Annotated in this window: 48 protein-coding genes and 1 tRNA gene (1 of these 49 running past the window's edge); 24 read left to right on the top strand and 25 right to left on the bottom strand. The window is 72.9% G+C overall.

Annotated features, from left to right (window positions below):
* Both orn and Ade02nite_RS12270 read left to right on the top strand, forming a co-directional pair.
* Positions 1 to 155: the final stretch of an oligoribonuclease gene (gene orn / locus Ade02nite_RS12275; protein ID WP_203761732.1), read on the top strand. It extends 442 nt beyond the left edge of the window; 155 of the gene's 597 nt are visible here — the last part of the coding sequence; the start codon falls outside the window, past its left edge; the stop codon is at positions 153 to 155.
* A 114-nt stretch (positions 156 to 269) separates the two neighbouring features.
* Positions 270 to 345, top strand: a tRNA-His gene (locus Ade02nite_RS12270).
* Positions 346 to 478: 133 nt separating this feature from the next.
* On the opposite strand, the gene Ade02nite_RS12265 is transcribed toward Ade02nite_RS12270, so the two are convergent.
* The 6 genes from Ade02nite_RS12265 to Ade02nite_RS12240 form a co-directional block, all read right to left on the bottom strand.
* Positions 479 to 970, bottom strand: a complete 492-nt coding sequence (locus Ade02nite_RS12265; RefSeq protein WP_203761731.1) for a hypothetical protein — start codon at positions 968 to 970, stop codon at positions 479 to 481.
* 139 nt (positions 971 to 1109) lie between these two features.
* Positions 1110 to 1820: a right-handed parallel beta-helix repeat-containing protein gene (locus tag Ade02nite_RS12260; RefSeq protein WP_203761730.1), complete on the bottom strand. Its 711-nt coding sequence runs from the start codon at positions 1818 to 1820 to the stop codon at positions 1110 to 1112.
* 304 nt (positions 1821 to 2124) lie between these two features.
* Entirely contained in the window at positions 2125 to 2712 is a 588-nt protein-coding gene (locus Ade02nite_RS12255; protein WP_203761729.1) for a CPBP family glutamic-type intramembrane protease, read from the bottom strand.
* A 39-nt stretch (positions 2713 to 2751) separates the two neighbouring features.
* Complete coding sequence (locus Ade02nite_RS12250; RefSeq protein ID WP_203761728.1) at positions 2752 to 4647, bottom strand: PAS domain-containing hybrid sensor histidine kinase/response regulator; 1896 nt, start codon at positions 4645 to 4647, stop codon at positions 2752 to 2754.
* Complete coding sequence (locus Ade02nite_RS12245; protein WP_203761727.1) at positions 4644 to 5795, bottom strand: sensor histidine kinase; 1152 nt, start codon at positions 5793 to 5795, stop codon at positions 4644 to 4646. The genes Ade02nite_RS12250 and Ade02nite_RS12245 overlap by 4 nt, the downstream gene beginning before the upstream one ends.
* Positions 5796 to 5807: 12 nt before the next feature.
* Complete coding sequence (locus tag Ade02nite_RS12240; protein ID WP_203761726.1) at positions 5808 to 7082, bottom strand: hypothetical protein; 1275 nt, start codon at positions 7080 to 7082, stop codon at positions 5808 to 5810.
* 114 nt (positions 7083 to 7196) lie between these two features.
* Here Ade02nite_RS12240 and Ade02nite_RS12235 point away from each other — a divergent pair, with 114 nt between their 5' ends.
* Both Ade02nite_RS12235 and Ade02nite_RS12230 read left to right on the top strand, forming a co-directional pair.
* Positions 7197 to 8861: an L-lactate permease gene (locus Ade02nite_RS12235; protein ID WP_203761725.1), complete on the top strand. Its 1665-nt coding sequence runs from the start codon at positions 7197 to 7199 to the stop codon at positions 8859 to 8861.
* A 74-nt stretch (positions 8862 to 8935) separates the two neighbouring features.
* The gene (locus Ade02nite_RS12230; protein WP_203761724.1) at positions 8936 to 9763 is read left to right on the top strand and encodes a S1 family peptidase; all 828 of its coding nucleotides are present in this window, start codon (positions 8936 to 8938) and stop codon (positions 9761 to 9763) included.
* 12 nt (positions 9764 to 9775) lie between these two features.
* Here Ade02nite_RS12230 and Ade02nite_RS12225 read toward each other — a convergent pair whose 3' ends face one another.
* The 6 genes from Ade02nite_RS12225 to Ade02nite_RS12200 all read right to left on the bottom strand — a co-directional run bounded on the left by Ade02nite_RS12225 (position 9776) and on the right by Ade02nite_RS12200 (position 15669).
* Positions 9776 to 10132, bottom strand: a complete 357-nt coding sequence (locus tag Ade02nite_RS12225) for a VOC family protein (RefSeq protein ID WP_203761723.1) — start codon at positions 10130 to 10132, stop codon at positions 9776 to 9778.
* Between the two features lie 10 nt (positions 10133 to 10142).
* The gene (locus Ade02nite_RS12220; RefSeq protein WP_203761722.1) at positions 10143 to 10958 is read right to left on the bottom strand and encodes a hypothetical protein; all 816 of its coding nucleotides are present in this window, start codon (positions 10956 to 10958) and stop codon (positions 10143 to 10145) included.
* Between the two features lie 76 nt (positions 10959 to 11034).
* The gene (locus Ade02nite_RS12215; protein ID WP_203761721.1) at positions 11035 to 11808 is read right to left on the bottom strand and encodes a hypothetical protein; all 774 of its coding nucleotides are present in this window, start codon (positions 11806 to 11808) and stop codon (positions 11035 to 11037) included.
* A 98-nt stretch (positions 11809 to 11906) separates the two neighbouring features.
* A complete protein-coding gene (locus tag Ade02nite_RS12210) occupies positions 11907 to 12206 on the bottom strand; it encodes a hypothetical protein (protein ID WP_203761720.1) in 300 nt (99 codons plus the stop codon).
* 55 nt (positions 12207 to 12261) lie between these two features.
* Positions 12262 to 14229 carry an endo-1,4-beta-xylanase gene (locus Ade02nite_RS12205; protein WP_203761719.1) on the bottom strand — a complete coding sequence of 656 codons (1968 nt, stop codon included), beginning with the start codon at positions 14227 to 14229 and terminating at the stop codon, positions 12262 to 12264.
* A gap of 246 nt (positions 14230 to 14475) precedes the next feature.
* Complete coding sequence (locus Ade02nite_RS12200; RefSeq protein ID WP_203761718.1) at positions 14476 to 15669, bottom strand: YncE family protein; 1194 nt, start codon at positions 15667 to 15669, stop codon at positions 14476 to 14478.
* Positions 15670 to 15725: 56 nt separating this feature from the next.
* Between Ade02nite_RS12200 and Ade02nite_RS12195 the strand changes: the two genes are divergently transcribed.
* The 3 genes from Ade02nite_RS12195 to Ade02nite_RS12185 all read left to right on the top strand — a co-directional run bounded on the left by Ade02nite_RS12195 (position 15726) and on the right by Ade02nite_RS12185 (position 20643).
* Positions 15726 to 16328, top strand: coding sequence for an RNA polymerase sigma factor (locus Ade02nite_RS12195; protein WP_239168709.1), 603 nt, complete (start codon positions 15726 to 15728; stop codon positions 16326 to 16328).
* Positions 16321 to 17022: a hypothetical protein gene (locus Ade02nite_RS12190; RefSeq protein WP_203761717.1), complete on the top strand. Its 702-nt coding sequence runs from the start codon at positions 16321 to 16323 to the stop codon at positions 17020 to 17022. The genes Ade02nite_RS12195 and Ade02nite_RS12190 overlap by 8 nt, the downstream gene beginning before the upstream one ends.
* A 114-nt stretch (positions 17023 to 17136) precedes the next feature.
* The gene (locus Ade02nite_RS12185; RefSeq protein WP_239168708.1) at positions 17137 to 20643 is read left to right on the top strand and encodes a S8 family peptidase; all 3507 of its coding nucleotides are present in this window, start codon (positions 17137 to 17139) and stop codon (positions 20641 to 20643) included.
* A gap of 55 nt (positions 20644 to 20698) precedes the next feature.
* On the opposite strand, the gene Ade02nite_RS12180 is transcribed toward Ade02nite_RS12185, so the two are convergent.
* The gene (locus Ade02nite_RS12180) at positions 20699 to 21649 is read right to left on the bottom strand and encodes a helix-turn-helix domain-containing protein (protein ID WP_239168707.1); all 951 of its coding nucleotides are present in this window, start codon (positions 21647 to 21649) and stop codon (positions 20699 to 20701) included.
* A gap of 105 nt (positions 21650 to 21754) precedes the next feature.
* On the opposite strand from Ade02nite_RS12180, the gene Ade02nite_RS12175 reads away from it, so the two are divergent.
* From Ade02nite_RS12175 to Ade02nite_RS12160, 4 genes are all read left to right on the top strand, one after another.
* Positions 21755 to 22894 carry a type III PLP-dependent enzyme gene (locus tag Ade02nite_RS12175; protein ID WP_203761716.1) on the top strand — a complete coding sequence of 380 codons (1140 nt, stop codon included), beginning with the start codon at positions 21755 to 21757 and terminating at the stop codon, positions 22892 to 22894.
* Between the two features lie 82 nt (positions 22895 to 22976).
* Positions 22977 to 24359 carry a polyprenol phosphomannose-dependent alpha 1,6 mannosyltransferase MptB gene (mptB, locus tag Ade02nite_RS12170; RefSeq protein ID WP_203761715.1) on the top strand — a complete coding sequence of 461 codons (1383 nt, stop codon included), beginning with the start codon at positions 22977 to 22979 and terminating at the stop codon, positions 24357 to 24359.
* On the top strand, positions 24356 to 25537 hold the full coding sequence (locus Ade02nite_RS12165) for a glycosyltransferase 87 family protein (RefSeq protein ID WP_203761714.1): 1182 nt from the start codon (positions 24356 to 24358) through the stop codon (positions 25535 to 25537). The genes mptB and Ade02nite_RS12165 overlap by 4 nt, the downstream gene beginning before the upstream one ends.
* Positions 25534 to 26058: a YbhB/YbcL family Raf kinase inhibitor-like protein gene (locus tag Ade02nite_RS12160; RefSeq protein WP_239168706.1), complete on the top strand. Its 525-nt coding sequence runs from the start codon at positions 25534 to 25536 to the stop codon at positions 26056 to 26058. The genes Ade02nite_RS12165 and Ade02nite_RS12160 overlap by 4 nt, the downstream gene beginning before the upstream one ends.
* Before the next feature lie 55 nt (positions 26059 to 26113).
* Here Ade02nite_RS12160 and Ade02nite_RS12155 read toward each other — a convergent pair whose 3' ends face one another.
* Complete coding sequence (locus tag Ade02nite_RS12155) at positions 26114 to 27076, bottom strand: zinc-binding alcohol dehydrogenase family protein (RefSeq protein ID WP_203761713.1); 963 nt, start codon at positions 27074 to 27076, stop codon at positions 26114 to 26116.
* Between the two features lie 135 nt (positions 27077 to 27211).
* Between Ade02nite_RS12155 and Ade02nite_RS12150 the strand changes: the two genes are divergently transcribed.
* Complete coding sequence (locus Ade02nite_RS12150) at positions 27212 to 28255, top strand: L-dopachrome tautomerase-related protein (RefSeq protein ID WP_203761712.1); 1044 nt, start codon at positions 27212 to 27214, stop codon at positions 28253 to 28255.
* Between the two features lie 66 nt (positions 28256 to 28321).
* Here the strand turns inward: Ade02nite_RS12150 and Ade02nite_RS12145 are convergent, their stop codons facing one another.
* Positions 28322 to 29437: a helix-turn-helix domain-containing protein gene (locus tag Ade02nite_RS12145; RefSeq protein ID WP_203761711.1), complete on the bottom strand. Its 1116-nt coding sequence runs from the start codon at positions 29435 to 29437 to the stop codon at positions 28322 to 28324.
* A gap of 143 nt (positions 29438 to 29580) precedes the next feature.
* On the opposite strand from Ade02nite_RS12145, the gene Ade02nite_RS12140 reads away from it, so the two are divergent.
* From Ade02nite_RS12140 to Ade02nite_RS12125, 4 genes are read left to right on the top strand one after another with little or no spacing between them, the layout of a single operon-like run.
* Positions 29581 to 32205: a helix-turn-helix transcriptional regulator gene (locus tag Ade02nite_RS12140; protein WP_203761710.1), complete on the top strand. Its 2625-nt coding sequence runs from the start codon at positions 29581 to 29583 to the stop codon at positions 32203 to 32205.
* A complete protein-coding gene (locus Ade02nite_RS12135; protein WP_203761709.1) occupies positions 32202 to 34871 on the top strand; it encodes a LuxR C-terminal-related transcriptional regulator in 2670 nt (889 codons plus the stop codon). Before Ade02nite_RS12140 ends, Ade02nite_RS12135 begins: the two co-directional genes overlap by 4 nt.
* On the top strand, positions 34868 to 35572 hold the full coding sequence (locus Ade02nite_RS12130; RefSeq protein WP_203761708.1) for an ABC transporter ATP-binding protein: 705 nt from the start codon (positions 34868 to 34870) through the stop codon (positions 35570 to 35572). Before Ade02nite_RS12135 ends, Ade02nite_RS12130 begins: the two co-directional genes overlap by 4 nt.
* A complete protein-coding gene (locus tag Ade02nite_RS12125) occupies positions 35573 to 36874 on the top strand; it encodes an ABC transporter permease family protein (RefSeq protein WP_203761707.1) in 1302 nt (433 codons plus the stop codon).
* A gap of 19 nt (positions 36875 to 36893) precedes the next feature.
* Here the strand turns inward: Ade02nite_RS12125 and Ade02nite_RS12120 are convergent, their stop codons facing one another.
* Complete coding sequence (locus Ade02nite_RS12120) at positions 36894 to 37754, bottom strand: LysR family transcriptional regulator (RefSeq protein ID WP_203761706.1); 861 nt, start codon at positions 37752 to 37754, stop codon at positions 36894 to 36896.
* A 69-nt stretch (positions 37755 to 37823) separates the two neighbouring features.
* Between Ade02nite_RS12120 and Ade02nite_RS12115 the strand changes: the two genes are divergently transcribed.
* Entirely contained in the window at positions 37824 to 38720 is an 897-nt protein-coding gene (locus tag Ade02nite_RS12115) for an NmrA family NAD(P)-binding protein (protein WP_203761705.1), read from the top strand.
* Between the two features lie 269 nt (positions 38721 to 38989).
* Here the strand turns inward: Ade02nite_RS12115 and glmS are convergent, their stop codons facing one another.
* Entirely contained in the window at positions 38990 to 40828 is a 1839-nt protein-coding gene (gene glmS, locus Ade02nite_RS12110; RefSeq protein ID WP_203761704.1) for a glutamine--fructose-6-phosphate transaminase (isomerizing), read from the bottom strand.
* A gap of 57 nt (positions 40829 to 40885) precedes the next feature.
* Positions 40886 to 43069 carry a bifunctional polysaccharide deacetylase/glycosyltransferase family 2 protein gene (locus Ade02nite_RS12105; RefSeq protein ID WP_203761703.1) on the bottom strand — a complete coding sequence of 728 codons (2184 nt, stop codon included), beginning with the start codon at positions 43067 to 43069 and terminating at the stop codon, positions 40886 to 40888.
* Between the two features lie 91 nt (positions 43070 to 43160).
* Between Ade02nite_RS12105 and Ade02nite_RS12100 the strand changes: the two genes are divergently transcribed.
* Together Ade02nite_RS12100 and Ade02nite_RS12095 are read left to right on the top strand one after the other, a co-directional pair.
* Positions 43161 to 44138: a glycoside hydrolase family 18 protein gene (locus tag Ade02nite_RS12100; protein WP_203761702.1), complete on the top strand. Its 978-nt coding sequence runs from the start codon at positions 43161 to 43163 to the stop codon at positions 44136 to 44138.
* Positions 44139 to 44298: 160 nt separating this feature from the next.
* Entirely contained in the window at positions 44299 to 46107 is a 1809-nt protein-coding gene (locus Ade02nite_RS12095; protein WP_203761701.1) for a DUF6311 domain-containing protein, read from the top strand.
* A gap of 5 nt (positions 46108 to 46112) precedes the next feature.
* Here the strand turns inward: Ade02nite_RS12095 and Ade02nite_RS12090 are convergent, their stop codons facing one another.
* From Ade02nite_RS12090 to Ade02nite_RS12065, 6 genes are all read right to left on the bottom strand, one after another.
* Positions 46113 to 46370, bottom strand: a complete 258-nt coding sequence (locus tag Ade02nite_RS12090; protein ID WP_203761700.1) for a hypothetical protein — start codon at positions 46368 to 46370, stop codon at positions 46113 to 46115.
* A gap of 176 nt (positions 46371 to 46546) precedes the next feature.
* Entirely contained in the window at positions 46547 to 47626 is a 1080-nt protein-coding gene (locus Ade02nite_RS12085; protein ID WP_203761699.1) for a VWA domain-containing protein, read from the bottom strand.
* On the bottom strand, positions 47626 to 48600 hold the full coding sequence (locus Ade02nite_RS12080; RefSeq protein WP_203761698.1) for a VWA domain-containing protein: 975 nt from the start codon (positions 48598 to 48600) through the stop codon (positions 47626 to 47628). Before Ade02nite_RS12080 ends, Ade02nite_RS12085 begins: the two co-directional genes overlap by 1 nt.
* Positions 48597 to 49478 carry a DUF58 domain-containing protein gene (locus Ade02nite_RS12075; RefSeq protein ID WP_203761697.1) on the bottom strand — a complete coding sequence of 294 codons (882 nt, stop codon included), beginning with the start codon at positions 49476 to 49478 and terminating at the stop codon, positions 48597 to 48599. The genes Ade02nite_RS12080 and Ade02nite_RS12075 overlap by 4 nt, the downstream gene beginning before the upstream one ends.
* Before the next feature lie 3 nt (positions 49479 to 49481).
* Positions 49482 to 50498: an AAA family ATPase gene (locus Ade02nite_RS12070; RefSeq protein ID WP_203761696.1), complete on the bottom strand. Its 1017-nt coding sequence runs from the start codon at positions 50496 to 50498 to the stop codon at positions 49482 to 49484.
* A gap of 13 nt (positions 50499 to 50511) precedes the next feature.
* Entirely contained in the window at positions 50512 to 51333 is an 822-nt protein-coding gene (locus Ade02nite_RS12065; protein ID WP_203761695.1) for a S1C family serine protease, read from the bottom strand.
* A gap of 119 nt (positions 51334 to 51452) precedes the next feature.
* Here Ade02nite_RS12065 and Ade02nite_RS12060 point away from each other — a divergent pair, with 119 nt between their 5' ends.
* Positions 51453 to 51938, top strand: coding sequence for a TspO/MBR family protein (locus Ade02nite_RS12060; RefSeq protein ID WP_203761694.1), 486 nt, complete (start codon positions 51453 to 51455; stop codon positions 51936 to 51938).
* Here the strand turns inward: Ade02nite_RS12060 and Ade02nite_RS12055 are convergent.
* Positions 51931 to 52494 carry a hypothetical protein gene (locus tag Ade02nite_RS12055; RefSeq protein WP_203761693.1) on the bottom strand — a complete coding sequence of 188 codons (564 nt, stop codon included), beginning with the start codon at positions 52492 to 52494 and terminating at the stop codon, positions 51931 to 51933. The genes Ade02nite_RS12060 and Ade02nite_RS12055 overlap by 8 nt on opposite strands.
* Positions 52495 to 52597: 103 nt before the next feature.
* On the opposite strand from Ade02nite_RS12055, the gene Ade02nite_RS12050 reads away from it, so the two are divergent.
* From Ade02nite_RS12050 to Ade02nite_RS12035, 4 genes are all read left to right on the top strand, one after another.
* Positions 52598 to 54328 carry a YncE family protein gene (locus tag Ade02nite_RS12050; RefSeq protein WP_203761692.1) on the top strand — a complete coding sequence of 577 codons (1731 nt, stop codon included), beginning with the start codon at positions 52598 to 52600 and terminating at the stop codon, positions 54326 to 54328.
* Complete coding sequence (locus Ade02nite_RS12045; RefSeq protein WP_203761691.1) at positions 54325 to 54753, top strand: sigma factor-like helix-turn-helix DNA-binding protein; 429 nt, start codon at positions 54325 to 54327, stop codon at positions 54751 to 54753. The genes Ade02nite_RS12050 and Ade02nite_RS12045 overlap by 4 nt, the downstream gene beginning before the upstream one ends.
* On the top strand, positions 54750 to 55448 hold the full coding sequence (locus tag Ade02nite_RS12040) for an anti-sigma factor family protein (protein ID WP_203761690.1): 699 nt from the start codon (positions 54750 to 54752) through the stop codon (positions 55446 to 55448). The genes Ade02nite_RS12045 and Ade02nite_RS12040 overlap by 4 nt, the downstream gene beginning before the upstream one ends.
* A 106-nt stretch (positions 55449 to 55554) precedes the next feature.
* Positions 55555 to 56762 (top strand): hypothetical protein (locus Ade02nite_RS12035; protein WP_203761689.1); only part of this gene is annotated, 1208 nt, incomplete at its 3' end.

The raw sequence follows: 56762 nt of genomic DNA, 5'->3' as shown, positions 1-56762 counted from the left end.
TGTACTTCGGCCAGCCCGCCAAGGGCCTGGCCCACCGCGCGCTCGCCGACATCCGCGAGAGCATCCGCGAGCTGGAGTACTACCGCCGCACGATCTTCGTCCCGCTGCCCGGCCCCGACGTCGAGACGGCCAAGGGCATAGCCGCCGAGCTGTAAGAGGTGTCACCCCGGCGCGCCCGGTAACCCACTCGACGACCCCCGCCGAGATTCCGCTATGCTTGTCCGGCACCACGGGGATCGTTCCCGTGCGCAGTGTTGGTTCGTAACATGGTGGTCGTAGCTCAGCTGGTAGAGCACCGGGTTGTGGTCCCGGGGGTCGCGGGTTCGAGTCCCGTCGATCACCCCAGAGGTAGTCAAGGTCAGAGGGCCGGTCCGCGTTGAGGACTGGTCCTCTCTCCGTTTGAGGGCCTCCGGCGGTCAGGGCCGACGGTTCCGCGGTGGCGCCGAGCGCGACCAGCCCGGTGGCGCCGTGCGCCGCCTCACGGTGAGCCTGCGCGAGGGCTCTCGGCCGCGGGCGCGTCGGCGCTCGCCTCGTCGGCGAGGCCGGGCGGGAACCAGTTGTTCCGCTGCCGGACCTCCTGCATGAGGACGAAGGCGTTCTCGGCGGTGGTGACCAGCATGGTGCCGAAAATCGCGCTGCCGATCAGGCCGCCGACGAACATGGCCGAGGTGAACACGTCTCGCTGCCCGCTGGCGCCGGTGGTGATCGTGATGGCGATGAACAGGACGTACGTGACCAGCAGCGTGACGCATCGGACAACGGCCTGACCGACGTGGAAGCCGAGAGCCTGCGGATTGCGGGCGTACCACCCGACGTCGTGGTTGAACTTGGCATTCTTGCGAAGTCGCCGATTCGCGACGGTGGAACTGGACTTCGCCAGCGCCTTCTGGATCGGGCGAGTGGCCAGATTGATCAGAATTCCGGAGCCTGCGATGAAAAGCAGGTTGAGCCAGGTGTTCTTGAAATCCATCTCGCCTCCGAGAAGGTGCTGCCATCACCCGAGATCAGCATTCGCGGTGCCAGGAAACATCGGTCGGTTGATGTTACGAGAACGAAGTGCCGGCCACGATGTACACGATGGTGGCGGGGCTGCGAGCGGCTTCGTCCCCTCAGTTGCGCATCGAGGCGCCTACCCCGTTGCCGGTGACCAGGTAATGCGTCTCCGGGAAAGTGCCGTCGGCGGCGCGGGGACCCTCGGCCGAGGCCGGGTCGGTGGAGCGGAATGTCGCCGCGGACCAGCCGTTCTCCTGCCAGCTGTTGCGGGTCTCGGTGGAACCGGGGGCGACCCCCGCCGGCTCGATGCCGTTCGAGATCGCGGCATTTGCCCGTAACGTGGCGGGGCCGCCCGGGAGGGCGAGACCGGAACCGCGATTGGCGAAGGCGGTGTTGTTGGTCAGCGTCAACCCGCTGATGGCCCCGGCGTCGTCGGTGAAGCCGTGGTTGGCGCTGGCCCAGGCGGCGTTGTGGCGCAGCGCGTGGCCGGCGCCGGCCAGGACGTTTTCGCCGTCGTCGTAGGACCAGTTGTATTCGACCGTCACGGGGCTCGCGAAGTTCAGATCCAGGCCCGACCGGCCGTTGCCGGAGAAGCGGTTGCCCCGCACCCGGTTGCCCTCGCCCGAGCCGAACACGAAGCACAGGTTGTGGCGGGCCGCCGCGACGGCGAGCATCTTGGGCAGCATCGATGCGGCCTTGACGCCGGCGATGCCCGCGGCGACGGCGGCGGGCACCGGCAGCGCCACCATGCCGAGCAGCAGTTCCTCGGGCGCGACCAGGCCGTGCTGGCCGAGCACGCACTGCGGGCAGTCGCGCACGTGTCGCACCAGCCTTTTGCACCACAGTGGATCCACCGCGCCGTTCCGGCGCCGCAGTTGATCCTGCAGAACGTCAGCAGCGGCAAGTGCGTCGATGTGCCCGGCGAACACCAACAAGCAGTGGGCGTTCGAGCCGACCGGCCCCAGTGGACGAACTACGTCATCCACACCGGACGGTTCGACACCACCAGCGCAACCCCAGCGTCGACAACGTCGCCTGCGCGCACCTCTCCACCAACTACCTGCAGGACATCACGTCGGCGGCGCCTGAGGGGAGCGGCCGGCCCTGGCCGGGGAGCCCAGCCCCGGCCGGTCAGGCGCCGTGATAGAAGAACCGGCCCAGCCCGACCGTGAAGATCGTGATGCCGTAGAGGGCGTGCTCCACCGACACCACGAGCAGCGAGCCGGTGCGCTGATAGCGGCGGGCGAAGAGCCAGCCGCCGGCCAGCGTGGCGACGACGGCGAGCACGTTGCCGAAGAGCAGATGGGCGAATCCGAACGCGGCCGCGCTCGCCGCCGCCGCACGAGCCCCGCCGCCGAACGGATAGCGGTGCATCAGGAAGCCGCGGTAGAGCAACTCCTGCGGATAGACCGAGAGCAGCGGATAGCCGGCACAGATCGCGAGCCAGAGCCACGGTTGCTCGCGCGGCAGGTCGAACAGATGTGAGCGGTCGAGGAGCGCCACCGCGGCGACGGCGGCCAGCGACACCACGGCCCAGAGGGCGAGCACCCGGGGCAGTGCCGGGCGCAGGGCGGCCGCCGCGAGGAGCGGCACCTTCGTCCGCCTCAGGGAGACGACCACCAGCGCGGCCGCGAGCAGAAGGACCGGGATCGGGCCGCCGGGGATGTCCGCGACGATGTAGGCCCCGGCGACGCCGTAGAAGAGGAGCAGGTATTCCACCCGGCGACGCTAGGCGCGCCAGGTGACGGGCAGATGGACTCAGCGCGGCAGGAGTTGCTGCATCGTGCCGAGCAGGTGCTCGGTCTGGAAGGGCTTGTGCAGCAACGGCGCGTCGGCCGGGATCTCCTGGCCGCCCGGCGCGGGGCCGCTCGTGTAGCCCGACATGAAGAGCACCGGCAGGCCGGGCCGGGTGCGGCGCAGCTCCGCGGCGAGCTGGGTGCCGGACATCCCGGGCATGATGACGTCGGTGAGCAGGGCGTCGAAGCGCAGCTCCTCCTCGCGGCACCGGCGCAGCGCCTCGAGCGGGTCGCCGGCGGCGTGCACCTCGTACCCCGCCTTGCGCAGGATGCGGCAGACGATGTCGCGGACGCCGTCCTCGTCCTCGACGACCAGGATGCTGCGCCCTTGGCCGGAGTCCGCGGCCGCTCGGGGCACCAGCGTCGCGGCCGGCGCCGTCACCTCGGCGGGCGGCAGGCAGACCCGCACGGTGGTGCCCTCGCCGGGCGCGGATTCCAGGGTGATCGTGCCGCCGGCGTCGGACACCACCCCGTACGCGGTGGCGAGCCCCAGCCCGGTGCCCTTGCCGCGGCCTTTGGTGGTGAAGAACGGCTCGAACGCGCGGGACGCCACCTCGGGCGCCATGCCGCAGCCGGTGTCGGCGATGGTGAGGCAGACGTGCCCGGTCTCGCGGTCGACGCCGGTGGCGAGGGTGAGCCGGCCGCCCGAGGGCATGGCCGCGCGGGAGTTCATCGCCGTGTTCATGATGACCTGCTCGAGCTTGCTGCGGTCCATGGTGATCGGCGGCAGGTCGAGCGAGAGCGTCGTCCGCAGCTCGATGTCCTCGCCGAGCGTGCGGGCCAGCAGGCGCTGCATGTCGGTGGCGACCGCGTTGAGGTCGAGGGTCTCGGGCCGCGACGGCTCCAGCCGGCTGAAGATCAGCAGCTGCCGGGTGAGGCCGCTGCCGCGCGCCGCCGCCTGCTCGATCGCCTGCGAGTCGGCGTGCAGCGGATGCTCGGGGCCGAGCTCCTCGGAGAGGATCGCGGCGTAGCCGGAGATGACCGCGAGGATGTTGTTGAAGTCGTGCGCGATGCCGCCGGCGAGCTGGCCCAGCGAGTCGAGCCGCTCGGCCTGGCGTAGCTGCTGCTCCATCTCGGCGCGGTCCTCCTCGGCGCGCACCCGCTCGCTGATGTCGCGCAGGATGCCCTCGATGGCGACCGGCCGGCCGTCGGCGCCGGTGACCGCGCCGGCCCGCTGCTCGATCCAGACGACGCCGCCGTCGCGGTGGTGCCAGCGGATGGCCAGCGTGCCGGGCTGCGGCGACTGCCACGATCGTTCGAGCGCCGCTCGGTCCTCGGGGTCGACCAGCCGGAAGATCAGCGCGGGGTCGGCGTAGAAGTCCTCGGGCGGATGGCCGGTGATCGACTGGACGGCGGGGCTGAGGTACTCCATGGCCGGCGCCGGGTGCAGCCGGAACCGGAAGATGACGTCGTGCGCGTGCTCGGCGAGCAGCCGGAACCGTTCCTCGCTCTCGCGCAGCGCGATCTCGGCGTGCCGGTGCTGGCGGCGTTCCGCGGCCTCGTGGATCTCACGCTGCACGGCCGGCGCGAGCCGGGCCAGCCGGTCCTTGAGGACGAAGTCGCGGGCGCCCGCGCGCATCAGGGCGGCCGCCGTCTCCTCGCCGACCTGGCCGGACACGAGCAGGAACGGCAGCTCCGGATCGTGCTCGCGGACCTGGTCGAGGACGTCCTCCGCCCGTACCCCCGGCATGTTGTAGTCGCAGATGACCACGTCGGGCGTGCGCTCGGACAGGGCGGCCGCGACGCCCTCGGCCGACTCGGCGCGCGCCATGCTGATCTCCAGGCCGGCCTTGCGCAGGCCGCGGTGCACCAGCAGCGCGTCGTCCTCGCTGTCGTCGACGACCAGGACGTGGATCATCGGATGGTCCACCCGTCCGGCGCGGGGGAGAGGCTGAACGAGAAGGCCGCGCCCTCGCCCGGCGCCCCGTCGGCGCAGATCTGCCCGCCGTGCCGGGTGACGATGCGGTGCACGATCGCCAGCCCGATGCCGGTGCCCTCGAACTCGCTCTGCGCGTGCAGCCGCTGGAACGGGTCGAACATCTTGTGCGCGTGCCGCATCTCGAAGCCGGCGCCGTTGTCGCGCACCGTGAAGACGTGCACCCCGTCCTTGATCGAGGCGGACATCGTGACGCGCGGATCCTCCTCGTACGAGGTGAACTTGTACGCGTTGCCGAGCAGGTTCTGCAGCACGAGCCGGATCAGGTGCGGGTCGCCCATCGCCTCCAGTCCGTCGGGGATGTCGAAGGTGACCGTGCGCACCGGGTCCGACGCGGTCAGCTCCTCGGCGATCTCGCGGGCCAGCGCGCTCAGATCCGTGTGCTCGCGGCGCAGCTCGCTGCGGGTGGCCCGGGACAGGTGCAGCAGGTCGTCGATCATCTGCGCCATCCGCTCGGCGTTCGCCTGGATGCGCGACAGATAGCGCTGGCCCTCGGCGTCGAGCACCTCGGCGTAGTCCTCGAGCAGCACCTGGCTGAAGCCCTCCAGCGACCGCAGCGGAGCGCGCAGGTCGTGCGAGACCGAGTACGCGAACGCGTCCAGCTCCCGGGTCGACGCCTCCAGCTGGGCGGTGCGCTGCTCGACCCGCTGCTCCAGCTCCTCGTTGAGGCGGCGCACCTCCTCCTCGGCGCGCTTGCGCTCGGTGATGTCCGTGGAGATGCCGCAGACGGCGTACGCCTTGCCGTCGTCACCGGCCAGCGGAAACTTCACGGTGATGTACGTGTGCAGGCCGTCGTCGCCGGGCGCCTGCTCCTCCACCTGCACCGGCACCCCGCGGGCGACCGCCTCGAGGTCGTTGGCGCGGAACTCGTCGGCGAGCGGCTCCGGGAACAGGTCGTGGTCGGTGAGCCCGACGATGTCCTCGCGGCGCAGCCGGAAGAGCCGTTCGTACTCCCGGTTGACCAGCAGGTAGCGGCCGTCGACGTCCCGCATGTAAATCACGGCGGAGGTGTGGTCGATGAGGGCCATGAGCTGCTGGGGGCCCACTTCCACCAGGGGCCGAGCGCCCATCGGCGACCTCTCTCATCCCACCTGTGCGACGGACACCGACGCTACCCGCGCGGCGGGGATCCGGGGCGCTTTTGCGACTTTTTGGAGGCCGGCGAGCACGTGGTCCTGCCGGGCCCGGGTCAGCCTCTCCAGGAACGTCTCGTTCATCCCGGTCGTCCCGGCGCGGTTGGAGACGAGCGGCTGGTCGCCCAGCCCGTCCGCGTCCCGCTTGCGCTGCGGCTTGAAGAGGAACTTCTTGCTCAGCATCAGGTGGGCCCCGGCCGCCCGGGCGTGCTCGGTGAGCAGCCGGTGCCAGTCGGCCAGGGCCGGGTGGTGCCCGAGCAGCCGCTCCAGGTCGGCGGGCTCGGCCACGGCCAGGTCGCCCGGGTCGAGGTCGAGCGCGTCGAGCATCCGTTCCGGCAGCGGCGGCTGGGTCATCAGCTCGTCGAGCTGGGCGCGCTCGCTGTCGAGCAGCGCCGGGAAGATCCGGCGCACGTGCTGGTCGTAGCCGGGGATCGCGATGCCGAGCAGGAAGTCGCGCTTGAGCGCCTCCGGGTCGAGGGCGCCGCTCGGCGGGATGTCGTCCTCGGCCCAGTGCACCGCGAACTGCCGGAACACGTCCATGAAGAACTCCGGCGGCATGCTCTCCTCCGGCGGCGCGGAGGCGAAGTCGAGGAACAGCTTGCGCAGGGCGACCAGCAGCTCGGTGGCCAGCCGTACGCGGCAGACGGCGTCCTCGCAGAGCAGCCCGGCGTGGTCGCGGGTCAGCGGGTCGAGCACGTCGTTGATCGCCAGCTCGATCGCCTCGCCCCGCTTGACCAGCAGGAAGAACCGCTCCTCGCTGCCCGTGCCGGTGTAGCTGCGGATCCGGCCGTCGTCGAAGACGCCGGGCAGCTCGGCCAGGCACTCGCCGTCGCGCATCACCCGCAGCGTGCCGACGTTCCACCGGACCAGCGAGGCGTAGCTGTCCCGCACGTAGTGGCCCTTGCCGGTGTGCGTGGCCAGGGCCGCGAAGTAGTCGCGGAACGGCAGCTCGTCGGCGCCGGCGAGCAGGCCCTCGAAGGCACGCTCGGGCTGATGCCGGGCGCCGGGCGTCCACTCCTGGTAGTGCCGCGACAGCGACGCACCGAGGAAGCCGAGCCGCACCACCAGCCGCTGCGCCTCGACCGGGTGGAGCCGGCCGACCGCGGGCAGGTGCGGCAGCAGGATCTCGCGGGCCTGGTCGGCGAGCATGCCGGGCGCGGCGTCGCCGTCGAGGATGGCGCGGTTGAGGCGGGGCACCTCATCGTCCAGCCATGCGTCGATCATGTTCTTCGGTTCGACGTGGTGGCGCATTTTCTTAATCCCGAGATGCGCCATCGGCGTCGATCGGCAACCATGGCGTTTCAACCAGGGAATATCGACAACTTTGGATGGTGGTCCATGGATGGCGTGTTCCGTATCGTGACTGACCCGGTGTCCGACTCCGTCGCGATCTCGGCGATCTTCGCCGTGTTGCCCCTGCTGACCCTCTTCGTCCTGCTCGGCGTGGTCCGCATGCGTGCCTGGCTGGCCGGCGTGATCTCGCTGGCGGTGGCGCTGGTGGTCGCGGTCGCCGTGTACTCCATGCCGGTGGGCCAGGCGCTGCTGTCGGCGAGCGAGGGTGCCGCGTTCGGCTTCTTCCCGATCCTGTGGATCGTCATCAACGCCATCTGGGTCTACAACCTGACGGTCGCGAGCGGCCACTTCGACGTGCTGCGCCGCTCGATGGAACGGGTCAGCCCCGACCTGCGTATCCAGGCCGTCATCGTGGCGTTCTGCTTCGGTGCGCTGCTCGAGGCGCTGGCCGGCTTCGGCACCCCGGTCGCGGTGACCGTGGTGATGCTGATGGCGCTCGGCTTCCGCCCGATCAAGGCGGCGGCCGTCGCGCTGATCGCCAACACCGCGCCGGTCGCGTTCGGCGCCCTCGCGACACCGATCACCACCCTCGGTACGGTCACCGCGGGCGCCGCCGACGATCCCCGGCTCAACGCGGACACGCTGGGCGCGATGGTGGGCCGCCAGACCCCCGTGCTCGCCGTGGTGGTGCCGTTGATCCTGGTGGCCGTGATCGACGGCCGGCGGGGCGTGAAGCAAACGTGGCCGGCTGCCCTGATCGCCGGCGTGGTCTTCGCGGTGGCCCAGTTCGTCGCGTCGAACTACATCTCGGTGCCGCTCACCGACATCGTCGCCTCGCTCGCCGCCGCCGCGGCCGTGGTGCTGCTGTTGCGGGTGTGGCGCCCGGCCGCGACCCCGGTGCTGTCGTCCACCGGTGGCGGTTCGGGTGCCGTGCTGGAGGCCGAGCCGAAGCACGACTCCGCCGGCGAGGTCGCGCGCGCCTACGCCCCGTACCTGATCATCATCGCGATCTTCTCGGTGGCCAACCTCGGCCCGATCAAGGACGCCCTGGCCGAGCCACCGTGGACGGTCAAGTTCGCCTGGCCCGGCCTCCACGTGCTCGGCGAGAACGGCCAGCCGCTGGCATCGACCACGTTCACCCTCGGCTGGCTCCCCGCCGCCGGCACGCTGATGATCCTGGCCGGCATCCTCACGGCGGTGGTCCTGCGCGTGCGTCCCGGCCGAGCCCTCAGGGCGTACGGGGACACGTACGTCGAGCTGCGCCACGCGATCGTCACCGTGATGGCCGTGCTCGCCCTCGCGTACGTCCTCAACCAGTCGGGCCAGACCGCCACCCTCGGCGAGTTCCTGGCCGGCGCGGGCTCGTTCTTCGTCTTCCTCTCGTCGATCCTCGGCTGGATCGGCGTGGCCGTCACCGGCTCCGACACCTCGGCGAACGCCCTCTTCGGCGCCCTCCAGGTGCAGACCGCCGCCGACGCGGGCCTCGACCCGGTCCTGCTGGCCGCGGCCAACTCCTCCGGCGGCGTCCTCGGCAAGATGATCAGCCCGCAGAACCTGGCCATCGCCGCGGCCGCCGTCGGCATGGCCGGCAAGGAGGGCGACATCTTCCGCCGCGTCGTCGGCTGGAGCGCGATCCTCCTGCTCGTCATGTGCGTGCTGGTGACGCTGCAGGCCACTCCCGTCCTCGACTGGATGGTGCCGTCGGTATGACGCGAACGCTATAGATTGACATCGATTCGTCGGCGATGCGAGGGTCGGTCTGCCACAAGCAGAAAGGAACCTCCATGCGCGTACGCCGTGCACTCGCCCTCGCCGCCGCCGCTGTCGCCGCGGCCACCGGTGTCCTGGCCGGTCCCGCCTCGCCCGCTCACGCCGTCGCGGCCACCACGCTGGCCAACACCATCGCCCTGAGCAACTGCTCCGCCTCGCTGGTCCGCTACCCGAGCTCGGTGAGCAGCGATCGGGCGATGATGCTCACCAACGGCCACTGCTACGAGGGCGGCTTCCTCAGCGCCGGTCAGGTGCTGGTCAACCGCACGTCCAGCCGCTCCGGCACGCTGCTCAACAGCTCCGGCGGCTCGCTCGGCACGGTCCGCGCCGACCGGGTCCTCTACGCCACGATGACCGGCACCGACGTCACGCTCTACCGCCTCACCAGCACGTACGCCACGCTCCAGTCCCGCTACGGCGCGACCGCGCTGACCATCGCGAGCGCCAGACCGGCGGCCGGCACGAGCATCGCGATCCCGTCCAGCTACTGGAAGCGCATCTGGAACTGCAAGGTCGACGGCTTCGTCGGCCAGCTCCGCGAGGACCAGTGGACCTGGCGGGACTCGATCCGGTACGACGCCGCCTGCGACACGATCCACGGCACGTCGGGCTCGCCGATCGTGAGCGCCACCAGCGGCCAGGTCGTCGGCATCAACAACACCGGCAACGACGACGGCGAGATGTGCACGCTGAACAACCCGTGCGAGGTCAACCCGGACGGCACCACCACCGCGGTGCAGGGGCAGAGCTACGGGCAGCAGACGTACTGGTTCACCACCTGCCTGACCGCGTCGCGCACCATCGACCTGAGCAAGTCCGGCTGCCTGCTGACGAAGCCGTAGCCGCGGGCTCGCTCAGGCCACGCAGAACTCGTTGCCCTCCGGGTCGAGCATCACCACGTGGGCGAACCGGCCGCCGTAGCGCTGCTCGCGCACGGTGGTCGCGCCGGCGGCCTCCAGCTCGGCGGCCTTGGCCCGGATCGCGGGCTCGCCGCCGAGACGGAGGTCGACGTGCATGCGGTTCTTGGCGGTCTTGGGCTCCGGCACCCGCAGGAAGCCGATCGCCGGGCCGCGCCCGTCCGGGTCGACGATCGACGCGCCGTCCGGCTCGTCGTATCCCGGTTCGGGCACGTATCCGAGGGCCAGCGCCCAGAAGGCGGCGAGCCGGTGGGGATCCGCCGCGTCACAACCCAGCGTCCAGTGCGTCGTCATGCCGTCGAATCTAGAGGCCTCGATCGTCCGGCGGGAGGATGCGGCGGCCGAACTCGACGTTGTCCAGGTCGCCGTGGAACTGGTCGGTGTCGACGTCGCTCTGTGCCGCGTTGACGCGCTTGGCGCCGATCACCACGTTGCCGCTGGGCAGGATGTCCTCGAGCGGCCCGGTCCGCTGCGCCGGCGGCAGCACCTGCCGACCGGTGACCGGATCGTCGACCCTGATCTGGAAGAGCACCGGCGACAGCCGGACGCAGCTCACCCTGTACCACCGGCCCACCGTGAAGGTGAAGCCCTCGGGGCCGGCCGGCAGGAGCACGAAGTTCGTGCCGTCGGACCAGCGGCACGACGGGCGGCCGTAGTCGACCTGGAGCTTCCACTGGCTGATGCCGGCCGCGGCGGCGCCGAACTGGAACACGTTCATGCCGGCCTCCGCCGGCGGCGGCTCGGTGAGGCGGATGTCGGCGCTGTGGACGAACCGGCCCTCGCCCTCGTCGCCGGGCGCCAGCGTGACGGTGCTCGCCGGCCGGATCAGGGCCTGCGGGCAGGGGGCCGTCGTGCAGCTGCCGCCGGGGAAGCGCAGGAAGTGGTTGCCGCCCTCCTCGACCGAGGTCACCGCGCCACCGCCGCCGGTCAGCACGGTGCCGTGGAGCCCGTTGCCGCTGCTGTCGGCGACCAGCGCCGGGCCGGCGAACTCCCCGAGGTAGCGCAACTCCAGCTGACCGGGCGGAGGCGCGGCGCTCGCCGGCTGAGCCGTGGCAACGGCGGTGGCGGCGGCCAGGACAACGGCGGAGACCGCGCCGATCGTCGTACGTGCAATCGTCATGCCACGAGTGGAGCGGAATCCCGGCCCGTGCGAGCGGCGAATCTGTGCGACTGCCCCCGCGGATGACCCGATGGGGTCACAGGTAGCCGGGACGGGCGGCCAGGGCGTGCCCCGCGTGCCCGGCGGCGGTGGACAGCAGCAGGTGGCGCAGCCGGGTCGCCCGGTCGGTGGCCGCCCACGACTCCTGGCGAAGGCTGTCGCCGGTCGTCCGCGCGAGCCAGGCGTCGTGGCGGGCCGCCCGCTCGGCGAGCACGGCGCGCTCGTAGCGGTCGCGCAGGTGCCCCTCGGCGGCGCGGCAGACCACCAGCTCCTGCTCCAGCGGGTGCAGGCGCGGATCCCATCCGGCGCGGCCGGCCAGCGCGTCCGCCACGGCCGCGGTGGGCAGCCAGCCGTGCGCGGCGGCCTCGCGGACGGCCCGGTGCAGGAAGCGCTCGCGGGCGGCGTACTCGGTGGGGGTCTGCGCGCTCCACGGGGTGCCGAAGGCGGCGGCGGAACGGCGGGCGCGCAGGCGGGCGTCCGCGTCGAGCCAGGCCAGCCAGGCGGTGGTGACGTCGTCGGAGGTCTGCTCCCAGCGCTCCTGCCAGCGCGCGGCGGCGAGCTCGGCGCGGTCGGCGGCGACGCGCACCTCGTCCGCGTACTGGGTGGCGGCGATCGCCTCCAGCGTGCGCTGCCGGCGGCGGTCGGCGCGCTCCCGGATCAGGGCGGCCACGTCACGCAGGGCGCGGCGCGGGTGGCGTACGCCCTGGGGGCTTGCCAGCACCAGCACGGCGGGGAGCGTGAGCAGCATCAGGGTCGCCCAGATGGCGGCGGGGGCGGGCGTGGTCAGCAGCATTTCGGCAACGACGTTCATGGGAATGGGAGTCCTGTCCGCTCGAGAAGAAGAGAAAGTCCGCAGAGGGCAGTGACCATCGAGGCGCGGCGCGGCAGGGCCGCGGCGTCAGCGGATGGTCAGGCGAGAGCGGACGGAGGCGCGCGCGATCCGCGGGCGCCGGCGGTGTGCTGAGCGGAGAGGACGCGCGTGCGGTCGGCGACGGGAACGCCGGGCGTGCGCGCGGGAGCCGCATCCGGTGACTCCGGAGTGTCGGCTGTGGACCCTGCGGCCGGTGCGGCGGGGGAGCTGGTGCTGTGGGTGACCCCGGCGGTGACCGGCCCGGCGACCGCTGCGGGGGCGACGAGGCCCAGCGTCAGCAGCAGGAGCAGGGCAGGCAACGACCGCAGCAGAGCGCCGCGCAGAGAGATCGTTGCCATGTCCCCAATGTACCGACTTGATCTCGAACTGCGCGGCGCCACTCCGACCGAAGGGTCAGGCTGTTCGGCAGGTCAGGGAGGGCCAGGTCCAGTTACCGCCGTGCTGGATGGTGAAGCCGAAGACGTTGCCGCTGCCGTTGGGGCGGGCGGTCATCACGTTGCCGGTCGAGTCCCAGCTCACCGAGGCGTTCCAGGTAGCGATGATCTTTTGGGGCGAGCGGACGGTCACGGTGACGATCCAGTTGGTGGCGCCGCTGACGGTCACCTGGCCGTTGAAGCGGTCGGACCACTTCTGGCCCTCGGCGTAGGTGGCGGTGCAGCTGCCGCCGGGCGCCGGGGTGGTCGTCGGCGGGGTGGTCGGCGGGGTGGTCGGCCCGTCGGACGGTGCGACGGCGCGGCCGGTCGACGGCGAGATCATGCCGGCGCAGAGCCCGCGCTGGGCCAGGCCGGCGGCGATCTGCGGGATCGCGTTGATGGTCGTCTGGTAGTTGTCGTGCATCAGGATCAGCTGGCCGTTGGTGAGGGTGCTCGCGGCCTGCACGATCTGCGCGGTGCTCGCCCCGTTCCAGTCCTGCGAGTCGACGTCCCAGGTGACCGTGCGCAGGCCCAGCGCCGAGGCGGCCGCTTGCAGGGTCGCGTTGGTCTCGCCGTACGGGGGACGGAAGATCACCGGGGTGCCGCCGCCGGCGTTGCTGATCGCGGTCTGGGTGCGTGACAGCTCCGACGACATCTCGGCCTGGCTCAGGGTGAGCATGTGCGGGTGGGTGTAGCTGTGGTTGGCGACCCACATGCCCGCGGACACCTGGGCGGCGACGAGGCCCGGGTTGGCCGCCGCGTTCTGGCCGGTGTTGAACATCGTGGCCCGCAGCCCGGCCGAGCGCAGCGCCGAGAGCAGCTGGTTCGTCGTGCTCGGGTTGGGCCCGTCGTCATAGGTGAGGCCCACGTAGCCGTTGGGGCAGGCGTTGGCCGGCGGCGTCGTGGTGGGCGGCGTGGTCGGGGTGCCCGGCCCGGCGGCGTTGAGCGCGTCGAGTGTGGCCGTGTACGCGGCCTTCTTGTTGCCGCTGTTGTCGAAGAGCAGCGGGGTGTCGCTCGCGCGCCACGAGTCGCTGTCGCGCACGCCCCACACGGTGATGCCGGTGCAGCGCGCCACCGCGAGGCAGGCGTTCACGACCGTGCGGTACTTGTTGGCCTGGTCGGTGCCGGAGCCCTGGATGTCGAGCTCGGTGATCTGCACGTCCACGCCCAGCGCGGCGAAGTTGGAGACCGTCGTCTGGAAGTTCGACGGCACCGGGTTGCCGCTGTTGAAGTGGGCCTGGAGCCCGACGCAGTCGATCGGCACGCCGCGCGCCTTGAAGTCGCGGACCATGGCCAGCACGGCCTGCGTCTTGGCGTGGCTCGGGTTGTCGATGTTGTAGTCGTTGTAGCAGAGCTTCGCCCCGGAGTCGGCCGCCCGGGCCGCGCGGAACGCCGCCTCGATCCAGTCGTTGCCGGTGCGCTGGAGGTTGGAGTCGCGCCGCGAGCCGTCGCCGTTGTCCGAGAACGCCTCGTTGACCACGTCCCAGGCGTAGATCTGGCCGCGGTAGTGGGTGGCGACCTGGGTGACGTGGTTGAGCATGGCGTTGCGCAGCGCGGTGCCGCTCATGTTCTGCATCCAGCCGGGCTGCTGCGAGTGCCAGGCGAGGGTGTGCCCGCGCAGCCGCTTGCCGTTCGACGTGGCCCACTGGGCGATCCGGTCGCCGCTGGAGTAGTTGAACTGGTTCTGGTTGGGCTCGGTGGCGTCGAGCTTCATCTCGTTCTCGGCGGTCACCATGTCGAACTCGCGGTTCGCGATCGTGGTGTACGTGGAGTCGCCGAGCTTGCCGGCGCTGATCGCGACGCCGAAGTAGCGCCCGGACTGCGCGGCGGAGGCGCCGAGCGTGGTGGCCGCGCTGGCCGAGGGCGCCAGCGCGATCGCTCCGGCGGCGGCCAGCAGGCCGGCGGTGCCGGCGATCAACAGGGATCGAGGACGGATCCGTCTGTGCACGGTGACTCACCTTCTCGTCGGTAAGGGGGAGCGGGCGGGCCACCGGTGGAAGCGGCCCGCCACGCGAATCGACGATCGTCGTTGGCTCCCATCTTGGGGAGCGCGACACGGATGAGTCAACCTTTAACTTACGGCAATCTATCGAAACTTTCAGAAGCGCTGGCCAGCACGTGGTGGAGAGAGTGATCAGCCGACAGGAAGGGGTATGGCCGAAACTTCCGGTAGCTCGGCAAAAAGCTCGCCGCCTCAGCCGACGTGCCGCAGGGCGGTCAGACCCTCGACCGGCACGCGACCGAGCAGGCTCCCCGACGAGGCGTCCAGCCAGGCCACCCGGTCGCGGCCGCCGGCGTACAACCGTTTGCCGTCACGGCTCAACCGCAGGCCGGTCACCGGGTCCGCGAGGGACCACCGCGCGGTGACCCGGCCGGAGGCGCGATCGACGACGTGCACGTCAGTCCCGCACGCGGCGTAGGCGCGTCCCCGGCCGAGCGCGAGGTGACCGGCGGCCGCGAGGGCCGGGATCCGGGCGACCTTCTCGATGGCGAGCGAGGCCGCCGACGCGAACGCGATCGACCCGCTCGCGGCGTCGAGGACGGCGAGGTGGGTGGCGTCGGCGGCGAGCGCGTGCCCCTCCGGCAGGCCGTGGCCGAACGGGTCCGGCAGGTCGAGGCAGTAGGCCCAGCGTTGCTCCAGGTGCAGCACGTGGACGAAGGCGTGCACGTCGTTGCGCGTGCCGTGGAGCAGGTTGCGGGTGTGCTGGTGGTCCGGCTGGTGCGTGTAGAGGGTGTAGAGCACCTTGCGGTCGCCGGAGAGCACGGCCTGCCGTCCGCTGCCGCGCATCTCCTCCTCGGCGCCCGCGGGGACCGGCACCTTGTCGCGGGTGAGCAACGGCTGGAGCTGCCCGGTCGCCAGATCCAGCAGCCGTACGCGGTAATGGTCCGGCTGCGCGGCCGGCAGCCACTCGAGCACGAAGAGCCCGGCGCCGTCCGACGTGAAAGCGTCCGGCTCGACCACGCCGGGCAGGTTGTACTTCTGCAGCGGCTGGTCCGCCACCACGAGCAGCGGGCTCGTCGTCCGCGCGGCCGGCGGTTCCGCGTGCGCCGTCCTGGTCAGGACGCAGACGTTGCCGGCCTCGGCGACCACCCGGGGCACCCATCCACCCCCGATCTCCGTGCTGTGGACGGGTGCCCCGGTGGCGGCGTAGACGCGGGTCAGGCCCGTCTCCCCGGCGACGTACGCGATCGTGCCGTCCCGGCTCAGGGCGGCCGCGGCGCCGAGCGGGCGGGACTCGGTGCCGGTCAGGCGCACCAGGCCCCGTCCGCTGTCGGCCAGCACGAGGTCCGGAACGTGTGGTGGCGCGGCGACGGCTTGCGGCTCGCGGCAGGCGGCGAGGGCGGCAACGCCTCCGGAGAGGGCCAGAAAGGTGCGGCGCGTGGTCATGCCCGGATGACACCGGCCGCCGCGCGGAGGTTCCGGGAACCCTTTCCGCGCGGGCGGTGTCAGGGCAGTGTCGGTGCGAACGACCGGAGGTATCCGAGCTGAGCGACACCACCGAGCTGGACGACGCGGCGGCCGTGACGCGGGCCCGCGACGGCGACCTGGGGGCCTACGAGGTCCTGGTCGCCCGCTACACCGCGCCCGCGCACCGGGCCGCCGTGCTGCTCGGCGCCGGTGACGACGCCGACGACGTGGTGCAGGAGGCGCTGGTGAAGGCATTCCGGCAGCTGTCGCGCTATCGCGGCGAGTCCGGCTTCCGGCCCTGGCTGCTCGCGATCGTCGCGAACGAGACGCGCAACCTGCACCGCTCCCGCAAGCGCCGCGACGGCCTCGCCCTGCGCGCCGCCGTCGCGGAGGGGCCGCGGGCCGACGCGCCCGACCCGGCCGACTCCGCCATGGCCCACGAGCGCCGCGAGCACCTGGTGGAGCATCTGCGCAAGCTGGGCGACCGGGACCGCGAGGTGCTCGTCTGCCGCTTCCTGCTCGACCTCTCCGAGCAGGAGACCGCCGCCGCCCTCGGCGTTCCGAAGGGGACGGTCAAGTCGCGGACCAACCGGGCGCTGGCCCGGCTGCGCGAGGGCCTGGAGGTGGCCGGTGCCTGACCGCGAGGACGACCTGATCGCCGAGCTCCGCGACCTGGCCACGTGGCTGGAGGTGCCCGAGCCGGCGGACCAGCGCGCGGCCGTCCGGTCCCGCATCGCGCGGACGGCGAGGCGGGTGAGCCGCTGGAAGGCGTGGGTGGCCGGTCTGGTGGCCGCGGTCGTGGGCACCGTGATCGCGGTGGCGCCGGCGAGGGCGGCCGTGGTCGGCGCGGTGACCGAGGTGCTGCGGGTCGCCGGCATCGAGGTGCGCCGCGAGGCCGCCCCGCCGCCACCCGCCGCGAGCCCGAGCCCGCTGCCCGGCGCCGGCGACCTTCCGCTCGACGAGGCCCGCAAGCTCGTGCGGTTCCCGGCCGCCCTAGGCGACCCGGAGCGGGTGCAGCTGGCCGACGAGGGCCGCGTCGTCTCGCTCTTCTACCGGGGCGGATCGATCCGGCTCGACCAGATCGACGGGTCGGCCGCCGCCTTCCTCAAGCAGGCCGGGCAGGTCGAGCTGACCCAGGTCGGCACGGCCCTCGCCGCCTGGCTTCCCGGCCCGCACACGCTGACCTACATCGACCGCGCCGGCGTCGAGCGCACCGCCACCGCGCGCCTCGCCACACCCACGCTGATCTGGGACGACAACGTGCGCACGTACCGCCTGGAGGGCTTCACCGACCTGCACCAGGCACGTCAGGTGGCGCTGTCCATGCAGTAGGACAACGGTTGTCCACATCGCGCCATGTCGCCACTGCGGCAGCGAACAGATCTCCCGGCAAGCAACAGGTGAACTCCAGAATGCGTGTCACCCAGCACGCTAAGGAGCCCGACCTTGCCAGCATCGAAGCGTCTCACCGGTGCCCTCGTCGGCGTCCTGATCGGAGCCGGCGGCGCGGCCGGGTTACCGCCAGGCCCTGCCGCCGCCGCTGCCGCCCCGGCCGCACCCGTCCCCGCCGCCGCTCCCCCCGCGGTTGCGCAAACGATCACGCTCGTCACGGGCGACGTCGTCGAGCTGGCCCCCGCCGGCGACGACCGGGTCGCGGCGACGGTGCGGCCGGGGCCCGGACGGGAACGCGTCCGATTCTCGACCGTCGAGACCGAGCAGGGCGTCCGCGTCCTGCCGTCCGACGCCCTTCCGCTGCTGCGCGAGGGCCGGCTCGACGCCGAGCTGTTCGACGTGCAGCACCTCATCGAGCAGGGCTACGGCGACGCGGCCCGCGGCACCCTCCCGCTGATCGTGCAGGGTGCGCAGGCCGGCGCCCGCACGCTCGGCGGCGACGGCACGGCGCTGCCCAGCCTGGGCGCGGTCGCCGTCAAGGCCGGCAAGCAGGACCTCGCCGCCTTCTGGCGCACCCAGGTGACGGCGGCGACCGGCGCACGCACCGCGACCACCGCGACGCACATCTGGCTCGACGGCAAGGTGAAGCCGGTGCTCGACCGCAGCACCGCGCAGATCGGCGCGCCCACCGCGTGGGCGGCCGGGCTCGACGGCAAGGGCGTGACGGTCGCGGTGCTCGACACCGGCGCCGACGCGAGCCACCCCGATCTGGCCGGCAAGATCGACGAGGCCCGGGACTTCAGCGGCAGCGCCGACACCGGCGATCACTTCGGGCACGGCACGCACGTCGCGGCCACGGTCGCCGGCACCGGCGCCGGCTCGAACGGCACCCGCAAGGGCGTCGCCCCCGGCGCGCGGCTGCTGATCGGCAAGGTGCTCGACGACAGCGGCTCCGGGTACGAGTCCGGGATCATCGCGGGCATGGAGTGGGCGACGGGCCAGGGCGCCAGGATCGTCAACCTGAGCCTCGGCGGCGAGGCGACCGACGGCACCGACCCGATGAGCGCCGCGGTGAACGAGCTCAGCGCGTCGACCGGTGCGCTCTTCGTCGTGGCGGCCGGCAACGAGGGTGCGAGCTACAAGGTCGGCACGCCCGGCGCGGCCACCGGCGCGCTCACCGTCGGCGCCGTCGACCGTGACGACCGGATCGCCGGTTTCTCCAGCCGCGGGCCGCGGGTCGGCGACGAGGGCCTCAAGCCCGAGATCACCGCGCCCGGCGTGGACATCGTCGCGGCCCGCGCGGCCGGCACCACGATGGGCACCCCGGTGGACGAGCTCTACACCTCGGCGTCCGGCACCTCGATGGCCACGCCGCACGTCGCCGGGGCGGCCGCGATCGTCGCGCAGCAGCACCCGGACTGGAGCGGCGAGCAGATCAAGCAGGCGCTGGTCAGCACCGCGAGGACCACGCCGGACACCCCGGTGTTCGCGCAGGGCGCCGGCCGCGTCGACCTCACCCGCGCCACGACCCAGAAGGTCGCGGGCACGGGCGTGGCCGACTTCGGCCTCCACCAGCTGGGCGAGAAGCCGGTCACCAGGACGGTGACCTACACGAACGCCGGGAGCGCGCCGGTCACGCTGACCCTGACGGACGACCTGGCCGCGATCACGCCCTCCGCGTCGACGGTCACCGTTCCGGCGGGCGGCAAGGCGGACGTGGTCCTCACGTACGACCTGACGAACCCCGGCCAGATCGGCGGGTGGCTGACCGCGACCGCGCCGGGCGGCGTGCTCGTCACCACGGCCCTCGCCGGGACGCTCGACCGGGAGCACCACAAGGTCACCGTCAAGGCCGTGGACCGGTCCGGCAAGCCGGCGGCCGTCTCGGCGATGCTGATGTTCGGCGACGACCCGCGCTTCGACGTGCTCGACGCGATCTTCGCGGGGCAGACCAGGACGTACGAGGTGGCCGAGGGCGACTACCTGCTCGACGCCACGATCGCGGACGGCTACCCGCTCGACGAGCAGGACACGCTGATCACCAACCCCGAGCTGCGGGTGGACCGCGACCTCGAGATCACGCTGGACGCCCGTACGGCCAAGCCTGTCAAGATCGAAACGCCCCGGCCGGCGGAGCAGCAGACGGTGTTCAGCTACTACGTGCACCGCGTGACCGGATCGGGCCGCGGCATCATCAACGGGTTCATGAACTTCAGCTCGGTGCAGGCGGTAAACGTCACCCCGACGGCGAAGCTGCGCAAGGGCAGCTACGAGTTCTCCTCCCGCTGGCAGTTGGTCGCCCCGATCGTCCGCTCGTCGCTGCCCGGCGTCGACCTCAACCTGACGGCGAGCTCGCCGGTCTGGAGCGGGACGAGGCGGTTCGACCTGGTCGCCGGGCTCGACGGCGACGTCAGAGGCAAGGCGGTCGTGCTCGAGACCGACAACTACTACGACGCGGCGCTCCAGGCCGCGGAGGCCGGAGCGGCGGTCGCCCTGGTCGTCTTCCCCGGCACGATGTCCGCGTGGGGCTCCTGGCAGCCCGACGGCGAGCGGATGCCGATCGTCAACGCCGTGGTGCCGAACGACGACGGGCAGCGGCTCCTCGCCGAGGCCCGCAAGCGTCACGGCTCCATCTCGCTGACGCTGACCCCCGACAGCCCCTACCTGTACGACGTCTTCCAGGTCTCGAAGGACCGCGTGCCCAGCCAGATCGTCCACCGGGTCACGGCGGCCAACTCGCAGCGGATCACCACGCGCTACCAGGACAACGGCGGGTTCGACTGGGTCCGCGAGCAGCGGTTCGGCTGGCGGCCGGCGCAGGAGTACTCCTGGAACGACGCGCAGCGGGCGGTGCGGACGCCGTCGGTGCGCGAGGAGTGGGTGTCCACCGGTGACACGGTGTGGCAGCACCAGGTCCACCACGAATACCCGTTCAACTCGATCGGGGCGTCGCTCGACGGCGGCTTCCAGGACGACCCGACCTCGTACCGCAAGGCCGGCACCTCCGCGGAGACGTGGGCGGCGCCGGTGCTGCGGCCGGCCGGCTCCGGGGCCCGCGAGGGCAACGTGCTGCGGCTGCGGATCGCCGACTTCGTCGACGCCGACGGGCACTACCAGGTCGACCAGGCCGGTCAGGCCGCGACGCTGACGCGGAACGGCACCTCGCTGGGCGACTTCCCGAACGCGTGGCGGGACGTGGCGGTGCCCGCCGGTGACGCCGCCTACACGCTGACGGTCACGACCAAGCGTGGCGGCGAGGAGTGGCTGTACGGCACGTCGACCTCGACCGAGTGGACGTTCCGGTCGGCGAAGGACGGTGCGCTGCCGCTGCTCCAGCCCTTGTACGACGTGCCGGTGACCCTGAACGGCATCGCCACCGGGCCGCTGCGGGTCAGCGTCCCGGGCGCGAAGCAGGTCAAGGTCGAATACTCGGCGGACGACGGCGGGACCTGGCGGGCCTGGGTGCCCGGCCGGGGAGCCGTCTCGCTGCGGGTCACCGCGAGCGACCGGGCCGGCAACACCGTGCGGCAGACCGTGATCCGTGCCTACGGCAGGCCGTGATGAGGCCGATCGAGCACAACGCCGGCCCGGTCGGCGTGACGGTGCGCCACCTGCGTCACAGCCAGCCGCGCCGGGCGGCCTGGAACGCCAGCCCGGGGCGGGTGTCGACGCCGGCGATGTCCATGAGGCGGTCCAACCGCCGCTGGACGGTCCTGCGGCTCACCCCGAGCTGGGTCGCGATCGACTTGTCCGGCATGCCCGAGACGAAGAGCGAGAGCAACAACCGGTCGGGCTCCTCCGCCGCGCCGCCGTCCGGCAGCAGCGGGGTCGCCCGGTCCCAGTAGCTCTCGAAGAGCGCGACCAGGGCGTCGAGCAGCTCGCTGGGGCGGATCAGCGCCGCGGTGGGCTGCCCGACGCCCCGCGCGGCGTCCGGCACCAGCGGGCAGACGGCCAGGCGGTGATCGGCGATCGCGAGGCGTACGGGCAGGGTGGGCAGCGTGCGCGACTGCTCGCCCAGGCCGATCGCCTCGACGATGCTGTCCAGCTCGCCGGGCTTCTCGAGCAGCTCCCGCTCGTAGATCGCCCGGTAGCGGACGCCGCGCTCCAGCGCCGAGTTCTCCTCGGTGTTCTCCGGGCCCTGCATCGCGATCGGGTTGGCCCGGCAGAACCAGAGGATCTCCTCCTCGGCCGAGTCCTGCATCTCGCGCAGCCGCTCGCGCAGTGCCCGGGCCCCGACGACGATCTCCACGAGGTGCTCGGCGCTGCGCCGGCGGGTGTTGCTGCGATATTCCTCGCTGAGCGCGGCCACCATCTGGCGTGCCGACTCGAGGGCTTGCTGCTCGCGCAGCAGCGCGTCGCCGAGGGCGACGTCGGCGGGCAGGGCGTGGAAGGTTGGTCCCGCGGTGGCCAGGCCCTTGCCGTGCAGGGACTCCAGCACGTCGCGGGCCTCGGCGGGGGAGAGGCCGTCCTGGTCCGCGAGGTCGCCGGCGGTCGCGCCGGCCATTCTCACCAGCACGCGGTAGGCATGCTGCTCCGCGGTCGAGAGCAGGTCGAGCCGTTCAGACACGGCGACAACTGTAAACCTGCCTGTTCATCCACGGATCGACAACTCTACGCATTCGCAGCGATACTCTGTGTGCAGTTGCCGCCACTCGACCGAGGACTCTTCGCCATGACCGTGACCGCGGATGAGGAATTGACGGCGCTCGGCGCCGTAGGCCGGACCCCCTGCCTGGTGATCGACGTGGAGGTGGCCGGCGAGCAGTACCGCCGGATCGCCTCGGCCTTCGCGGATGCCGAGATCCACTACGCCGTGAAGGCCAACCCCGAGCCCGCCCTGCTGCGCGCGCTGGTCGAGGCCGGCTGCCGGTTCGACGTGGCCAGTCGTACGGAGATCGACCTCTGCCTCGCGGCGGGCGCGTCGCCCGCCGACCTGAGCTACGGGCACCCGATCAAGAAGCCCGGCGACATCGCGTACGCGTACGCCCGGGGTGTGCGCCTGTTCGCCTTCGACAGTGCCGGCGAGCTTGACAAGATCGTCACGCATGCGCCCGGCTCCGCGGTGATCTGCCGGCTGCTGGCGTCGTCCGACGGCGCCCGGTGGCCGTTGAGCCGCAAGTTCGGCTGTACGGGCGAGATGGCCGTCGACCTGATGAAGGCGGCCGCGGTGTGCGGCCTCGACCCCGCCGGCCTGGCGTTCCACGTCGGCTCGCAACAGCTCGACCCCGGCCGGTGGGAGCCCAGCGTCGCCCTGGCCGCCGACATCTTCCGTACGCTGGAACAAAGTGGACTTTCCCCGCGCATCCTCAACGCGGGCGGCGGCTTCCCCGTCGACTACCGGGTCTCCGCCCTCCCGATCGCCGCCTACTCGGTGGCCATCCACGCGGCGCTGTTCCGGCATTTCGGGCACCGCGCCCCGAAGCTCATGATCGAGCCCGGCCGCTACATCGCCGCTCCCGCCGGCGTCCTGCACGCCGAGGTCGTCCTCGTGTCCAAAAAGTCCTATTCGGACGAGTCCCGCTGGGTCTACCTGGACGTCGGCCGCTTCGGCGGCCTGGCCGAGACCGAGGACGAGGCCATCCAGTACGCCCTCGCCACCGCCCACGACGACGGCCCCACCGGCCCGGTCATCCTGGCCGGCCCCACCTGCGACAGCGTCGACATCATGTACCAGCACGCCCACTACGAGCTCCCCCTCGCGCTGCGCGCGGGCGACGTCGTCCGCATCCTCGGCACGGGCGCCTACACCGCCACCTACGCCTCGGTCGGCTTCAACGGCTTCCCCCCGCTGCGCACCCTGACCAACCCCTGACCCGGCGGGTCGCCACGTGGGTGTCATGTGGCGGTCGGGAGGTTGTCCCCGCTTCGACACCCGTCACTGAGATGGTGCTGCGGTGTTCGGGGATCACGGCGGGTCGCGCGCCGTCGGGCTTGCCGGGGGTCTGCTTGTCGCCGTGGGTGGGCTGGGGGCGGGGGCGCTGCCCGTCGGGGTGAGCTTCTTCGCCGGGCTGACCCATGTGCGGCTCGGGCTGGTCGCGGTCTACAGCGGGCTCGCCCTGCTCCTGCTCGCCTGGTGGTGGTACGGCCAGGCGACCCGGCACGGCGACGACGTGCGGGCGCACTGGTGGACGGCTGCGCTCTGGTCGGCGCCGCTGATGCTGGCGCCGCCGGTGTTCAGCCGGGACGTCTACAGCTATCTCGCGCAGGGGCTGATGGCCGGCCGGGGGTTCGACGTCTATCGGCAGGGGCCGGCGAGCCTCGGCGGGTTCATCGCCGCGCAGGTGCCTCAGATCTGGCAGCACACGCCCAGCCCGTACGGGCCGGTCTTCCTGGCGGTCGCCCGGGCCTTCGGCGGGGAGCACCTGCTCGGCGGGGTGGTCGCGATGCGGCTGGTGGCGGTCGCGGGGCTCGCCCTGCTGGCGTACGTCGTGCCGATCCTCGCCCGCAGCACCGGGATCCGGCCGTCCTCGGCGCTGTGGCTGGCCGTGCTCAACCCGCTCGTGCTGATCCACTTCGTGGGCGGGGCGCACAACGACGCGCTCATGGTCGGGCTGCTCGCCGCCGGGCTGGCCGCCGCCGTCCGGGACCGCCCCGTGCTCGGCTCGGTGCTCGTGGTCGCCGCCGCGCTGGTCAAGGTGCCCGCCGTCGCCGGGCTCGCCGCCGTCGCGCTGATCTGGGCGGGCCGGATGGGCGGGCGCCTGCGGCTTCTCCGGGCGGCCACCGCCGTCACCGTCACGGCCGCCGTCTCGACCGCCGCGCTCACCGCCGTGGCCGGCACCGGGTACGGCTGGCTGGGCACGCTGGACACCCCGATCTCGCCGCACAACCTGTCGCTGGTCAACGTGCTCGGCCGCGCCACCGCCGGCCTGCTCGAGGACGACGGCGTCGGCGCGGCGTTCACCCAGAACCTGTGGCGCTGGGCCGGCGTGCTCGCCACGCTGATCGTCGCGGGTCTCGTCTGGTCGCAGATCAAGGAGCTCGGCGTCCTCTACGGCCTCGGGATCGTGCTGGTCGCGGTCGTCGTGTTCGGCCCGGCGCTGCGCCCGTGGTATCTGATCTGGGGCCTGGTGCCGCTCGCGGCCGCGGCCGGTCACCGCTGGGTGCGGCGCGCGCTCGCCGTCGCCTGCGCGGTGCTGGCCCTGGCCGTGCTGCCGGACGGGTTCGCGGTCGACGCCGAGGAGTTCCTGCTCGCCACGTCCGGCGCGCTTCTCGGCGTGTCCGGCTTCCTCCTCGTACGGCTGGCGGCCGTGCCCGCCCGAGAGCTGGCCACCCGATGACTCTCCGCCCGCGTGCCCAGATCGTGGTGGTCGCCGTCACGGCGATCGCCGTCGGCGTCTTCCTGGTGACGGTGCCGACGTTCCGCGAGTTCTTCGACCTCGGCGTCTATCGCGGCGCGGTGCACTACTGGCTGGTCGACGGCGGCGAGCTCTACGACTTCCTCTACGACGGCACCGAGTACGGCTTCACCTATCCGCCGTTCGCCGCCCTGGTGTTCAGCCCGCTCGCCCTGACGAGCTGGCCGGTCGCCGTCGCGTGCGGCGTGGTGCTCAACGCGGCCTGCGTCGCCGTGCTGCTGCGCTGGTACGTCGTGCCGGTGCTGCGCCGCCACGGGTGGCCGCTGTGGATGTCCGCCTCGCTGGTCTTCCTCGCCGTCCTGGTCTTCGAGCCGGCCCGCGACACGTTCAGCTTCGGTCAGGTCAACCTCGCGCTGCTCGTGCTCGTCTGCTCCGACCTTCGCCGTACGCAGTGGCGCGGCCTCGGCATCGGCATCGCCGCCGCGATCAAGCTGACGCCCGCGGTCTTCATCGGCTACCTGATCCTCACCCGGCAGTACCGGGCGGCCGCCGTCGCCTCGGCCACCGCCGCCGGCGCCACCCTGCTCGCGTTCCTCGTCGCCCCGGACACGTCGCGCCGGTTCTGGACCGAGACGCTCTGGGACACCGGCCGGGTCGGCAAGCTCGAGTACGTCTCCAACCAGTCGCTGCGCGGCGTCGTCGCGCGGCTCGGCGCCCCGGCGGTCTGGTGGCTCGTCGCGGCCGCCGTGATCCTCGTCATCTGGTGGCTCGCGGTCCGCCGGGTGCGCGACGACGTCACCGGCTTCGCGCTGACCGGCATCGTGGCCTGCCTGCTCAGCCCGGTCACCTGGGTGCACCACCTGGTGTGGCTGCTGCCCGCGATGTTCCTGCTGGTGGACCGTGCCCTCGGCCGGCACGACCGGCGTGCCCTCGCGCTCCTGTTCGCCGCCTACGTCGTGCTCAGCAGCAGCGTCGTCTGGCTCTGGTGGGCGGGCGCGGACGGCTTCCTCGCCGCGGTCGGCAGCAACACGTACGTCTGGATCGCCGTCGCCCTGCTGGTGGCGCTCGAACCGCCCGGTCGAGCGACTTATACGGCCCGGCGCCGCCCTCCCTACGTTCGAGGAGTCCCTGACGACCTCGACCTGCGGGAGCGACCGTGAGCACCCCCTACGACCTGATCGCGAAGGTTCCGGCCTTCACCGTCACCAGCACCGACGTGGCCGACGGCGCCGAGATGAAGCCGGCGCAGGCCAGCGGCGTCTTCGGCGCGGGCGGCGACGACGTGTCGCCCCAGCTGAGCTGGAGCGGCTTCCCGGCGGAGACCAAGAGCTTCGTGGTCACCGTCTACGACCCCACCGCGCCGACCGGCTCCGGCTTCTGGCACTGGGCCGTGGCCGACATCCCGTCCACCGTCACCTCGCTGCCGACCGGCGCCGGCTCCGCGGACAACGCCCTGCTGCCCGAGGGCGCGTGGCAGCTCGCCAACGACGCCCGGCTGCGCCGCTACATCGGCGCCGCCCCGCCGGCCGGCAGCGGCCGCCACGACTACTTCATCGCCGTGCACGCCGTGGACGTCGAGTCGATCGGCATCGACAAGGAGTCGACGCCGGCGTTCCTCGGCTTCAACCTGGCCGGGCACACCCTGGCCCGCGCCGTCCTCACGCCGTACTTCTCCGCCTGACACGCAGCGGGAAAGGGAGGGCCGCCGATCCGGCGGCCCTCCCTTTGCGCCTGCGTCAGAAGCCCGCGACGACGACCTTGCCCACGTTCGAGCCCTTGCCCGTGCCGACCAGGCGGTGCGCCTCGGTCAGCGTCGCGGCGTTCACCGGGCCGAGCCGGGTGGTCAGCGTGGTGCGGATCAGGCCGGCGTCGACCAGGCGGGCCACCTCGTCGAGCAGGCGGCCCTGGCTGTCGTCGTCCGGGGCGTACAGGGGCTTGGTGAACATCAGCTCCCAGTGCCACGTGATGCTCTTGGACTTCAGCTCCTGCACGCTGTCCACCGAGTCGATCGCGACCACGTGACCGAACGGCTTGAGCAGCTTCGCGAACTCGTCGACGTTGCCCTTCGAGTGCGGCGAGAAGACGTACTCGACGCCGTCGGGGGCCAGCTTCAGCACCTGATCGGCGAGGCCGGCGTGGTGGTCGATCACGTGATGGGCGCCCATCTCCAGGGCCCACTTCCGCGACTCCGGGCGGGACGCCGTGCCGATGACGGTCAGGCCGGTGAGCTCCCGGGCCAGCTGGGTGATCATCGAGCCGACGCCGCCGGCCGCGGCGAGCGCCACGATGGTGCCGGAGCTCGACGCGTCCAGCCGCAGGTGGTCGAAGAGCGCCTCCCACGCGGTGATCGTGGTCAGCGGCAGCGCCGCGGCCTCGGCCATGTCCAGGCTCGCCGGCTTGCGGCCGACGATGTGCTCGTCGACCACCTGGAGCTCGGCGTTGCTGCCCTGCCGGCGGATGCTCCCGGCGTAGTAGACCTCGTCGCCGGGCCGGAACCGGCTGACCCGGGGGCCCACCGCCTCGACGACCCCCGCGGCGTCGTAGCCGAGGATGCCGTGCCCGCGGCCGGCGCTCTGCACGTCGACGGGGTTGACGGAGACGGCGTGCACCCGCACCAGCAGGTCGTGCGGCCCGGGAGTGGGCTCGGGGGCCTGGACGTCGGTGAGGCGATGGGCGGAGGTGACGGCTACCGCGCGCATGGTCGGTCCTTTCGGTCGTTTCCCGCGACGGTGCCCCCGGGAGAGCGCGCGACCATGCGTATGTCGACTGGGATCTCGGCACCGGCCAGTCGACGTACGGGTGGCCGGGCGGGCGAAGCCGGACAGTCTGGGCCCATGACAGCTGACGCACTGGGCGCGTGGGTCGCGCCGGACTTCGAGGTAGTCGCCGAACTGCACGACCTGATGCCGACGGGCGTGACCGTCACCGACGACGGCCGCGTCTTCGTCTCGGTGCCGCGGTGGGGCGACGAGGTTCCCTACACGGTCGCCGAGATCGTCGACGGCAAGCCGGTCCCGTATCCGAGCCGCGAGTTCAACGACGAGCACCTGATCTCGGTGCAGAGCGTCGTGGTGGACCCGCGCGGCCACCTCTGGCTGCTCGACACCGGCAGCCTCGCCTTCGCCCCCTGGGTGGACAACGGCCCCAAGCTGGTCGAGATCGACCCGGCCACCGGCGGCCTGGTGCGGATCGTCCGGCCGTCGGCCGCGGCCCTCACGCCCACGACCTATCTGAACGACGTGCGCTTCGACCTCTCCCGCGGCGAGGCCGGGTACGCCTACATCACCGACTCGCAGCCCGAAGGCGCCCTGATCGTCGTCGACCTGGCCACCGGCGAGAGCTGGTCGCGGCTGCGCGGCTACGCGAGCACCCGCGCGGTCGACGGCTTCCGCGCGGTCGTGCAGGGCGTCGTGCGGGACAACTACGTCGTCGGCGCGGACGGCATCGCGATCGACGCGACCGGCGAGCGGCTCTGGTTCTGCCCGCTCTCCAGCCGCCGGCTCTACAGCGTGCCCACCGCGGCTCTGCTCGACCGCTCGCTGCGCGACGACGAGGTCGCCCGGCAGGTCACCGACCACGGCGACAAGGGCGCCTCGGACGGTCTCGAGTCCGACACCGAGGGAGCGCTGTACGCCACCGCGTACGAGCACAGCGCCGTCCTCAAGCGCGCTGCCGACGGCACCTGGTCGACGCTGCTGCACGCGCCCGGCGCCCTCTGGCCGGACACCCTGGCGCTGGCGGCGGACGGCCACCTCTACGTCAGCGTCAACCAGCTGCCCCGCTCCCCGCTCTTCAACGGCGGTGTGGACGACCGCATCCCGCCCTACCAGATCGTGCGTGTCCCGGTCGGCGCCCGGCCCGTGCGGCTGGTGCGCTGATCGCCGAGCCGCTCGAGGAGATCGGCCCGTGGACCGAGGACGACCGGACGTTCCGGCGGCCGGCCGTCACGGTGTCGTGAGCACGAACAGCCTGACGAGCTCCGGTACGCCCGCACGGGTGATCAGCCCGGCCTCGGCGAGCTCGTCGACCTGGTCGTCGGCGTCGACGGTCTCGCCGCGCGCGAGCGCCCGCAGCACGGACCGGCTCCGGGGGGAGAGCCGTTCGCAGGCGCTCGCGAGCGCGTCGCGCATCCGCAGGTCGCCCGCCACCAGCCGGTCGAGCCGCCGCGCCGGGTCGGCCAGCCGGTCGGCGAGCGTCGCCGCGGTCCAGCCCGGCCGGCTGAGCAGGCGGCTGCCCGCGATCCGCAGGGCCAGCGGGTAGTTGCCGCAGAGCCGCGCGATCTCGTGCAGCGCCGGGTCGTCGCCGTCCGCGTGGACGACGGCGCGCAGCATCGCCGCCGCGTCGTCGTCACCGAGCGGCCCGGCCCGCAGCCGCTCGGCGCCGATCAGCCCGGTCAGCGGCGACCGGGCGGTGATCACCACGGTGGTGACGCCGTCGTGCGGCAGCAGCGGCCGGACCTGCGGCTCGTCCGCGGCGTTGTCGAGCATCAGCAGGCGCGTGCGCTCGGCCAGAGTGCGTCGCAGCAGGTCGGCGCGGTCCTCGGCGGCGGCGGGGATCGCGGTCTCCTCGACCCCACAGGCCCGCAGCAGGCGGTACGCGACGAGCGCCGGCTCCAGGCCCCGGAGGTCGACGAAGAGCCGCCCGCCGGGGAACCGGTCGCAGGAGGCGTGGGCGGCGTGCACCGCGAGCGCCGTCTTGCCGATGCCGGGCGGGCCGCACAGCACGACCGAACCGCCCGGCCGCATCAGCTCGCCGAGCCGCGCGAGCTCGGCGGCGCGCCCGGTGAAGTCCGGCAGGTCGGCCGGGAGCAGGCACAGCGGCGGTGCCTCCGCGGCCGGTGGGCGGGCCGCCTCGTACAACGCCGTCCGGTCGGCGTCGCCCACTTCCAGGGCGTCGGCGAGCGCGCGAACGGTCCGGGCCTGGGGCTCGAGGCTCCGGCCGCGCTCGATGTCGCTGATCGCGCGGACGCTGACGCCGGAGCGCGCGGCGAGCGCCTCCAGCGTGAGCCCCGCCGCTTGCCGCAAGCCGCGCAGCCGCCGCCCCAGCGGAACCGCCGACATGACCCTCCCCATAACACCGGTCTCTACGCCCGTTTTCCGCTACTTCGCACCCACGGGCGACGACCGGCAGAAGTGTTCTGCCTGCTTTCTGCATGGTCGCTTCCGCAGCTCAGAGCTTAGATCCCAAGCGGAGGGGAGGCACCATGACCATGATCGCCGAGAGCGGCGGCCCGGCTGTCGCCGAACTGCCGGGTCGTGCCGCGGAGCGGGACCGTCTGAGCCGGGCGGTGCGCGACGCCGGGAACGGCCGGCAGGTGATCGTCCTGCACGGCGAGGCCGGCATCGGCAAGACCGCGCTGCTGCGCGCCTGCGCCGCCGACGCCGCCGCCCGTGGCTTCCGTGTGGTCGAGGCCGCCGCACTGCTGTCCGCGGCTCCCGGGGCCGATCCCGTCGATCTGCGGATGACGATGCTCTCGTCGGTGGCGGACCTGTGCCGCCGCGGCCCCGTCATGATCGTCGCCGACGGGGTGGGCGACGGCGACGCCGACGTGGTCGGCCTGCTCATGTTCGTGGCGCGGCGGCTGAGCCGCGAGCGCCTGCTGCTCGTCTTCGCCGCGCGCGGCCTGGTCGCCTTCGGCCGGGTGAGCGCCGAGGTGACGCTCGTGCCGGTCGGTCCGCTCAGCCCGAACGCCGCCGCCGGCGTCCTGGACGGCCGCCCGGTGCCGCCGCGCGGTGCGGTCCGCGCCGAGATCTTGCACTACGCCGCCGGTAACCCGTTCGCCCTCACCGAGCTGGCCCGCGCGGTCGCCGGCGACACCCTCACGGCGCTGCGGCCGAACTACCGCGTCAGCGTCACCGGCGTGCTCGCCCGGACCTTCGCTCCCGGGCTCGACGGGCTGCCGCCGGCCACGCGGCGGGTCCTGCTCTACGCGGCGGCGTCCGAGCACGACGGTCTCGGCGACGTGCTGGCCGCGGCCGGCGCGAGCCTGGCCGACTGCGCGCCCGCCGAGCAGGCCCGGCTGGTCGGCGTGGTGGGCGGACGGCTCAGCTTCGCGCGCCCGATGGTCCGCGCCGTCTGCTATTTCACCGCGCCCTTCGGCGACCGGCAGGAGGCGCACGCGCGGCTCGCGGCGGTCGCGGCCGAGTCCGCGGCGCGCGACTGGCACGTCGCCCACGTCGGCGGCACCGCCGGCGACTTCATGGCGGTGGCCCTGGAACGCGCCGCCGGGGCCGCCGTCGCGCAGGCCCGGGGCCTGGAGGCCGCGGCCCTGCTGGAACGGGCCGCGGAGAACAGCACCGACCCGCACGAGGCGGCCCGGCGCTACGGCCGCGCCGCCGCCGAGGCCGACCGCTGCGGCGACATCGAGTGGAGCCGGCGCCTCAGCGCGCGGGTCTTCGAGACGACCGGCGACCCGCGGTTGCTCGCCGGCGCGGTCGCGGTCACCGGCAACATCCACATGTACCGCTCCGCCGGCGAGACGCTCGCGCTGGCCGAGCGCCTGCTCCGCAGCGGCCTGCCCGATCCCGGGCTCACCACGTCGGTGCTCGCCATCGCGGCCCGGTCCGTCCTCACCGACGGCGCGGCGGAGGCCGTCGCGACGCTGCGCCGGCTGATGGCGCACCTGCCGGCCGGCTCCCCGAACAAGGCGCTGCGCGCGCTCGCCGAGTGCGTCGCCGACCCGGCCGGCTGGGTCGCCCGCACCGGCCCGCTCGCCGGCTCGACCCTGCTCGACCCGCTCGACGGCGCGGCCGAACGGGTGCGGCTGCTCGCGATCGGCGGCGTCGCCTGGATCGCCGACGAGGTCGACGTGGCGGCCGACCTCTACCGCCGCGCTGTCGACCGGGTGCACGCGGACGGCTCCATCGGCGTGCTGGCGACCGCGACCGTCGCGCTCGTCGAGGCGCTGTTCGACCTCGGCCGGCTCGACGAGGCCGCCCGCCTGCTGGCCGACGCCGACGACCTGGTCGGCGCGAACTCGGCCAGCCCGGTGCGGCGGGCCGTCGTCTCGCAGCGGGCGGTGCTGGCGGTCCGCCGGGGCGACCCGGAGCGGGCCCGGCGCCTGCTCGGCCAGGCGGGCGATCCGGCGCTGGCGGAGAGCCCGTTCGTGGCGTACCTGCTGCACCGGGCGGCGGGCGAGTTCGCCGCCGCGACCGAGGAGCACGAGGCCGCCGTCGAGCACTACCGCGCGGTCTTCGCCGCCGACGGCACCCCGATCCACTTCCTGATGTCCCAGCGCGTCGTCCTTCAGCTGGCCGGCTCGGCGCTCCAGGCGGGCCGCCGCGACGAGGTGCTCGCGCTGCTGCGGGCGGCGCGCCGCCGGGCCGATCCGCCGAGCGCCCGGCGCCGCTGGGCCTGGGACCTGGCCTTCGCCCTGCTCGACTTCGACGGCGACCGCGCGCGGCGGTTGCTCGCCGAGCGCGACGCCGGTGTGCGCTGGCCGTACGAGCACGCCGTCGCCCAGGCCCTGGTGGCCGAGGCGCTGCGCGCCCGGCGGCAGCCGGTGGAGGCGCGGCCGCTGCTCGTCTCGGCGCTCGACACGTTTCTGCGGCAGGGCGCCACCCGCGACGCCGAGGCCGTGCGCGCCCACCTGCGGGCGAGCGGCGTGGTGCGGGCCCAGCACGCCGAGCGGTCCGCCTTCACCCTGCTCACGGCTCAACAGCAGCAGATTGCCCGTCTGGCCGTGCGCGGAATGTCCAACCGTGCCATCGCGGAACACTTCGGGTTGTCGCCCCGCACGATCGGGTTCCACCTTTATCAGATCTACCCGAAGCTCGGCGTCGCGCGCCGCGACCAGCTTCGCGACGTGGTGCCGGAGGTGGTGAGATGACCGAGCTGATCGGGCGCGAGAACGAGCTGCGCACGCTGGAGGCGCTGCTCGACCCGGACCGCCGTGACGCCGCCGCGATCGCGGTCACGGCGAGCCGCGGGCGGGGCACGACGAGCCTGCTGGCCGAGGCCGCGGACCGGGCCGCCCGCCGCGGCTTCCGGGTGCTGCGGGCCACCGGCCACCGCGACGAGCAGGACCTCGACGGCATGGGGCTGCACCAGCTCCTGCGACCGCTGCGGCCCCTGGCAAACGATCTGTCCGAAGAGGACCGGCGGGACGCGGACCCCGTCCTCGCGCTGCGCTCGCGTGATCCGGAGGTGCTGGGTGCCGGCGCTCGCGCCCTGCTGGCCGCCGCCGCGAGCCGCGGTCCGGTGCTCGCCGTGGTCGACGACCTGCACCTGATCGACCGCCTCTCCGCGGACGTGCTGCGCGGCCTGGTCGACGCCGTCGTGCGCCGCCCGGTCGTCTTCCTGCTGGGCGTGCGCGCGCGGCACGCCGCCGGTGTCCGGTCGGCCGGCGTCGCCGTGCTGCCGCTCGACCCGCTGTCGCCGGAGGCCGCCGCCGAGCTGCTCGGCCGCCAACCCGCCGTGCCGCGGGGCCGGGGACGCCTGGAGATCCTGCGCTGGGCCCGGGGCAACCCCCGGGCGATCCTCGACCTCGCCGTCGCGTTCGCCGGGGCCACCAGCGACGAGGTGCTGCGCCCCACGCTGGAGCGCGCCCTGCCGATCCGCGAGCGGCACGCCGCCGACCTGGCCCAGCTGCCACCCGCCGTGCTGCGCCTCGTCCGCCAGGTCAGCGCCCGCGCCGGCGACGAGAGCCTGGGCCAGGTGCTCGCCGCCGCCCAGGTCTCCGACGGCGACCTGCGCCTCGCCCTCGACCTCGGCGTGCTGGAACGCCACGGCCACACCCTGCGCCTGGCCGACCCGCTCGCCGGCATCGCCGCCTATTGCTCCTGCCCGGCGGTCGAGCGCACCGGCCTGCACCGCCGCTTCGCCGCGGTGCTCCCACCCGACTCCCTGGCCCACGCGCGACACCTGGCAGCCGAGGCGACCGGCCCCGACGAGACGATCGCCGCCGCCCTGGAGAAGGGAGCCGGCGGACGCGACGCGGCAGCCCTCCAGAACGCGGCCGAGCTCTCGCCGAACCCCGCCGACGCGGCCCGCCGCTACGCCGCGGCCATCGAGGCGGCGAGCGCCACCGGCCAGACCACCTGGGTGCTCGACCTGCATGCCGCCCTCGCCGCGCTCGACCAGGAGGCCGCTCTCGCCCCGGCCACCGCGCGCACGGTCGCGCTGGCCCACTCCCGCCAGGGCCGCCAGCGCGCCGCCATGGACCTGCTGGCCGAGAGCTGCCGCCGCCGCCCGCCTCGCACCAGCCTCGACGCCCTGCTGATGGCCGCCGCCGCCGCGAACGTCAGCCGCTTGTCCGGCCTCCCGGAGCACCGCGCCACCGTGGGAAGCCTCGCCCGCCTGGCCGACGCCCTCCCCGCAACCGGCACCGGCGACGGCGAGGCCGGTGAGCTAAGGCTGCTCCGGGCCGCGGTCGAGGCGGCCGCGGATCCGTACATCTGCTCGCTCCCGCTCTCGATGCCGCCACCGGAGGATCCCACCCGGGCCACTCTCCTGGCCTACCTGGCCGACGCCGCCGGCGACCTCCGCACCGCGACCACGCTGCGCGCCGGCGCCCTCGAGACGGTCCGCCGAGCCGGCGACCTCGCGGGCGTCGCCGAGGCCCGGCTTCCCTACGCCACCAACCTCGGCGACCAGGGCCGATGGCGCGAGGCCACCGAGGTGCTCGCCGAGGGCCGCCGCCTCTGCGCGCTCGCCGACCTGCCGCTGCTGGAGTGGGAGGTGACCCTCCAGGAGTCCGTCATGGCCGCGCTGCTCGGCGATGCCACAAGGTCCCGGGAGCTGGCCGAGCCCGCCTGGAACGGCATCGACCTGCACCAGAACCGCCGGCTTCGGTACTACCTGGAGGTGGCCGCCGGCAACGCGGCCTTCGCCGAGGGCGATTTCGCGCTGGCGTACCGGCATTTCCAGGTTCTCTTCGACGCCGGCCGGTTCCACCCGGACGCCGGGGCCTACGCGCTGCTCGGCCTCGCCGTGATGGCGCCGCACGCCGGCCGGGAGGCGGAAGGCGCCGAGCTCGTCGCCGGATATCCGCTGCCCGGCCGTGCGCGGATGCGCCTGCTGGCCGCGCACGCCCGGGCCGCGCTGACCGACGACGAGCGCACCGAGGAGCGTTTCCGCGTCGCGGTCGGCGACCCGGAGGGCGAGGCGTGGGCGTTCGAGCGGGCCCTGGCCCGCCTGCACTACGGCGCGTGGCTGCGCCGCAAGCGCCGCCCGCTCGAGGCCCGCGCCCAGCTCTGCACGGCGCTGCGGGCGCTGGAGGCGATGGGCTCCGGGCCGCACGCCGAGATCGCCCGCACCGAGCTGGCCGCCGCGGGCGAGGGCGCCGACCCGGTGCCGGCGGCCGGGGATCCGCTCGGCCGGCTCAGCCCGCAGCAGCGGCAGATCGTCCAGCTGGCCGCGCGCGGCCTGCGCAACCGGGAGATCGCCGCGCAGCTGCGGGTCTCGCCGCGCACGGTCGGCACCCACCTTTACAACGCGTATCCCAAGCTCGGCGTCAGCGGACGCCGCGAGCTCGGCTCACTTCTGGCGGGATGATGTTCTCAGTCGAGGTCGACGGTCTTACCAAGTCCTTCGGGACGACCCCGGTGCTGCGCGGCGTCAGCCTGCGCGTCGACCCGGGTGAGTTCCTCGCCGTGGTCGGCCCGAGCGGTTCCGGCAAGTCGACGCTGCTCTACTGCATGTCCGGGCTCGAGCCGGCGACCTCCGGCAGCGTGCGCATCCTGGGCCGGGACCTCGGCTCGCTGCGGCGCGGCGCGCTCGCCGGCCTGCGGCGCGATCACGTCGGGTTCGTCTTCCAGGCGTACAACCTGATCCCCTCGCTGACCGCGAGGGAGAACGTCGCGTTGCCGGCCCGCCTGGCGCGACGGCGGATCGACGCGGCCGAGATCGACCGGGCGCTGGCGGACGTGGGCCTGGCCGGGCACGCCGCCCACCGGCCCGCCGCGCTCTCCGGCGGTCAGCAGCAGCGGGTGGCGATCGCGCGGGTGCTGGCGGTGCGCCCGGACGTGGTCTTCGCCGACGAGCCGACCGGCGCGCTCGACACGTCGTCCGGCGCCCAGGTGCTCGACCTGCTCGCGAAGGTGCCGGCGGACGGCCGCTCGGTGGTGATGGTGACGCACGACCTGTCCGCGGCGGCGCGGGCCGACCGGGTCGTCGTGCTGCGCGACGGCCTGGTCCACCGCGAGCTGGCGCGTCCGTCGGCCGCCGAGGTCTTCGCCGCGCTCGGGGAGTCCTGAGTGGTCAAGCTCGTCCTCAGCGACCTGGTCGCCAACGCCCGGGTCTGGCTCGGCACGTTCCTGATCGCCGCGGCCACCGCCCTGGTCGGTGCCGTCGTGGCCGGCGACATCGCCACGGCGCTCGCGGTGGGTGGCGACGAGGCCCTTGCCCTGTACGGGATCAGCGGCGTCGTCGCCGCGTTCACGATCGTCACCGCGCTGATCGTGGTCGGCTCCGTCGCGGGCCTGACGGTCACCCTGCAACAGCGCGGGTACGCGTTGTGGCAGCTGGTCGGCATCCGCCCGGCGCTGGTGCGCACGGTCGTGACCAGCCAACTCCTCGTCGTGTCCCTGCTCGGCGCGGTGCTCGGCTGTCTGGTCGCGCTGCCGGTCCTCGGCCCGCTCCACCGGTATGCCTTCGCCGGCTCGCCGGAGCTGGAGCCCCTGCACCCGCGGTTCGGCCTCGCCGCGGCGATCCCGGTCGTGCTGTTCGTGGTCGTCGTGCTGACGATCGGCGGTTCCCGCAGCGCCGGCCGCGCCTCCCGGACCCCGCCGATCCAGTCGCTGCGCGAGATCGAGCCGCCGGACCGCCGGATGACCGTGGGCCGCTGGGTGGGCGGGATCGCGACGCTCGGCATCGTGGCCGCGATCGTGTCGACGCTGCCCGGCACCGGCCCGGACACCCTGGCCGTGCCGCTGATGCTCATCGCGCCGCTGGTGGCCGGGGTGCTCGCCGCGTTCGGCCCGCTCTTGCTGGCCCGGCTGGTGCGCGGCTGGACGTCGCTCGTGCCCGCCGAGGGCCCGTGGTTCCTGGCCCGCAACAGCACGGCCTTCAACGTGGGCCGCAGCACCGCCACGATCAGCCCGCTCACCGTGGCGATCGCGCTGGCCGGCGGCCTCTATTCGGCGAACGGCACGGCCGGCCACGGCGGCAACCTGACCACCGGCTCGGTCGTCCTGCTGCTGGGCGGCCCGTTGCTGCTCGCCGTCCTCGGCGCGGTGGCCACGGTCTTCATGTCGAGCCGCCGCCGGGAACGCGAGTTCGCCCTGATCGTCGCGGCCGGCGGCACTCCCGGCACCGTGCTGGCCGCGGCCGCCTGGGAGGCCGTCATCTACGTCGGCACGGCCCTGCTGCTCGGCGGGGTGTCCGTGCTCGCCACCGCGCTCGCGGGTGCCTGGGCCGCCGGCGTGTTCCCGTCCTTCGGCGTGCTGCCGGCGCTGGCCGTGGCCGCGTTCGGCCTCGTGCTCGTCCTGACGGCGACCGTGCTGCCCACCGCGCTCGCCCTGCGGCACGAGGTCCCCGCCGTGCTGGCCCCCGAGTAGCGCGGCACCGGCACCCGGTTCAGCCCCCGAGCAGCGCCGCCTCCGGTGCTTGCGCGATCTCGCGGGCGACCCGCACGAACGCGGCCACCTCGAGCGAGCGCGACGCGGCCGGCCAGGCGACCTTCAGCGTCACCGGCTCCAGCCCCTCGACCGGGCGAAAGGCGGTGCCGGGCCGGGGAAAGCGCCGCGCCACCCAGTCCGGCAGGAACCAGACGATGCCACCCACCTCCACCAGGTTGAAGATCTGCGAGAGGTCGAGCGGGCGCGCGGGCGCCGACGCCATGCGGCCCTGCGAGGCGTCCGTTCCGTCCGGCAGCTTCCGGCCCGCCAGATCGGGCAGACGCAGGACGGTACGCGCGGCCAGCGGATCGGCCGCCGCCAGCGCCACCACGGCCGGACCGGTCACCAGCGGCTCGGTGTCCAGCCCGCGCTCGTCGAACGGCCCCGGCAGCAGCGCCACGTCCGCGCGTCCGTCGTGCAGCGCCGGCACCTGCTCGCCGCGCCCGCCGAGCATGAGCTCCACCGGCATCACGTCGTAGGCGTCGAGGAGGCGCGGCAGCAGCCCGGCGTCGTAGTCGGCCTTGAGCGCCAGCCGCAGCGTGCGGGCCGGCTGCCCGGCCCGGCGCGCCCGGCGCTGGGCGGCGGCGACCGCGTCGAGGGCCACCCGCGCGTCGGCCAGCAGCGTCTCGCCGGCCGGGGTCAGCGCGACCTGGCGGGTGGTGCGGATCAGCAGCTGGACGCCGAGCTGGCGCTCCAGCTCGCGGATGGCCCGCGACAGCGGCGGCTGGGCCATGCCGAGCCGTTCGGCCGCGCGCCCGAAGTGCCGCTCCTCGGCCACCGCCACGAAGTAGCGGAGCTGCCGCGTCTCCAGGTCACTCATACCACCACGGTATCAATCCGGACTGAGCTGGTCTTTCCGCTTTGCGCCCCGGCCGCGTTGACTCGAAGCATGATCGTTGTTACGGCTCCCACCGGCCAGATCGGTGGCCAGGTGGTCCAGAACCTGCTCGACGCGGGCGCGCCGGTGCGCGTCATCGCCCGCGACCCCGCCCGCCTCGCTCCCGGCGTCGCCGGCCGGGTCGAGGTCGTCCCCGGCTCCCACGGCGATCCGGCCGTCGTGGCCGCGGCCTTCGCCGGCGCCGACGCCGTCCTGTGGCTCGTGCCCGCCGACCCACGCGCCGCCTCCGCCGACGAGGCCTACTCCGGTTTCGCCCGCCCCGGCATCGAGGCCTTCACCGCCCGGGGCGTCGGCCGCGTGGTCGGCATCTCGGCCCTCGGCCGTGGCACCCCGGTCGCCGCGCGCGCCGGCCACGTCACCGCCACGCTGGCCATGGACGACCTGATCGCGGCGACCGGCGTGCCCTACCGCGCGCTGGCCATGCCGTCCTTCATGGACAACATCGGCTGGCAGGCGAAACCGATCGTGGAGCAGGGCGTGCTCCGCGGCCCCTACGTGCCCGACCGCCCGTTGCCGACCGTCGCCACCCGCGACATCGCCGCCGTCGCCACCCGGTTCCTGCTCGACACCGGCTGGACCGGCGCCGAGGAGGTGCCCGTCCTCGGCCCCGAGGACCTGACCTGGGACGAGACGGCCGCGGTCATCGCCGATGTCCTGGGCCGCCCGGTCCGCTACGAGCAGACCCCCGCCGGCGCCTTCAAGGACTCGATGATCGCCAACGGCTACTCGGAGGCGATGGCCCAGGCCATGCTCGACATGGCCCTGGCCAAGAACGCCGGCCTCGACAACGGCGTGCCCCGCACTCCCGCGAACACCACCCCCACCACCCTCCGGCAGTGGACCCTCGACGTCCTCGCCCCCTTGAAAGGCAGCCATATGGCTGCCTGATCGTTGGAGCCCTTCGTCTACACGACCTCCATCAGGACCACGCCCGAACGCCTGTGGCAGGCGCTCACCGATCCGGCCTACACGGCCGCTACTGGGGCGTGACCTCCGAGACCGACTGGCGGCCCGGATCCCCCAGGACGTGGATCGAGCGCGGCCGGCCCATCGCCGACGCCGAGCAGGTGGTGCTGGAGTCGGAGCCGGGCCGGCCCCGATCGCCGGCCTCAAGACGTTGCTGGAGACGGGCGAGCCGCTGCCCGAGCCGGCCTGAGTCATTCGACCGTGACGGACTTGGCCAGGTTGCGGGGCTGGTCGACGTCGTGGCCGCGGGCGGCGGCGATCTCGCAGGCGAGGATCTGCAGCGGCACCGTGGTCATCAGCGGGGCCAGCAGCGCGGGCGTCGGCGGCACGGGGATCAGGGCGTCCGCGTACGGGCGTACCGCCTCGTCGCCCTCCTCGGCGATCACGATGGTGCGGGCGCCGCGGGCGCGGACCTCCTGGATGTTGGAGACGACCTTGTCGTGCAGGACGCCGCCGGGGGAGGGGACCACGCAGATCACCGGGGTCGCGTCGTCGATCAGGGCGATCGGGCCGTGCTTCAGCTCGCCGGCGGCGAAGCCCTCGGCGTGCATGTAGGCGAGCTCCTTCAGCTTCAGGGCGCCCTCCAGGGCCACCGGGAAGCCGACGTGCCGGCCGATGAAGAGCACCTGCGGCGCCGCGGACAGGTCGCGGGCCAGCTTGCGAACCGGGTCCATGGTGTCGAGCAGGGCGGTCAGCTGGGCGGGCGCGGCCTGGAGGTGGCGGGTGACCTCGGCGGGGTCCATCGTTGCGCGCTCCTGGGCGAGCCGCAGGCCGGCGAGGTATCCGGCGACGAGCTGGGTGAGGAACGCCTTGGTCGACGCGACGGCGATCTCCGGGCCGCCGTGGGTGTAGAGCACCGCGTCGGACTCGCGCGGGATGGTGGAGCCGTGGGAGTTGCAGATGGCCAGCACCCGGGCGCCCTGCTCCTTGGCGTGCCGCAGCGCCATCAGCGTGTCCATGGTCTCGCCGGACTGGCTGATCGCGATCACCAGCGTCCCGGGTCCCAGGATCGGGTCGCGGTAGCGGAACTCGCTCGCCGTCTCGATCTCGCAGGGGACGCGGGCCCACTGCTCGATCGCGTACTTCGCGACCATGCCGGAGTGGTACGCGGTGCCGCACGCGACCACGTACACCTTGTCGACGTCGCGCAGGTCCAGGCCGCCGAGGTCGAGGTCGACCAGCCCGTCCGCGGTGAGCCGCCCGCGCAGGGTGTCGGCGACGGCCCGCGGCTGCTCGGCGATCTCCTTGAGCATGAAGTAGTCGTGGCCGCCCTTCTCGGCGGCGGACAGGTCCCAGTCGATGCGGTAGTCGGTGCCGGTCGCGGGAACGCCGTCGAAGCCGGTGATCTCGATGCCCTCCGGGGTGATCAGCACGACCTGGTCCTGGCCCAGCTCGATCGCGTCGCGGGTGTGCTCGATGAACGCCGACACGTCGCTGGCGAGGAAGTTCTCGCCGTTGCCGCGGCCGACGACCAGCGGCGAGTTGCGGCGGGCGCCGGCCACCGCGCCGGGGGTGTCCGCGTCGACGGCGAGCAGCGTGAACGCGCCCTCCAACCGGCGCGAGACCCGGCGCATCGCCTCGGCCAGCGCCTGCGGTCCGGTGACGCGCTCGTGCCGTACGGCCGCCAGCTCCGCCGCCAGCAGGTGCGCCGCCACCTCGGTGTCGGTGTCGCTGACCAGCCGGACCCCGTCGGCCTCCAGCGCGGCGCGCAGCCGGGCGAAGTTCTCGATGATGCCGTTGTGGATCACGGCGACGCGCCCGGCCACGTGCGGGTGCGCGTTGCGGTCGGTCGGGCCGCCGTGGGTGGCCCAGCGGGTGTGCCCGATGCCGATGGGCCCGTCCGGGAAGCCCTCGGCGAGCGCCTTCTCGAGGTGGACGAGCTTGCCCGCCCGCTTCTCGGTGTGCAGCCGCCCGCCGTCGACGACCGCCACGCCGGCCGAGTCGTAGCCGCGGTACTCCAGGCGCCGCAGGCCGTCCATCACGATTTCCAAGGCCGGCCGCTCGCCGGCGTATCCCACGATTCCGCACATGCAGGCGACGGTAGAAGCGTGATCCGGCGCTGCGTCTGTGCGCAGTCCATGCGTTCGCTATGAAGGCCGGGGACCGTCCCCGGTCGGGAGCTGCTGGCCGATCAGCGCGTTGAGGCCGCCTGTGCGCCGCAGCTTCTGCCAGCCGAGGCGGATGCCGCGGATCGCCGAGAGCATCGACTGGATCAGCACGAGATACATGAGCTGGCGGTAGACGAACTGCTGGAGCGGCATCCGCCACAGCGGGCGCATCGACTCCTTGTCGAGCCGGAAGGCGTACATGGTGCTGAGCAGTTGGAGGAGCAGCACGCCCAGCCAGGCGGCGAGGGTCAGCAGCGGGTCCAGGAAGATCAGGCCGTACACCAGGAACACGTCGATCAGCGGCGAGAGCAGCGGCATCAGGGTTTGGAAGAGGGCCAGGTTGAGCAGTCCGCGCCGGCCGAACTTGCCGCCCGGGCCGCGCTCGAAGAGGGCACGGCGGTGCTTCCACATCGCCTGCATCGTGCCGTAGCTCCAGCGGTAGCGCTGCTTCCACAGCTGCGCCATGGTCGAGGGCGCCTCGGTCCAGGCGCGCGAGCGGTCCTCGTAGACGACCCGCCAGCCGGCCCGGATGATCGCGATGGTCAGGTCGGTGTCCTCGGCCAGCGTGTCCTCGCTCAGGCCGTTCACCTGCTCCAGGGCCTCGCGCCGGAACGCGCCGATCGCGCCGGGCACGGTGGCCATGCAGTGCATGATGTCGTACGCGCGGCGGTCGATGCTGAAGCCCACCACGTACTCGATGTGCTGCCAGATCGGGATCATGCCCGTGCGGTTGGCGACCTTGGCGTTGCCCGCGACCGCGCCGATGCCGGTGTCGGCGAACGGCTGCACCAGCAGCGCCACGGTCTCGGGCTCGAAGACCGTGTCGCCGTCCATCATCACGACGACGTCCGTGCCGGCGTGCGCGATGCCGTTGTTGAGCGCCGCCGACTTGCCGCCGTTCGGCTGCCTGATCACCGTGACGTTGCGGTGGCCGAGCGACTCGGCGATGTCCGCGGTGCCGTCGGTGGAGCCGTCGTCGATCACGATGATCTTGATCGGGTGGGTCGACCGGACCAGGGAGCCCAGCGTGTCGGCGATCATCTCCTTCTCGTTGTACGCCGGGACGAGCACCGTCACGGGCTCCGTGTAGGGCGGGCCCCACCCCGCGCTGTCCTTCTTGCGGAACCGCCGCGCGTGCCGCCGCGCCAGTCCCAGCATCAGCAGCAACCGCAGGATCATCAGCACGCCGAGCACCAGCAGCAGCGTCGCGAACCAGTCCGTGATCTTCTGGGCCACCTGCACCGCGCCGACGATGCCGAGCCCGTAGACCCGCTCGTCGGTGGTGGCCTTGGGGTTGACCGTCGACATCCCGGTCAGCGCCGTGATCGTGGTGAACGAATATCCCTCGTTCTTGAGGTACGGGATCACCGACTCGAGCGCGGTGGCCGTCTTGGACCGGTCGCCGCCGCCGTCGTGGAACAGCAGGATGGCACCCGCGTCGTCGTCGGGCAGCACGGCGTCGATGATGTCCTGGGTCGTGGTGTCCGGCTCCCAGTCCCGGCTGTCCAGGTCGTTGACGACCGTCAGATAGCCCTTCTCGCCCATCTCGGCCATCACCGACCAGGTCGGGTTGTCCAGCGCCGCCACCGTCGACGAGTACGGCGGCCGGAAGATCACGCTGGAGACGTTCGCCGCTCCGGCGAGCGCGAACTGCGTCTCCGACATCTCGACGTCCCGCCGCCACTGCGACTTCGTCGACATCTCGGGGTGGGTGAAGGTGTGGATGCCGATCTCGTGACCGGCGTCCTTCACCTGCTTCGCGATCGACGGGTACCGGCTGATCTCCGAGCCGATCTGGAAGAACACGCCCGGCACGTCGTACTTGTCGAGGACCTCGAGGATCTCGGGGGTGTACTCCGGGCTCGGGCCGTCGTCGAAGGTCAGCACGATCTTGTTGTCCGGCACGGTGACCGTGGTCGTGGTGGTGCCGTCGGTCTGGATGATCGGGCCGCCGGTCAGCGCCGCGTCGGGCACCTCGCCGGTCTCCGACGTCGACTCCGCGGCGCCGTCCTGGGTGAACTCGCCCGTCACGAGCCCGTTCACGAGCAGGATGCTGGCGAACAGGCCGAGCACGACGACGAGCAGGATCCAGCGCGGCTGGGGGACGCGAATACGCCGCCGAGCGCGGGCCGGCGGTGTTTCTTTCGACGTTTCGACGGACACGATTCAGCGTACTTATGCCTTGTGCTCCGATTTCACGAATTGCCGATATGGGTGCGCCGCGCAATGGGATAGTGCGAGAGTGTCCGCCCGAATGGCATTCGCCTCTGCCGTCACTCTGGTATGCGTTGCCGCGTGCTCCTCGTCGTCGGATGATCCGGGCACCTCGGTCACGGCCTCCCCGTCGTACGCCGGCTCCCCGCCCGCCGTGGCGCCGTACGTCGACATCGTCAGCGGCACTGCCGACATCAGCGCGATCGCCTCCGCGACCGGCCAGAAGGACTTCACGCTCGCCTTCGTGCTGGCCGACAGCTCCGGCTCGTGCACGGCCACCTGGGGCGGCAAGACGGCCCTCGACGACAGCACGGTCGCCGCCTCGATCGCCGAGATCACCGCGGCGGGCGGCACCCCCGTCGTCTCCACCGGCGGTGCCAGCGGCACCTATCTGGAGACCGCCTGCACCTCGGCCGACGACCTGGCGGCCCAGTACGAGGCCGCCCTCGACCAGGCCGGCAGCAACTTCCTCGACGTGGACATCGAGCAGACGGTCACCGCCGCCACGGTCGTGAAGGCGCTGAGCACGCTCCAGGCCGCCCGGGGCACCTCGATCACCCTGACCGTGCCGGTCGGCGGCACCGTGCTCGGCCTCACCGACGCGAGCATCGCGCTGCTCCAGGCCGCCGAACAGGCCGATCTGGAGGTCACCGTCAACGCGATGACGATGAACTTCGACGGCGGCACCGCCGGCTGGGGCACGGCGATGACCACGGCCGCCGAGGCGGTCAAGGACGACGTCGCCTCGGTCTGGACCGGCAAGAGCGACACCGAGATCTACGGCATGCTCGGCGTCACCCCGATGATCGGCACCAACGACTCCTACGCCACCACCACGGTCGCCGACGCCACGACCCTGCTCGACTGGGCCGAGGAGAAGGGCCTGGCCTTCGTGCGCTTCTGGTCGGTCAACCGGGACAACGACGGCTGCCCGGACGGCACGGTGAGCGCCACGTGCAGCGGCATCGCGCAGACGGACTACGCCTTTACGACCTTGTTCGCCACATTCACCACGTGATGTCGGCAGCACGCAGAGTTGCGTTGCTCACACGGTGACTTCGGGGCACACAGCCGGCACACAGATCGGCTAGCCTGAGCGGCCGCCGGCCTGGGGCGTGCGGCCGTCGTCAGCAGGTGCAGACCTGCCGTTCCGCGTGATCGAAAGGCTTCGTCGTCCCATGAGCACGATCGCGGACCCACCCCGGTCCACAGTGGAAGAGCGGCCGCCGGCCCAGACGGCGCAGACGCCGCGCGGATCCACCCTCCGCCGGGTGGGCGGCCACGTGCTGGCGCTCGCCGGCTACCTGTCGCTGTCGATCTACGTGATGAGCCGGCTGCTCGCCGACCCGAGCAACCGCCTGCTGGCCGCGAACATGCCCGACCACCACCTGTTCGTCTTCTTCATGGCGCACGCCGAGCGGGTCGTCTTCGACGGGGCCTCGCCGCTCTGGTCCGACCGGCTCAACGCGCCGGACGGCGTCAACATGATGGCCAACACGTCGATGCTGGCGGCCGGCATCCCGCTGTCGCCGATCACCCACTGGTTCGGCCCGGGAGTGTCCGCCGCGGTGCTCGCCGTCGCCGGGTTCGCGGGCACCGCCGCGGCCTGGTACTGGCTGCTCAACCGCCTGGGCCTGAGCCGGACGGCGGCCTGGATCGGTGGCCTGTGGGCCGCGTTCGCCCCCGGCTTCATCTCGCAGGCCGGCGGGCACCTCAACTTCATCTCCAGCTATGTGCTGCCGTTCATCGTCTGGCAGGTGATCCGGCTGCGGGAGCCCGGCCGAGCGGTCCGCGGCGGCGTCACCCTGGCCGTCCTGGTGGTCATCCAGATCTTCCTGAACGAGGAGCTGCTGCTCTTCACGGCGATGGTCCTCGGCCTGATCACCGTGGTCTACGTGGTGGCCCGGCCGGCCCTCGTCCGCGAGGAGGGCCGGCGCTTCGTGACCGGGCTGCTGGTCGCGGCCGCGGTCGCGGGAGCCGCGGTGGCCTACCCGCTCTGGTTCCAGTTCGCCGGGCCGGGTCACTACCGGGGGCAGCCGTTCGAGATCGACCAGTACGCGACCTCGCTCGGCGCGATCGTGGCGTACCCCGGGCTCTCCATCGCCGGCGACCAGTCGCTCGCCCGGCAGCTGAGCGGCAGCATCACCGAGGCGAACACGTTCTGGGGCGCCGGCGCCTGCGTCATGATCATCGTCTCGGTGGTGCTGCTCCGGCGCTCGCTGATCGCCCGGGCGATCGCTGTCGCCGCGCTGGTGATGCTCGTCCTGTCGCTGGGCAGGCACTTCCGGCTGACCGCCGAGCCCGGCACGGTGCCCGCGCCGCTGGGCTGGGTCCGTCACCTGCCGCTGTTCGACACGGTCACCGTCCCGCGGTACGCGCTGCCCGCGACCGTCCTCGTCGGCCTGCTCCTCGCGTTCGGCGTCGACCGCGCCCGCTCGCTGCGGGTGCGGGGCGGCCGCGTCGCCTTCGCCGGTGGCATGGCCGCGGCCCTGGTCCCGCTCTTCCCGTTGCCCCTGCCGACCATCACGGCGGCGCCGTTGCCACCGTTCTTCACCGAGCGCATGTACCGGCCCTACGTGACCGACGGCGGCAGCGTGCTGACCGTGCCGCTCCCCGACCACTTCAATCAGGGCATCGACGGCATGCGGGTGGTGTCCATGTCCGGCCTGGAGTTCCGGGCGCCGCGCGGCTACTTCATGGGCCCGCACAACCCACCCGAGGACATCACCGGCGCGTGGGAACCGCCGCGGCGCTACACCAGCGATCTGCTCGTCCGGGTCAACGACCGCGGGAAGGGACCCAAGCTGACGCCCGCGGAGATCCAGAGCGTGCGGGACGACCTGCGCTATTGGGAGACCTCGCTGGTGGTGGTCCTGCCGTATTCCTGGAGCCGCAGCGCCGTGCGAGACACGCTGACCGAGGTGCTCGGGCCGCCGCGCCAGGCGGGCGAGTGCTTCTTCTGGGACGTTCGCTACCTGAAGTCGTGACGGCGTCAGGAGGCCGACGACGAGGCCGACGCGGTCGCGGACGCGGTGGCGCTCGCGGTCGCCGAGGTGGAGACCGTCGCCTTGGTGGAAAGGCCTGAATCGGAGGCCTGCACGACGCTGGCGCCCACAACGGCCATGTAAAGGGTGGCGAAAAGGGCGACGAAAAAGCCGAGAACGCCGACCAGGCGCTTGCGCCGCCCGGTGGAGTCGACAAATACCTGGGTTGCGGCGGATTCGGCGGGGACGACGGCGGAGCGAATCATCGTCAACTGTTTCCTTTCGGCGGGAGCGTTGCTCGGTACACCGAAAAGGTAAATGCCGAAGTTGAGGCGTTCGCTGTACGAAGCCTAAGCCGTTCCTATGGAAAAACGGCGACATCACGCTGAGTAGCCGTAGGGTCATGCTGAGGGAGGGGCGGCCGCGCGACGGCGACCGCCGCTCATGACGGTGGGTGAGACTTGGGCAGCGGCGCCCGGTTCCACCAGAGCGAGAGGCCCACCCCGGCAAAGACCAGCAATACGCCCGCCAGAACGAACCACGCCGACACCTCGACCTCCTGCTTGCGCAGGTTGAATTCGCGCGGCAGATCGGTCAGCACGTCCACCAGCTGATCGGCGTCCTCGGCCCGGAAGTATTTGGCGCCGGTCACGTCGGCGACCTTTGTCAGGGCCTCCTCGTCGATCTCCTGATTGCGGCCCATGCCGCGCCCGCCACCGCCGCCGAAGCGGCCGCCGCCGAACGGGGAATCGCCGCCGATCTGGTCGGCCGTGCAGACCATGGGCGCCGGTTCGGTCGTGCCGAAACCGATCGTGTAGACGCGCACCTTGCGGGCCGCCGCCTGCTCGGCGGCGGTCACCGGGTCGACGCCGGTCGTGTTGGAGCCGTCGGTCAGCACCACGATGGTGTCCGGCTCGTAGTCGCCGGGCTGCGCCGGTGTGGCCGGGGCCGCCAGCTCCGAGCCGGTCTTCGCGACGTTCGGGTTGCCCTCGGCGATCGCGTCGATCGACGTCAGGATCGCCTGGCCGATCGCCGTGCCGCGAGCCGTGCGCAGCGTGCCGATCGCGTCGAGCAGCGCGTCCTTGTCGGTGGTCGGCGCCACCAGCAGGCCGGCGATGCCGGAGAAGGCCACCAGCCCGATCCGCGTGCCGTCCTGCTGCTCCTCGATGAACTTGCGGGCCGCGTCGGTCGCCACCGAGAACCGGTTGGGCTGCACGTCGGTCGAGCACATCGAGCCGGACACGTCGATGGCGAGCAGGATCGACGTGCTGTTCGACGGCACCGACACCGTCGCCTGCGGGCGGGCCATGCCCAGCGCCAGCGGCAGCAGCCCGGCGAGGAAGAGCCAGGCCGGGACGCGGCGCTTCCAGGAGGTGCGCCCGGGCAGGGCGGCCCGGATCACCGCGACGCTCGAGACGGTGACGGCGGTCCGCTTGCGGCGCCTGGTGAGCCACCAGCGGGCCGCGAGCAGCAGCGGCACGGCCAGCAGCGCGAGCAGCGCCCACGGCCAGCTGAACGACATCAGACGATCCTTCCGTGCCAGCGGGTGCCGAGCAGCGCGCCGAGCATGAGCAGCAGCAGCGCGGCACCGGCGAACGGCCCGGTCAGCTCGACCGGCTCCTTCTTGGCGGTCAGCCGCAGGTCGATCGACTTGGTCGTCTCGGACACGGCCGCCGCGTCGCCGGCCGGGTGGTACGAGCCGCCGGTGACCTGGGAGATGGTGGTGAGCACCTGCTCGTCGAGCCGGGTGCCGAGCTGGAAGCCGTCCACCTCGACGGTCGCGCCCTTGGCCGTGCCCACGCCGACCGTCTGGATGCGCACGCCCGCGGCGGCCGCCAGCTCGGACGCCGCCTCGACGTCCGGCCCGCCGGTCTCCTGCCCGTCCGAGAAGACGACCATGGTGGCGGACGGCCAGTAGCCGAGGTCCTGCGTGGTGGGCGCGGCGCCGTCGGCGGGCAGCGCGACCGGCTTGCCGGTGATGGTGCCGAGCCCGACCAGGATCGCCTGGCCCAGCGACGTGCCGCCGCTCGCGGAGAGCCGGCCGATCGCGGCGATCGCGGCGTTGTGGTCGTCCGTCGGCGCCTGGGTGAGCAGCGCCTGGTCGCCGAAGACGAGCACGCCCACGTCGACCGTGTCGGGCTGGTCCTCGACGAAGTCCTTCGCCGCCTGCTGCGCCGCGGCCAGCCGGGTCGGGGTGACGTCGGTGGCGCGCATGCTGTTCGACACGTCGAAGGCCAGCAGCACCGTCCCGGAGACCCGCGGCACGCTCAGCTCGGCCTGCGGCCGGGCCAGGCCCACCAGCAGGACCGGCAGGGCGATCAGGATCAGGGCGTACGGCAGGTGACGGCGCACCGCCGAGCCGCGCGAGACCAGGCCGGCGAAACCGGCCGCGGCCAGCGCCGCGCTGCGGCGCCGCTGGAGCGCGACGTAGCCGGCGACCGCCGCCGCCGTGACGACCACCGCGGCGATCAGGACCAGGGGATAGAGGAAGCTCATCGGCGCCCCCGCCCGGAGGTGCGGACCATCTCGATCAGCGCCGCCAGCATGTCCTGGTCGGTGGTGACCCGGTGGGCGGCGACGCCGGCCTTGCGCATGCCCTCGGCGACCTGGTCCTCGCGAGCGGTGACCTGGGTGGCGAGGCGGCCGCGCAGCAGCGGGTCGCTGGTGTCGACGAGCAGCTGCTCGCCGGTCTCGGCGTCCTCGACCAGGATCAGGCCGACGTCGGGCAGCTCCATCTCGCTGGGGTCGACGACGCGGATCACCACGACCTCGTGCCGGTGGGTGAGCATCGCCAGCGCGCGCTCCCAGCCCGGCTCGGCGATGAAGTCCGACATCACGAAGATCAGGCTGCGGCGGCGCGCGGTGGTCAGCGCGGCCAGCTTGAACATCTCGGACAAGTCGGTGACCGACGACGATTTCTCCGGCACGGCGGTCAGCGACCGCGTGATCCGCAGAATCTGGTCGCGGCCCGGCCGGGGCGGGATGATCTCGTGTCTGCCGTTGTCGAACAGCACGGCACCGACCCGGTTGCCGCCCTGCGACACCAGGCGGGCCAGGCTGATGGCGAGCTCGGTGGCGACGGAGTCCTTGCCGCCGCCGCGGCCGAACCGCATCGACGCCGACCGGTCGACCACCAGCCACGCGGTGAGCTCGCGGTCCTCGGTGTACTGCCGGATGTACGGCTCGTCGAGCCGGGCGGTGACGTTCCAGTCGATGTGCCGGACGTCGTCCTGGAGCACATAGGCGCGCAGGTCGGTGAAGTCGATGCCGGTGCCGTGCCACACCGTGCGGTAGGCGCCCTGGAGGCGGCCGTCGAGGCGGCGGCCGAGCCGCCACTCCAGGCGCCGCAGCAGCCGGTCCGGAGGGGTGGTCATGGCTCAGCGGCCCCGGCCGGCGGGCTCCGGGATCGCGACGTTCGCCAGGATCTTGGAGAGGATCAGGTCGGGCGTCACCTCGTCGGACAGCGCCTCGTAGGACAGCACCATGCGGTGCCGCATCACGTCGAGGGCCAGGTCGGTCAGGTCTTCCGGCACCACGTACTCGCGGCCGCGGATGTAGGCGAGCGCCCGGGCGGCGAGCACCAGGCTGATCGAGGAGCGCGGGCTGGCGCCGAAGGTGACGTAGCGGGCCAGGTCGGTGAGGCCGACGCGGGCGGGGTCGCGGCTGGCGTGCGCGAGGCTGACGGCGAACTCGATCAGCGATGGGTCGACGTACACCCGATCGGCCTCCTCTTGCAGCCCCACCAGCGACTCGGGATCGATGATCTTCTGGATGACCGCGGCCCGTTGCAGGGCGCGCTCGACCACCACGAACTCCTCGGTGGCGCTGGGGTAGCCGACGAGGACCTTCATCATGAAGCGGTCGACCTGGGCCTCGGGCAGCGGATAGGTGCCCTCGGTCTCGATCGGGTTCTGCGTCGCCATGACCAGGAACGGGTTGGGCACCTTGTGGGTCTCGCGGCCGATGGTGACCTGGCGCTCCTGCATGACCTCGAGCAGCGCCGACTGGACCTTGGCGGGGGCGCGGTTGATCTCGTCGGCGAGCAGCAGGTTGGTGAAGACCGGCCCGAGCTGCACCTGGAACTCGCCGGTGGGCTGGTGGTAGACGCGGGTGCCGACGATGTCGGCGGGCACCAGGTCGGGGGTGAACTGCACCCGGTGGAAGTCGCCGCCGATCGCCTCGGCGAGCGACTTGACCGCGAGGGTCTTGGCGAGGCCGGGCACGCCCTCGACCAGGATGTGCCCGCGCGAGAGCAGGGCCACGAGGAGCCGTTCGAGCAGGATGTCCTGGCCCACGATGGTCTTCTTGACCTCGTAGAGCACCTTTTCGATCGGCCCGGCCGAGGCCGCCGGGGCGTCGGTCCAGTTGTAGGGGCCGCGTGCCGGCTGGTTCATGCGTCCGTCCTTGTCAGAGAGGGGGTGCTTGCCCGTCGCCCTCGCCGGCGCCGAGGGCGGCGCCGATGGGGACGGCGAAGCCGATGCCGATGAAGGTGCCCGCGTCGGTCGGGTTGGCGAGCGCGACCACGACGCCGACCACCTGGCCCTGGTCGTTGATCAGCGGCCCGCCCGAGCTGCCCGGGTTGACCGCCGCGTCGAACTGGATGAGCCCGGCGATGTCGCCGCCCCGGTCGCGCGAGAGGGTGCGCTCCAGGCCGGAGACGACCCCGCTGGTGGTGGTCGCGGTGAGGCCGAGCGGGTTGCCGATCGCCACCACGTCGTCGCCGACCGCCGCGCCGCCGCCGAGCACGGCCGGCACGACGGTCTCCGGCAGCTTCGCGGGGGTGAGGGTCGCGATGTCCTGCTCGGGGGCGGAGCTCGCGAGCTGTGCGGCCGTCTCGCTGCCGTCGGCGTACGAGATCTGAATGGTCTTGGCGCCCTCGACCACGTGATAGGCCGTGAGGATGGTGCCGTCGGCGTTGATGATGAAGCCCGTGCCGCTGTCGGCGCCGGCGCTGCTGCCGCCGGCCTTGATGAGCACTACCGACGGGCGCAGTGCCTGATAGACCTCGGGCACGGTCAGCGGCCCCGTCGGGGCGGAGGGTGACGGCGCGGGCCGGGGAGCGGCGGCCGGCTGCTCGGGCGAGCGGAAGAGCACGACCGCGGTGATCGCCACGGCCCAGACCGCGACCGCACCGATCAGGACCTTGCGGCCCGGCACCTTCGGCAGCGAGATCTTCCTCTTCGCCGGCGGCGGCTCGGGCGCGGCGTCCGGCGGTCGCAGAACTTCCATCACGGCACACCCGCAACAGTCATCTCTCGACTCTAGGAGCGCTTTCTCAAAATCCGCTAAGAGCTTGCGCCGCTTTTCATAAGGCGTTTCACCTCCCGGTACGGGGGCAATCCGGTCTTATGTCGTACGCCGCCCGAAGCCCGCACACCGCGCACCGCTGGCTCGCCCTCCTCGCCTTCGGCGCGGCCGTCTTCGTCGCCGCGGCGATCGGCGCGCTCGGCGTCTCGGGCACGTCCGCCGAGTACAACGGCCTGGAGCAGCCCGCCTGGGCGTCGCCGTCCTGGTTGTTCGGGCCGGTGTGGACGGTGCTCTACGCGATGATCGCGGTGGCCGGCTGGCTGGTCTGGCAGCGCGTGGGCCTCGCCGCGCCGATCTGGCTCTACGCCGCCCAGCTCGTGCTCAACGCGATCTGGACGCCGTTGTTCTTCGGCGCCGGCCAGTACGGCCTGGCCTTCGCCGACATCGTCGTGCTCTGGGCCCTGATCGGCGCCACGGTCGTCGCCTTCTGGCGGGTGCGCCGCGGCGCCGCCCTCCTGCTGCTGCCGTACTGGGCGTGGGTCACCTACGCGAGCGCCCTCAACCTGGCCATCTGGCAGCTCAACTGAGGGCGGACAGCAGGCCGGCCTCGTCGGCGAGCGCGCCGTCCTGGCCCAGCGCCCGAAAATCGGCCGCCACCTCGCCGCGACTCAGCACACCGTCGCGAACCGCCCGATAACGGACCATGTGCCAGACGAAGACGTCGAGATTGGCGAACCGGGTGCCCTCCTCGACGACCTCCTCCTCGTGGAACCACACGGCGACCTGCCCGTTGGTGAGGACCACGTAGTAGTTGCCGCCGCCGTCCGCGCCGATCGAGTAGACGTCGTCGTCGGACAGCTCGGTCTCGTAGCCGGAGTCGAGGATCCCGCAGCCGTTCCCGGCGAAGTCGAACCCGTACGACCAATCGGCGATGTCGCAGATGTCGGGCATCGTCCCGGACCGCACGCGACGGTCGAAGGCGGCGAGCGAAGCCGCGTCCGCCGGCGCGAGGCGGGCGAGGAAGGGCTCGACCGGTTTGGCGCCGGTGACGACGGCGGTCTCGGCGTGGGGAAGGAAACGGTCCAGGTCAGCGCCGAGATCGCGCTCGACGTACCCGGTCAGGGAGGCGACGGTGGGAGGCACCGGCGGATCTTAGCGACAACGATGCATATCGAAACAGGTGCCAACTTCGCTCTGTGTCTTCCATAAGGTGCCTTCGTCACAGCATGATGATCGCGGTGACACTATGAGTGAAGAGCACCTGCCTCCGAGTGTGCTGGCCGAGATCGGGAGCCCGATCCGGGAGAGCCGCCTGTCCGCCGTGGAGCAGCTGGCCGAGCTCGCGTGGGGCGCCGACCTCGCGGCGGCCGCCGCCGCCCGGCAGGCACTTCAGGGGATGATGGACGACGACAGCCGCAGCGTCTCCGCCGCCGCGGCCGCGGCCCTGGAGCGCACCGCCGTGCGCCTCGACCCCGACCGCATCGACTTCGGCGTGGTCGCGGCCGAGACGCCCCGCCTCGTCGCCGACGTGCGCGTCGAGGGCCCGCCACTCGCGCTCGCGGGCGCCACGGTCACCGTCTCGGGTCCCGGCCTGCGGGCCATGCTCACCGACCGCCAGCTGCGGATCATGTGGCTGCCCCGCTCCGACTGGCTCGACGGATCGGTCACCGTCCGGGGCCCGGCCGGCTGGGCCGACGTGCGGGTGACCGGCCAGGTCGCCGCCGCGATCGCCATGGAGCGCGTGCCCGCCGAGCCGGTCGCCGGCGTGCGGACCTACGACGGGGTGTCCGGCTACGGCGGCTACGGCCCGGCCCGGCTCACCGTGCTGCCCCCGCCGCCACCGCCCCCGCGCCGCCAGATCGGCACCACCGTGCTGGTCGCCATCCTCACCACGCTCGTCGTGCTGGGCGGCGCCGGCGTCGCGATGGCCCTGCTCAACGACGGCCAGGACCCGCCCGCCCAGCAGGTGGTCGCGGGGCCCACCGAGGAGCTGCCCGCCGTCGAGTCGGTCGGCCCCGCCGCGCCGGCCTCGCCTAAGGTCACCCGCGTGCCGCTCGGCCAGCGCGTCCGCAGCGTCGCCAAGCCCGCCGTGGCCGGCACGGTCCGCGTGGGCACCGAGCCCGAGGGCGTCACCGTCTCGCCCGACGGCCGCACGGTCTATGTCGCCAACCAGGACTCGCACATCCTCTCGATCATGGATGTGCCGAGCCGCAAGGTCGCCTCGGTGCAGCTGCGCAACACGCCCCGCTTCGTCACCACGTCCCGCGACGGCCGGCTCGTCTTCGTGTCCATGTACGAGGACGACAAGCGCACCGGCAGCGGCGTCGCCGTCGTGGACGCGCGCACCCGTCAGGTCGTCCGCTACCTGCAGACCGGCCTTCAGCCGTACACGTTGTCGGTGGGTCCCGACGGCGACCTCTGGGTGCCGATCCACAGCGAGGGCCGGGTCGAGGTCTTCGCGGCCGGCAGCCTCCGGATGATCGCCAACATCACCGTGCCGCCCAACCCGCACGCCGTCGGCTTCTCCGCCGACCTCGGCCGGGCGTTCACCGCCAACCACGAGTCCAACCAGGTCTCCGTCATCGACATGCGGACCAACCGGCTGCTCCGGACCATCGACGTGAGCCGCGCGCCGCACAGCATCGCGGTCTCGCCGGACGGCCGGGTCGTGCTGGTGGCGGGCTACGAGGCGCACACGGCCGACCTCATCGACGCGAACACGCTGCGCCGCAGCGGGCCGTTCAAGGTCGGGCGCGACCCGCAGAGCGTCGCCGTCGCGCCGGACGGCCGGCACGCGTACGTGGTGAACGAGGGCGACAACACGGTGACCGTGCTCAACACGACCACCGGCGCCACCGCCGCCACCGTGCGGGTCGGCGGCAGCCCGCGCACCATCGCGGTGGCGCCCGACGGCCGCTTCGCCTACATCTCCAACGGCAAGGACCACACGCTCACGGTGCTGCGGGTGGGGGAGTGAGCCGGCGCGACCGCACCGCCGGCGAGGTGCTCGTGCGGCGGCTCTTCACCGAGCACGGCGCGGCGCTGCTGGCGTACGCCTCGAGGTTGCTCGGCGACCACAACGAGGGTGCCGAGGTGGTCCGCGAGACGCTGGTGCGAGCCTCGTACGCTGCCGACCGCGCCGAGCTCTTCACCATCGCGCGCGATCTCGCCGTGGAGCGGCTGCGGGCCCGTCCCCGGGCGGCCGCCGTGCCACCCGCCGGCAACCTGGAGCTGCTGCGCGCGGTCGAGGCGCTGCCGCGCGAGGAGCGCGACGTGCTGAACGCCCTCTACTTCCAGGGGCGCAACGTCAAGGAGGCGGCCACCTCGCTCGGCGTTCCGGCCGAGGCCGTGAAGACCCGCAGTCGCCAGGCGCTGCTCCGGTTGCGCGAGGCCTCGTCGTGAGCGCGCACGCGACGGATCAGCTCGGCGCGTACGCCCTCGGCGTCCTCGACGACGACGAGTGGGCCGCCGTGCACGCGCACGTGGAGGGCTGCGAGACGTGCCGGCGCGAGGTGGGTGAGCTGCGCGCCACCGAGGAGCTGCTCGGCGAGGTGCCGCCCGAGGCGTTCCTCGACGGGCCGCCGCAGGGTGGCGATCTGCTGTTGCAGAGGACCCTCCAGCAGGTACGGGAGGAGGGCGCCGCCCGCGAGCGACGGCGCCGCGTGCTGTGGTCGCTGGTGGCCGCGCTGGTCGCGATCGCGGCCCTCGGCGGCGGCGCCTGGGCCGGGCGCAGCTCGGCGCCGTCCGCATCGGCCGCCGCCGCGCCCCCGCCGTCCCCGGTCTCCACGCCGCCCGCGGTCTCCGGCGCGTCCACCAACGAGGCCACGGGCGCGAGCATGAACGTCACCGTGCGCCCGGCGGCCGGCTGGGTGCGGCTGAGCGCCACCGTCGGCGGCGTTCCCACGGGCGAGCAGTGCCGCCTCTACGTCGTGGCGAAGGACGGCTCCCGCCAGCTCGCCGGCAGCTGGCTCGTCTCCGAGGCGGGCGCCTCCGCGGGCACCACCATGGACGGAAGCGCCCTGGTCGCGCCGGCCGACGTGTCGGCCGTGGAGGTCGAGACGTACGGCGGCAAGCCCCTGGTCCGCGTCGACCTGTAGTTGGTCTTGGGCCAGCTCTCGCGCTCGCTTACTTCGACGCATATCATCAGAGCGTGATTGCTCGAATACGAAGCGTCACTTTTCCCTTCGGCAGGGGGTGGCTGACGTGACCACCGCCGGTTGGGTCGCCCTGGGCATCACCGTCTTCGGCTCGCTCTGCTACGCGACCGCCTCGATCCTCCAGGCCGTCGGCGCCCGCCGCAGCGTCGGCACCGTGCGCACGATGGCCCACCCGCTCTACCTGCTGGGCATCCTCTTCGACATCCTCGCCTGGATCGGCGCCATGATCGCCCTGCGCGAGCTGGCCGTCTACGTCGTCGAGTCGATCCTCGCCGGCTCCCTCGCCATCACCGTGCTGGTCGCCCGCTTCGCCCTCGGCTGCCACCTGCGCAAACGCGACTCGTTCGCGATCGTCGTCACGATCGCGTCGCTCAGCTTCCTGGCCCTCTCCGCCGGCCCGCAGGACGAGGTGCACACGACGGACGAGCTACGCTTCGCCCTCTGCGCCGCCGCGATGGTGATGGTGCTGGTCGGCTGGGGCGCCGCCAAGGTGCAGGCCCCCGGCGGCCTCATCGCCGCGTTCGCCGGCCTCTCCCTCGGCGGCGCCGCCCTGATCGGCCGCTCCCTGCCGGTGCCCGAGGGCCTCAGCGCCGGCCAGACGGCCCTGGCGATCGTCACCGAGCCGCTCACGCTGGCCCTGCTCACCTTCGCCGCGACCGGCATGATGCTCTACGCCCACGCCCTCCAGCACGGCGACGTCGGCCCGGTCACCGCGATCCACTGGACGGCCGAGGTCTGCGCCCCCTCGGTGGTGGCGATGGCCTTCCTGGGCGACACGGTCCGCGAGGGCTGGCTGCTCCCCGCCGCCATAGCCGGCGCGGCCACCATCATGGCCGCGGTGGTCCTGGCCACGGCCCCCGCCACCCACGTCACGGCAAAGCCCGAGGAGAGCGCCGCCCAGGCCGCCCTGCCCCAGACGGTGCGCGTCGCCCTGCCGGCCCCCGAGATCCCGTCGTGGGTCCGCCCCCTCGGCGAAAAGGTCATCTGGTGGGGCGCGCCCCCGATCTGGCGCCCGCCGAACAGAAGCCACCCGATCGAGCCGTCCTATCGGGCGGAGCCCCTCGAGCCGCTGTACCGCGACCGGGCGTCCCGGCGCAGTCATCCGGGGGTGCCCGCTTACGGGTATCCGATGGCGCCAGCCCTTCAGGGGCACCCGGCGGCGGCCACCTATCGAGCCGATCCGGCGGCGGCCCCAGACGGTTACCCGATCGCGCCGGCTTCTTACGGCCAGCCTGTTGGGCCGGCTTCTTACGG

The sequence above is a fragment of the Paractinoplanes deccanensis genome (assembly GCF_016862115.1).
In the GTDB taxonomy this organism is placed as follows: Bacteria; Actinomycetota; Actinomycetes; order Mycobacteriales; family Micromonosporaceae; genus Actinoplanes; species Actinoplanes deccanensis.
This window is presented reverse-complemented; position numbering and strand designations above follow the sequence as displayed.

Excerpts from the sequence above, each read along its gene's own strand:
- Ade02nite_RS12265 (WP_203761731.1), bottom strand. The coding sequence starts at position 970 with ATGGATTTCAAGAACACCTGGCTCAACCTGCTTTTCATCGCAGGCTCC.
- Ade02nite_RS12250 (WP_203761728.1), bottom strand. The coding sequence starts at position 4,647 with ATGATCCACGTCCTGGTCGTCGACGACAGCGAGGACGACGCGCTGCTG.
- Ade02nite_RS12245 (WP_203761727.1), bottom strand. The coding sequence starts at position 5,795 with ATGGGCGCTCGGCCCCTGGTGGAAGTGGGCCCCCAGCAGCTCATGGCC.
- Ade02nite_RS12240 (WP_203761726.1), bottom strand. The coding sequence starts at position 7,082 with ATGATCGACGCATGGCTGGACGATGAGGTGCCCCGCCTCAACCGCGCC.
- Ade02nite_RS12235 (WP_203761725.1), top strand. The coding sequence starts at position 7,197 with ATGGATGGCGTGTTCCGTATCGTGACTGACCCGGTGTCCGACTCCGTC.
- Ade02nite_RS12230 (WP_203761724.1), top strand. The coding sequence starts at position 8,936 with ATGCGCGTACGCCGTGCACTCGCCCTCGCCGCCGCCGCTGTCGCCGCG.
- Ade02nite_RS12225 (WP_203761723.1), bottom strand. The coding sequence starts at position 10,132 with ATGACGACGCACTGGACGCTGGGTTGTGACGCGGCGGATCCCCACCGG.
- Ade02nite_RS12220 (WP_203761722.1), bottom strand. The coding sequence starts at position 10,958 with ATGACGATTGCACGTACGACGATCGGCGCGGTCTCCGCCGTTGTCCTG.
- Ade02nite_RS12215 (WP_203761721.1), bottom strand. The coding sequence starts at position 11,808 with ATGAACGTCGTTGCCGAAATGCTGCTGACCACGCCCGCCCCCGCCGCC.
- Ade02nite_RS12210 (WP_203761720.1), bottom strand. The coding sequence starts at position 12,206 with ATGGCAACGATCTCTCTGCGCGGCGCTCTGCTGCGGTCGTTGCCTGCC.
- Ade02nite_RS12200 (WP_203761718.1), bottom strand. The coding sequence starts at position 15,669 with ATGACCACGCGCCGCACCTTTCTGGCCCTCTCCGGAGGCGTTGCCGCC.
- Ade02nite_RS12175 (WP_203761716.1), top strand. The coding sequence starts at position 21,755 with ATGACCGTGACCGCGGATGAGGAATTGACGGCGCTCGGCGCCGTAGGC.
- Ade02nite_RS12165 (WP_203761714.1), top strand. The coding sequence starts at position 24,356 with ATGACTCTCCGCCCGCGTGCCCAGATCGTGGTGGTCGCCGTCACGGCG.
- Ade02nite_RS12155 (WP_203761713.1), bottom strand. The coding sequence starts at position 27,076 with ATGCGCGCGGTAGCCGTCACCTCCGCCCATCGCCTCACCGACGTCCAG.
- Ade02nite_RS12150 (WP_203761712.1), top strand. The coding sequence starts at position 27,212 with ATGACAGCTGACGCACTGGGCGCGTGGGTCGCGCCGGACTTCGAGGTA.
- Ade02nite_RS12145 (WP_203761711.1), bottom strand. The coding sequence starts at position 29,437 with ATGTCGGCGGTTCCGCTGGGGCGGCGGCTGCGCGGCTTGCGGCAAGCG.
- Ade02nite_RS12140 (WP_203761710.1), top strand. The coding sequence starts at position 29,581 with ATGACCATGATCGCCGAGAGCGGCGGCCCGGCTGTCGCCGAACTGCCG.
- Ade02nite_RS12135 (WP_203761709.1), top strand. The coding sequence starts at position 32,202 with ATGACCGAGCTGATCGGGCGCGAGAACGAGCTGCGCACGCTGGAGGCG.
- Ade02nite_RS12130 (WP_203761708.1), top strand. The coding sequence starts at position 34,868 with ATGATGTTCTCAGTCGAGGTCGACGGTCTTACCAAGTCCTTCGGGACG.
- Ade02nite_RS12120 (WP_203761706.1), bottom strand. The coding sequence starts at position 37,754 with ATGAGTGACCTGGAGACGCGGCAGCTCCGCTACTTCGTGGCGGTGGCC.
- Ade02nite_RS12115 (WP_203761705.1), top strand. The coding sequence starts at position 37,824 with ATGATCGTTGTTACGGCTCCCACCGGCCAGATCGGTGGCCAGGTGGTC.
- glmS (WP_203761704.1), bottom strand. The coding sequence starts at position 40,828 with ATGTGCGGAATCGTGGGATACGCCGGCGAGCGGCCGGCCTTGGAAATC.
- Ade02nite_RS12100 (WP_203761702.1), top strand. The coding sequence starts at position 43,161 with ATGGCATTCGCCTCTGCCGTCACTCTGGTATGCGTTGCCGCGTGCTCC.
- Ade02nite_RS12095 (WP_203761701.1), top strand. The coding sequence starts at position 44,299 with ATGAGCACGATCGCGGACCCACCCCGGTCCACAGTGGAAGAGCGGCCG.
- Ade02nite_RS12090 (WP_203761700.1), bottom strand. The coding sequence starts at position 46,370 with ATGATTCGCTCCGCCGTCGTCCCCGCCGAATCCGCCGCAACCCAGGTA.
- Ade02nite_RS12085 (WP_203761699.1), bottom strand. The coding sequence starts at position 47,626 with ATGTCGTTCAGCTGGCCGTGGGCGCTGCTCGCGCTGCTGGCCGTGCCG.
- Ade02nite_RS12080 (WP_203761698.1), bottom strand. The coding sequence starts at position 48,600 with ATGAGCTTCCTCTATCCCCTGGTCCTGATCGCCGCGGTGGTCGTCACG.
- Ade02nite_RS12075 (WP_203761697.1), bottom strand. The coding sequence starts at position 49,478 with ATGACCACCCCTCCGGACCGGCTGCTGCGGCGCCTGGAGTGGCGGCTC.
- Ade02nite_RS12070 (WP_203761696.1), bottom strand. The coding sequence starts at position 50,498 with ATGAACCAGCCGGCACGCGGCCCCTACAACTGGACCGACGCCCCGGCG.
- Ade02nite_RS12065 (WP_203761695.1), bottom strand. The coding sequence starts at position 51,333 with ATGGAAGTTCTGCGACCGCCGGACGCCGCGCCCGAGCCGCCGCCGGCG.
- Ade02nite_RS12060 (WP_203761694.1), top strand. The coding sequence starts at position 51,453 with ATGTCGTACGCCGCCCGAAGCCCGCACACCGCGCACCGCTGGCTCGCC.
- Ade02nite_RS12050 (WP_203761692.1), top strand. The coding sequence starts at position 52,598 with ATGAGTGAAGAGCACCTGCCTCCGAGTGTGCTGGCCGAGATCGGGAGC.